54 protein-coding genes, 4 tRNA genes and 1 pseudogene (2 of these 59 running past the window's edge) are annotated in these 55,071 nt (G+C 64.8%); 35 read left to right on the forward strand and 24 right to left on the reverse strand.

Going from position 1 to position 55,071, the window contains the following annotated elements:
• On the reverse strand, window positions 1-670 hold the start of the coding sequence (gene dinG, locus AC0Z2B_RS04995; RefSeq protein ID WP_476295400.1) for an ATP-dependent DNA helicase DinG. Its footprint begins 1,475 nt before the window's first position; the window shows 670 of its 2,145 coding nt (coding positions 1-670); its start codon is at window positions 668-670; its stop codon lies beyond the left edge, outside the window.
• Window positions 671-766: 96 nt separating this feature from the next.
• On the opposite strand from dinG, the gene AC0Z2B_RS05000 reads away from it, so the two are divergent.
• The gene (locus AC0Z2B_RS05000) at window positions 767-1,231 is read left to right on the forward strand and encodes a CopD family protein (RefSeq protein ID WP_476295401.1); all 465 of its coding nucleotides are present in this window, start codon (window positions 767-769) and stop codon (window positions 1,229-1,231) included.
• A 6-nt stretch (window positions 1,232-1,237) separates the two neighbouring features.
• Here the strand turns inward: AC0Z2B_RS05000 and AC0Z2B_RS05005 are convergent, their stop codons facing one another.
• From AC0Z2B_RS05005 to AC0Z2B_RS05020, 4 genes are all read right to left on the reverse strand, one after another.
• A complete protein-coding gene (locus AC0Z2B_RS05005; RefSeq protein ID WP_476295403.1) occupies window positions 1,238-1,996 on the reverse strand; it encodes a collagen-like protein in 759 nt (252 codons plus the stop codon).
• Window positions 1,989-2,279 (reverse strand): DUF1145 domain-containing protein, encoded by a 291-nt coding sequence (locus AC0Z2B_RS05010; protein ID WP_476295404.1) that lies wholly within the window; start codon window positions 2,277-2,279, stop codon window positions 1,989-1,991. The genes AC0Z2B_RS05005 and AC0Z2B_RS05010 overlap by 8 nt, the downstream gene beginning before the upstream one ends.
• 192 nt (window positions 2,280-2,471) lie before the next feature.
• Window positions 2,472-3,197 carry a PA1041 family peptidoglycan-binding anchor lipoprotein gene (locus AC0Z2B_RS05015; protein WP_416426333.1) on the reverse strand — a complete coding sequence of 242 codons (726 nt, stop codon included), beginning with the start codon at window positions 3,195-3,197 and terminating at the stop codon, window positions 2,472-2,474.
• A gap of 88 nt (window positions 3,198-3,285) precedes the next feature.
• Entirely contained in the window at window positions 3,286-3,987 is a 702-nt protein-coding gene (locus AC0Z2B_RS05020; RefSeq protein ID WP_416426335.1) for a PA1041 family peptidoglycan-binding anchor lipoprotein, read from the reverse strand.
• 152 nt (window positions 3,988-4,139) lie between these two features.
• Here AC0Z2B_RS05020 and AC0Z2B_RS05025 point away from each other — a divergent pair, with 152 nt between their 5' ends.
• Window positions 4,140-4,637 (forward strand): DUF6231 family protein, encoded by a 498-nt coding sequence (locus tag AC0Z2B_RS05025; RefSeq protein ID WP_416426337.1) that lies wholly within the window; start codon window positions 4,140-4,142, stop codon window positions 4,635-4,637.
• Between the two features lie 4 nt (window positions 4,638-4,641).
• The gene (locus tag AC0Z2B_RS05030; RefSeq protein WP_476295405.1) at window positions 4,642-5,118 is read left to right on the forward strand and encodes a YchJ family protein; all 477 of its coding nucleotides are present in this window, start codon (window positions 4,642-4,644) and stop codon (window positions 5,116-5,118) included.
• Here the strand turns inward: AC0Z2B_RS05030 and AC0Z2B_RS05035 are convergent.
• Window positions 5,108-5,644 carry a hypothetical protein gene (locus AC0Z2B_RS05035; RefSeq protein ID WP_476295406.1) on the reverse strand — a complete coding sequence of 179 codons (537 nt, stop codon included), beginning with the start codon at window positions 5,642-5,644 and terminating at the stop codon, window positions 5,108-5,110. The two genes, AC0Z2B_RS05030 and AC0Z2B_RS05035, sit on opposite strands and share 11 nt — an antisense overlap.
• Before the next feature lie 126 nt (window positions 5,645-5,770).
• Here AC0Z2B_RS05035 and AC0Z2B_RS05040 point away from each other — a divergent pair, with 126 nt between their 5' ends.
• The 4 genes from AC0Z2B_RS05040 (at window position 5,771) to AC0Z2B_RS05055 (ending at window position 9,929) form a co-directional block, all read left to right on the forward strand.
• Complete coding sequence (locus AC0Z2B_RS05040; protein ID WP_416426343.1) at window positions 5,771-6,250, forward strand: LEA/WHy family protein; 480 nt, start codon at window positions 5,771-5,773, stop codon at window positions 6,248-6,250.
• 107 nt (window positions 6,251-6,357) lie between these two features.
• Window positions 6,358-6,561 carry an SEC-C metal-binding domain-containing protein gene (locus AC0Z2B_RS05045; protein WP_027977214.1) on the forward strand — a complete coding sequence of 68 codons (204 nt, stop codon included), beginning with the start codon at window positions 6,358-6,360 and terminating at the stop codon, window positions 6,559-6,561.
• 122 nt (window positions 6,562-6,683) lie between these two features.
• Entirely contained in the window at window positions 6,684-7,328 is a 645-nt protein-coding gene (locus tag AC0Z2B_RS05050; protein WP_476295408.1) for a glutathione binding-like protein, read from the forward strand.
• A 147-nt stretch (window positions 7,329-7,475) separates the two neighbouring features.
• Window positions 7,476-9,929: a penicillin acylase family protein gene (locus AC0Z2B_RS05055; protein ID WP_476295409.1), complete on the forward strand. Its 2,454-nt coding sequence runs from the start codon at window positions 7,476-7,478 to the stop codon at window positions 9,927-9,929.
• Between the two features lie 148 nt (window positions 9,930-10,077).
• Here AC0Z2B_RS05055 and AC0Z2B_RS05060 read toward each other — a convergent pair.
• From AC0Z2B_RS05060 to AC0Z2B_RS05075, 4 genes are all read right to left on the reverse strand, one after another.
• Window positions 10,078-10,154, reverse strand: a tRNA-Asp gene (locus tag AC0Z2B_RS05060).
• Window positions 10,155-10,173: 19 nt separating this feature from the next.
• Window positions 10,174-10,249, reverse strand: a tRNA-Val gene (locus AC0Z2B_RS05065).
• Between the two features lie 169 nt (window positions 10,250-10,418).
• Window positions 10,419-10,495 (reverse strand) — tRNA-Asp (locus AC0Z2B_RS05070).
• 13 nt (window positions 10,496-10,508) lie between these two features.
• Window positions 10,509-10,584, reverse strand: a tRNA-Val gene (locus AC0Z2B_RS05075).
• A 162-nt stretch (window positions 10,585-10,746) separates the two neighbouring features.
• On the opposite strand from AC0Z2B_RS05075, the gene rdgC reads away from it, so the two are divergent.
• From rdgC to sugE, 3 genes are all read left to right on the forward strand, one after another.
• A complete protein-coding gene (rdgC, locus tag AC0Z2B_RS05080) occupies window positions 10,747-11,667 on the forward strand; it encodes a recombination-associated protein RdgC (protein ID WP_476295410.1) in 921 nt (306 codons plus the stop codon).
• Window positions 11,668-11,767: 100 nt separating this feature from the next.
• Window positions 11,768-12,700, forward strand: a complete 933-nt coding sequence (locus tag AC0Z2B_RS05085; protein WP_473004188.1) for a bile acid:sodium symporter — start codon at window positions 11,768-11,770, stop codon at window positions 12,698-12,700.
• A gap of 126 nt (window positions 12,701-12,826) precedes the next feature.
• Complete coding sequence (gene sugE, locus AC0Z2B_RS05090) at window positions 12,827-13,141, forward strand: quaternary ammonium compound efflux SMR transporter SugE (RefSeq protein ID WP_416426351.1); 315 nt, start codon at window positions 12,827-12,829, stop codon at window positions 13,139-13,141.
• Window positions 13,142-13,158: 17 nt separating this feature from the next.
• Here the strand turns inward: sugE and AC0Z2B_RS05095 are convergent, their stop codons facing one another.
• From AC0Z2B_RS05095 to AC0Z2B_RS05105, 3 genes are all read right to left on the reverse strand, one after another.
• On the reverse strand, window positions 13,159-15,033 hold the full coding sequence (locus tag AC0Z2B_RS05095; protein WP_476295412.1) for an MFS transporter: 1,875 nt from the start codon (window positions 15,031-15,033) through the stop codon (window positions 13,159-13,161).
• Window positions 15,034-15,128: 95 nt separating this feature from the next.
• Window positions 15,129-16,277, reverse strand: coding sequence for a TDT family transporter (locus tag AC0Z2B_RS05100; protein ID WP_476295414.1), 1,149 nt, complete (start codon window positions 16,275-16,277; stop codon window positions 15,129-15,131).
• 90 nt (window positions 16,278-16,367) lie between these two features.
• Window positions 16,368-17,552, reverse strand: coding sequence for an MFS transporter (locus AC0Z2B_RS05105; RefSeq protein WP_476295415.1), 1,185 nt, complete (start codon window positions 17,550-17,552; stop codon window positions 16,368-16,370).
• 88 nt (window positions 17,553-17,640) lie between these two features.
• On the opposite strand from AC0Z2B_RS05105, the gene AC0Z2B_RS05110 reads away from it, so the two are divergent.
• Window positions 17,641-18,201 carry a TetR/AcrR family transcriptional regulator gene (locus AC0Z2B_RS05110; protein ID WP_416426356.1) on the forward strand — a complete coding sequence of 187 codons (561 nt, stop codon included), beginning with the start codon at window positions 17,641-17,643 and terminating at the stop codon, window positions 18,199-18,201.
• Window positions 18,202-18,364: 163 nt separating this feature from the next.
• Window positions 18,365-21,838: a hybrid sensor histidine kinase/response regulator gene (locus AC0Z2B_RS05115; protein WP_476295416.1), complete on the forward strand. Its 3,474-nt coding sequence runs from the start codon at window positions 18,365-18,367 to the stop codon at window positions 21,836-21,838.
• Here the strand turns inward: AC0Z2B_RS05115 and AC0Z2B_RS05120 are convergent.
• Window positions 21,809-23,185 carry a DNA recombination protein RmuC gene (locus tag AC0Z2B_RS05120; RefSeq protein WP_416427453.1) on the reverse strand — a complete coding sequence of 459 codons (1,377 nt, stop codon included), beginning with the start codon at window positions 23,183-23,185 and terminating at the stop codon, window positions 21,809-21,811. The genes AC0Z2B_RS05115 and AC0Z2B_RS05120 overlap by 30 nt on opposite strands.
• 1,204 nt (window positions 23,186-24,389) lie before the next feature.
• Here AC0Z2B_RS05120 and AC0Z2B_RS05125 point away from each other — a divergent pair.
• From AC0Z2B_RS05125 to AC0Z2B_RS05135, 3 genes are all read left to right on the forward strand, one after another.
• Window positions 24,390-24,611: a hypothetical protein gene (locus tag AC0Z2B_RS05125; RefSeq protein WP_027977204.1), complete on the forward strand. Its 222-nt coding sequence runs from the start codon at window positions 24,390-24,392 to the stop codon at window positions 24,609-24,611.
• A 711-nt stretch (window positions 24,612-25,322) separates the two neighbouring features.
• Window positions 25,323-25,805, forward strand: a complete 483-nt coding sequence (locus tag AC0Z2B_RS05130; RefSeq protein WP_476295417.1) for a hypothetical protein — start codon at window positions 25,323-25,325, stop codon at window positions 25,803-25,805.
• A 144-nt stretch (window positions 25,806-25,949) separates the two neighbouring features.
• A complete protein-coding gene (locus AC0Z2B_RS05135) occupies window positions 25,950-27,221 on the forward strand; it encodes an OmpP1/FadL family transporter (RefSeq protein ID WP_476295418.1) in 1,272 nt (423 codons plus the stop codon).
• Window positions 27,222-27,272: 51 nt separating this feature from the next.
• On the opposite strand, the gene AC0Z2B_RS05140 is transcribed toward AC0Z2B_RS05135, so the two are convergent.
• Window positions 27,273-27,824, reverse strand: a complete 552-nt coding sequence (locus AC0Z2B_RS05140) for a glutathione peroxidase (RefSeq protein ID WP_476295420.1) — start codon at window positions 27,822-27,824, stop codon at window positions 27,273-27,275.
• A 132-nt stretch (window positions 27,825-27,956) separates the two neighbouring features.
• On the opposite strand from AC0Z2B_RS05140, the gene AC0Z2B_RS05145 reads away from it, so the two are divergent.
• From AC0Z2B_RS05145 to pdeM, 9 genes are all read left to right on the forward strand, one after another.
• Window positions 27,957-28,964 (forward strand): ligase-associated DNA damage response exonuclease, encoded by a 1,008-nt coding sequence (locus tag AC0Z2B_RS05145; protein ID WP_476295422.1) that lies wholly within the window; start codon window positions 27,957-27,959, stop codon window positions 28,962-28,964.
• Window positions 28,961-30,610 (forward strand): ATP-dependent DNA ligase, encoded by a 1,650-nt coding sequence (locus tag AC0Z2B_RS05150; protein ID WP_476295424.1) that lies wholly within the window; start codon window positions 28,961-28,963, stop codon window positions 30,608-30,610. Before AC0Z2B_RS05145 ends, AC0Z2B_RS05150 begins: the two co-directional genes overlap by 4 nt.
• Window positions 30,611-30,807: 197 nt before the next feature.
• A complete protein-coding gene (locus AC0Z2B_RS05155) occupies window positions 30,808-31,587 on the forward strand; it encodes a transporter substrate-binding domain-containing protein (RefSeq protein ID WP_416426365.1) in 780 nt (259 codons plus the stop codon).
• A 66-nt stretch (window positions 31,588-31,653) separates the two neighbouring features.
• Window positions 31,654-32,382, forward strand: coding sequence for an ABC transporter permease (locus AC0Z2B_RS05160; RefSeq protein ID WP_416426366.1), 729 nt, complete (start codon window positions 31,654-31,656; stop codon window positions 32,380-32,382).
• Window positions 32,379-33,089, forward strand: coding sequence for an ABC transporter permease (locus AC0Z2B_RS05165; RefSeq protein WP_416426368.1), 711 nt, complete (start codon window positions 32,379-32,381; stop codon window positions 33,087-33,089). Before AC0Z2B_RS05160 ends, AC0Z2B_RS05165 begins: the two co-directional genes overlap by 4 nt.
• 9 nt (window positions 33,090-33,098) lie before the next feature.
• Window positions 33,099-34,217: a succinylglutamate desuccinylase/aspartoacylase family protein gene (locus tag AC0Z2B_RS05170; protein WP_416426369.1), complete on the forward strand. Its 1,119-nt coding sequence runs from the start codon at window positions 33,099-33,101 to the stop codon at window positions 34,215-34,217.
• Window positions 34,218-34,230: 13 nt separating this feature from the next.
• On the forward strand, window positions 34,231-34,995 hold the full coding sequence (locus tag AC0Z2B_RS05175; RefSeq protein ID WP_473004210.1) for an ATP-binding cassette domain-containing protein: 765 nt from the start codon (window positions 34,231-34,233) through the stop codon (window positions 34,993-34,995).
• 151 nt (window positions 34,996-35,146) lie between these two features.
• The gene (locus AC0Z2B_RS05180) at window positions 35,147-37,585 is read left to right on the forward strand and encodes a ligase-associated DNA damage response DEXH box helicase (RefSeq protein WP_476295425.1); all 2,439 of its coding nucleotides are present in this window, start codon (window positions 35,147-35,149) and stop codon (window positions 37,583-37,585) included.
• Window positions 37,582-38,265, forward strand: a complete 684-nt coding sequence (gene pdeM, locus AC0Z2B_RS05185; protein WP_476295426.1) for a ligase-associated DNA damage response endonuclease PdeM — start codon at window positions 37,582-37,584, stop codon at window positions 38,263-38,265. Before AC0Z2B_RS05180 ends, pdeM begins: the two co-directional genes overlap by 4 nt.
• Here the strand turns inward: pdeM and AC0Z2B_RS05190 are convergent.
• Both AC0Z2B_RS05190 and dcd read right to left on the reverse strand, forming a co-directional pair.
• Window positions 38,238-38,453 carry a hypothetical protein gene (locus tag AC0Z2B_RS05190; RefSeq protein WP_416426377.1) on the reverse strand — a complete coding sequence of 72 codons (216 nt, stop codon included), beginning with the start codon at window positions 38,451-38,453 and terminating at the stop codon, window positions 38,238-38,240. The genes pdeM and AC0Z2B_RS05190 overlap by 28 nt on opposite strands.
• Window positions 38,454-38,553: 100 nt before the next feature.
• Entirely contained in the window at window positions 38,554-39,120 is a 567-nt protein-coding gene (dcd, locus tag AC0Z2B_RS05195; protein ID WP_003184751.1) for a dCTP deaminase, read from the reverse strand.
• Between the two features lie 361 nt (window positions 39,121-39,481).
• Here dcd and AC0Z2B_RS05200 point away from each other — a divergent pair, with 361 nt between their 5' ends.
• The gene (locus AC0Z2B_RS05200) at window positions 39,482-39,691 is read left to right on the forward strand and encodes a cold-shock protein (RefSeq protein WP_008365925.1); all 210 of its coding nucleotides are present in this window, start codon (window positions 39,482-39,484) and stop codon (window positions 39,689-39,691) included.
• A gap of 198 nt (window positions 39,692-39,889) precedes the next feature.
• On the opposite strand, the gene apbC is transcribed toward AC0Z2B_RS05200, so the two are convergent.
• Window positions 39,890-40,984, reverse strand: coding sequence for an iron-sulfur cluster carrier protein ApbC (apbC, locus tag AC0Z2B_RS05205; RefSeq protein WP_476295427.1), 1,095 nt, complete (start codon window positions 40,982-40,984; stop codon window positions 39,890-39,892).
• Between the two features lie 238 nt (window positions 40,985-41,222).
• Here apbC and metG point away from each other — a divergent pair, with 238 nt between their 5' ends.
• The 4 genes and pseudogenes from metG to AC0Z2B_RS05225 all read left to right on the forward strand — a co-directional run bounded on the left by metG (window position 41,223) and on the right by AC0Z2B_RS05225 (window position 44,990).
• Window positions 41,223-43,265 carry a methionine--tRNA ligase gene (gene metG, locus AC0Z2B_RS05210; RefSeq protein ID WP_416426381.1) on the forward strand — a complete coding sequence of 681 codons (2,043 nt, stop codon included), beginning with the start codon at window positions 41,223-41,225 and terminating at the stop codon, window positions 43,263-43,265.
• A gap of 128 nt (window positions 43,266-43,393) precedes the next feature.
• A pseudogene (rsxB, locus tag AC0Z2B_RS05215) lies at window positions 43,394-43,910 on the forward strand (electron transport complex subunit RsxB); the annotation flags it as partial.
• A gap of 154 nt (window positions 43,911-44,064) precedes the next feature.
• Window positions 44,065-44,703 carry an endonuclease III gene (gene nth, locus AC0Z2B_RS05220; protein ID WP_476295429.1) on the forward strand — a complete coding sequence of 213 codons (639 nt, stop codon included), beginning with the start codon at window positions 44,065-44,067 and terminating at the stop codon, window positions 44,701-44,703.
• Between the two features lie 107 nt (window positions 44,704-44,810).
• Window positions 44,811-44,990 carry a PA3496 family putative envelope integrity protein gene (locus tag AC0Z2B_RS05225; protein ID WP_416426384.1) on the forward strand — a complete coding sequence of 60 codons (180 nt, stop codon included), beginning with the start codon at window positions 44,811-44,813 and terminating at the stop codon, window positions 44,988-44,990.
• A 44-nt stretch (window positions 44,991-45,034) separates the two neighbouring features.
• Here AC0Z2B_RS05225 and AC0Z2B_RS05230 read toward each other — a convergent pair whose 3' ends face one another.
• Window positions 45,035-45,661: a response regulator gene (locus AC0Z2B_RS05230; protein WP_416426386.1), complete on the reverse strand. Its 627-nt coding sequence runs from the start codon at window positions 45,659-45,661 to the stop codon at window positions 45,035-45,037.
• 602 nt (window positions 45,662-46,263) lie between these two features.
• Here AC0Z2B_RS05230 and AC0Z2B_RS05235 point away from each other — a divergent pair.
• Window positions 46,264-46,944: a hypothetical protein gene (locus AC0Z2B_RS05235; RefSeq protein WP_476295431.1), complete on the forward strand. Its 681-nt coding sequence runs from the start codon at window positions 46,264-46,266 to the stop codon at window positions 46,942-46,944.
• Window positions 46,945-47,011: 67 nt separating this feature from the next.
• On the opposite strand, the gene AC0Z2B_RS05240 is transcribed toward AC0Z2B_RS05235, so the two are convergent.
• Both AC0Z2B_RS05240 and AC0Z2B_RS05245 read right to left on the reverse strand, forming a co-directional pair.
• A complete protein-coding gene (locus AC0Z2B_RS05240; protein WP_262147423.1) occupies window positions 47,012-48,229 on the reverse strand; it encodes an argininosuccinate synthase in 1,218 nt (405 codons plus the stop codon).
• Between the two features lie 207 nt (window positions 48,230-48,436).
• Entirely contained in the window at window positions 48,437-49,381 is a 945-nt protein-coding gene (locus AC0Z2B_RS05245) for a flagellar protein MotY (protein ID WP_416426389.1), read from the reverse strand.
• Window positions 49,382-49,512: 131 nt separating this feature from the next.
• On the opposite strand from AC0Z2B_RS05245, the gene pyrC reads away from it, so the two are divergent.
• The 5 genes from pyrC (at window position 49,513) to AC0Z2B_RS05270 (ending at window position 52,726) form a co-directional block, all read left to right on the forward strand.
• Window positions 49,513-50,559, forward strand: coding sequence for a dihydroorotase (gene pyrC, locus AC0Z2B_RS05250; RefSeq protein ID WP_416426391.1), 1,047 nt, complete (start codon window positions 49,513-49,515; stop codon window positions 50,557-50,559).
• Window positions 50,556-51,227 (forward strand): ribonuclease T, encoded by a 672-nt coding sequence (gene rnt / locus AC0Z2B_RS05255; RefSeq protein WP_416426392.1) that lies wholly within the window; start codon window positions 50,556-50,558, stop codon window positions 51,225-51,227. The genes pyrC and rnt overlap by 4 nt, the downstream gene beginning before the upstream one ends.
• A 164-nt stretch (window positions 51,228-51,391) precedes the next feature.
• Window positions 51,392-51,610 (forward strand): bacterioferritin-associated ferredoxin, encoded by a 219-nt coding sequence (locus tag AC0Z2B_RS05260; RefSeq protein ID WP_008365903.1) that lies wholly within the window; start codon window positions 51,392-51,394, stop codon window positions 51,608-51,610.
• 201 nt (window positions 51,611-51,811) lie between these two features.
• Window positions 51,812-52,288, forward strand: a complete 477-nt coding sequence (gene bfr, locus AC0Z2B_RS05265) for a bacterioferritin (RefSeq protein WP_416426394.1) — start codon at window positions 51,812-51,814, stop codon at window positions 52,286-52,288.
• Window positions 52,289-52,543: 255 nt separating this feature from the next.
• Complete coding sequence (locus AC0Z2B_RS05270) at window positions 52,544-52,726, forward strand: hypothetical protein (RefSeq protein ID WP_416426396.1); 183 nt, start codon at window positions 52,544-52,546, stop codon at window positions 52,724-52,726.
• Window positions 52,727-52,797: 71 nt separating this feature from the next.
• Here the strand turns inward: AC0Z2B_RS05270 and AC0Z2B_RS05275 are convergent, their stop codons facing one another.
• The 3 genes from AC0Z2B_RS05275 to relA form a co-directional block, all read right to left on the reverse strand.
• A complete protein-coding gene (locus AC0Z2B_RS05275; RefSeq protein WP_416426398.1) occupies window positions 52,798-53,337 on the reverse strand; it encodes a DUF2058 domain-containing protein in 540 nt (179 codons plus the stop codon).
• 25 nt (window positions 53,338-53,362) lie between these two features.
• Complete coding sequence (mazG, locus tag AC0Z2B_RS05280; RefSeq protein WP_476295433.1) at window positions 53,363-54,196, reverse strand: nucleoside triphosphate pyrophosphohydrolase; 834 nt, start codon at window positions 54,194-54,196, stop codon at window positions 53,363-53,365.
• A gap of 102 nt (window positions 54,197-54,298) precedes the next feature.
• Window positions 54,299-55,071, reverse strand: the end of a protein-coding gene (relA, locus tag AC0Z2B_RS05285; RefSeq protein ID WP_416426401.1) for a GTP diphosphokinase. 1,474 nt of this gene lie beyond the right edge of the window; 773 of the gene's 2,247 nt are visible here — the last part of the coding sequence; its start codon lies beyond the right edge, outside the window; the stop codon is at window positions 54,299-54,301.

The raw sequence follows: 55,071 nt of genomic DNA on the forward strand, positions 1-55,071 counted from the left end.
CTTCGCGGGCCTTGTAGAAGGCGCACTGCTGGAAGTTGGGGCAATGGCGGCTGGTGCACTGGCTATGGTCGGTGGTGACGCGCGCCCAGTCCTTGTCTTCCAGGGCGGTTGCCCAGCTGTCGCGATCACCGTCCCATTTGTTGCCGGCCAGCTTCTCGATCATGCTGGTGAACAGCTTCTGGCTGGCTTCGTCCACCTCGATGCGGAAGCCCTCCTCCTCGAACAGCTGGGCGGTGGCGGTCTGCGCGTGGCCTTCCTGCAACAGGATGTCGAGCTTGGACAGGCACAGGTAGCGCCCACGGCCCTTGGCCAGCGAGAACGTGAAGTTCAGGCCGCTGTTCTTCATCAGGTCCGGCAGGTCCTTGTAGACGATCTGCTCCTGCAGGGCGACGGTGGCCGTGGCAATGACCAGGCGCTTGCCCGCTTCCTTGGCAGCCGCGATCGCCGCCAGGCTGTAGGCCACGGTCTTGCCGGTACCGGTGCCGGCCTCGACGGCCACCACGGCGCAGTCGCCCGAGCGACGCCCTTCGTCGTCACACTCGATGTCGCCCAGTACCTTGGCGACTTCGGCGATCATCAAGCGCTGGCCATAGCGGGGCTTGAGGCTCTTGGCTTCGAGGAAACGCGTGTAGGCGCCCTGGATCTGGGTTTTGAGTTGGTTGCTGATCATGATTCTGGGGCGTGAACGCCTGGATAAATTTTCAGTGTTTCATTAAGGGCCGCTATCATACCCCGCTAAACCCTCGCGCGCTGAACGGAGATCCACATGGCTGCATATGCCCCCCTCTACACCTTGCATGTCTGGGCAGCACTCATCTGGGTGGGCGGCATGTTCTTCGCCTGGCTGGTGCTGCGCCCGGCGGCGGTTACAGCCCTGGAAGCACCTGCGCGGCTGCAGCTGTGGGCGGAAGTTTTCCGACGCTTTTTTCTCTGGGTCTGGCTGGCCGTGCTGATTCTTCCGATAAGTGGCATCGCCATGATCCAGATCAGCTTCAGCGGGTTCGAGACCGCGCCGCGCTACGTGCAGGTGATGATGGGCCTGTACCTGGTGATGGTGGCGTTGTTCATTCGCATCACCCTGCTGCAACTGCCGACCTTCAATACGGCGGTCCAGGCCCAGGACTGGGCCACGGCGGGTACCAGCCTGGCGCAGATACGCCGGCTGGTGGGCATCAACCTGATCATCGGGTTCCTGCTGGTGGCGGTGGCCGCGGCGCGGCCACCGTTCTGACGCTGCCTACAGGCGCTGCACCGTCAGCGCGCCCGGCTGGCCGGCGACACCCGGTTCGCCCGGCTGGCCAGGGCGGCCGGCCTTGGCACCGGCGGTGCTATAGATGAAGCAGCCCTTGGCCTTGCCACCGGCACCGGCCTTGCCCGCTGCGCCCGCCAGGCCGCCGGCGCCGCCGTCGAGTTGCACCTTGATGGCGTCGTTGGGGTAGTCGCGGGGCACCTGCAGGCGCACTTGCGCGCCGTTGGCGCCGTCATGGCCATTGCCGCCGTTGAGCCCATCGGCACCGCGGCCGGCCTCGCCCCACAGGCAGCCCGGCGCCTGGCCATTGGCGCCGTCGAGGCCGAAGTAGCCCGGCGCGCCGGCGCCGCCACGGGCGTCCACCGCCAGTTGCGGGCCCTGCAGCGCTTGCAGTTGAAGTACCAGGTTGCGGCCAGGCAGCGCGGCCTTCTCGTAGGTGCCGGGGGCACCACGGGCAAGAATCTGGCTGCCTTCGCCCAGTTCGGCGCGGCGCGCCTCGATGCGCAGCTCCTGCTGGCCCGGCACGATGGCGATGCGCGCCTCATGGCCCAGGCGCAGCTCGCCCACCTTCAGTTCCACCAGGTTGTCCGGCACCAGCAGGGTGGCGTAATCCTCCACCACCAGGCGGTCGAGGGTCAGCACGCCGTCCTTGCCCGGCAGACGCATCAATGAATGAGGTTCGACACTCAGGCTTTCGGCCATCGCCAAAGGCGTGAACAACGCCGCTACCAGACACAACCTACGCATTGTTGCTCTCCTGCACCGACCGGGTCGGAATTGAACGCACATGAAATATACCCACCAGCAGGATCTGCAGGCGGTCAAACCAGGGATGGGTGCGGCCACGCAGGCTGGCCTGGAACAGCAGGACTTCCAGCACGTGCAGAAGCATCAGCGTCGCGCCGGTTACGTTGATCAGCGTGCGGAACGGATGTGTCATGGGCATGAGCAGATTGACCAGCACCACCCACCAGAACAACACCGTCAAGGCCTTGCCCAGGGTACACCACCACGCCATGCCCGCCCCCATTGATTATTCTTTCCCCGCACAGTAACGCCGGGGTGGTGTTTGTGCCATATCTGCATGAACAAAAAATGACAGTATTGTGCTGACAATCCGTAGCCGCTGCCGCCAGGCTGCGCTGGCCGGTGTGAACCCTGAAGAACTTCAGCGCAGCACAGGACCAGCGCAGCCTGGCGGCAGCGGCTACAGCACGCGTGACTAGCGGTTGATGTGCAGCTCCACGCGGCGGTTTTTCGCCCGGCCCTCGTCAGTGTCGTTGTCGGCCACCGGCTTGCGTTCGCCGTCGCCTTCGCTGGTCACCTTGTTGGCAGGCACGCCCTGGCTGATCAGGAACTTCGCCACGCTGTCGGCGCGCCGTTCCGAGAGCTTCTGGTTGTAGGCATCGCTGCCCTTGCTGTCGGTGTTGCCCACCACCTTGATGCTCACCACGTCGGCGGCCTTGAGCTTGTCGAGCAAGGCGACCAACTGGTTGCGCGCTTCCTGGGTCAGGGCCGAGGAGTCGAAGGCAAACAGCACGTTGCCGGCGTCGCTCAGGGTGATCACTTCTTCGGGTACGGGGGTGGGTTCAGGGGCCTTCACGGTTGCCGGGTACTGCGGCAACGGGCAACCCATGTGGTCCACCGGGGTGTTGGGCGGGGTGCCCGGGCAATGGTCGCGGCGGTCGAACACGCCGTCGCCGTCCTCGTCGCCATCCTGCGCGTAACAGATCAAGCCACCGGTGATCGCGCCCAATACCCCCAGGCCGCCGGCCCAGGATGAGCTCTTGATGGCGCCTAGGCCGCCACCCACCACACCACCGATAAGGCTGCAGATAGGCCAGTTCCTTTGATTGAGCGGGGCACTGCCATCACTGGTAGTGGCGCAACCGGAGAGAACACTGCTGACCAGAAGAACGGGAAGTGCTGCCCGCCAGATTAATCTCATATGAATGCTCCTGTGTCACCGGCCGGTGCCGGTAACACAGGAGTAAAGACCGGCCTGTGAAATTCACAAGCCGCGCGGGGCGAGGTTTTCAGCGGTCGATGCGGATCTCCACGCGACGGTTCTGCGCGCGGCCATCGGCAGTCTTGTTGCTGGCGACAGGCTGGGTCTCGCCGGCGCCACTGATGGACACGAAGCTCGAACGAGGAATGCCTGCGCCTACCAGGTAGTCGACCACCGAATGGGCGCGGCGGTCGGACAGCTTTTTGTTGTAGCCAGGCTTGCCGACGCTGTCGGTATGGCCGGTCACGGTCAGCTGGGTGGACGGCGCCTCGGTCTTCAGCTTGGTGGCGACCTTGTCCAACTGCATCTTGTCAGGGCCGGTCAGCTTGGCCGAGTCGAACTCGAAGTGCACGTCACGAATGACGATGACTTCCTGCTTGGGCAGCGGCGCCGGCTCCGCGACAGGCGCTGGGGCCGGTGGCGGGAATGGGCAGCCGGTGGCATCCACCGGGGTGCCTTTAGGCGTATGCGGGCACTTGTCGCGGCTGTCCGGCACGCCATCACCGTCCTCGTCGCCATCGCCGTGCACCCAGCAGTAGGCCGCCGCCACGCCGCCGCCCACCAGCACGCCCCAACCGGCGTAGGTGGAGTTCTGCAGCGAGCCCAGCGCCGCACCGGTAACACCCCCGACAGCCGCGCACTTGGGCCAATCGGTCTTCTGCAACCCTGCGCAACCAGTCAACACACTGGTTAGCAGTACCAAAGGTAATGCCTTACTCACTATGCTCATCAGGTCTCTCTCCAGATGGGGGGTAAATCGGCGCATGAACCGATGCATTGGGAGTAAAGACGGCACTTTGCAGATGCGCCAGCAATAAGCCATATGGCTAGGCTGCTGGCCTGAACAAGGCTAACCTTGGCAGCTCTGACCGAGGACGTTCAATGACCGCACGCTTTTCTTCGCGCACGCCGCAACAAGCCCTGGCCGCCCTGCTGGACCGCTACGCCCCACAGCGCCTGCTGGTGGTGGGCGCCAGTGATTTCCCGGCCCTGGCCGCCTTCAAGGACGCCCACCCCGACAGCGTCGTCGCCCAGGCCGCACCGGGCGTGCTGCCGCCGGAACTGGCCAGCCAGCGCTTCGACCTGGCGGTAGTGGTCGACTGCCTGGAACATGTGCCCAAGCGCACGGCCCTGGAGTTGCTGGGCGGCATCCGCAACCTCAACGCCAGCCGCCTGGCGGTGCTGGTGGACCTGGCGGCCAGCGGCTGGAGCGAGACCGACTTCTATGCCCTGGCGCTGCAGGCCAACGAGCGCTTCCAACGCGACGAACAGGTGCTGACCCTGTTCAACTACGACCTGCGCGAATACAAGCAGGTGCCTGACTGGCTCAACTCGCGGTTCTGGGCCAACCCGGAAAACTTCGGCAAGTATTGGTGGTGATGCAATGAGTACAAGCATTTGCCCGTGCGGCAGCGGCAACCTGCTGGATGCCTGCTGCGGTCATTACCATGGCGGCGTGCCCGCCCCCGACGCCCAGGCGCTGATGCGCTCGCGCTACAGCGCCTATGTGCTGGGGCTGATCGATTACCTGGTGGCCACCACGCTGCCAGTGCAGCAAGCGGGCCTGGACCGCCAGTCCATCAGCGACTGGAGCGCGCAAAGCACCTGGCTGGGGCTGACCGTGGAAAGCGCCGAGGTGTTCGGCGGGCAGCCGGAGCATGCGTTCGTGACCTTCGTCGCCCGCTGGCATGACCTGGACGGGGAACACAGCCACCGCGAGCGCTCATCCTTCGTACAGAACGGCGGGCGCTGGTACTTCATCGACCCGACTGTGCCGCTGAAGGCTGGCCGCAACGACGCCTGCCCCTGCACCAGCGGGCAGAAATTCAAGAAGTGCTGCGCCGCCTACGTCACGGCATGAGCTTGATATGCCCGGTGCCCGGCGCCGGCGGCGCGGCGGGCGCGCGGGCCTGGCCCATGTCGCTGCCGGCCGGCGCCAGGCTGAACTGCGAGAGGTTCAGGCGCGGCGCCTCCACGTCGGGCTTCTGCGCCTGCAGGTCGGCGCCCGCCTCGGCCACTTCGTAGCCAGGGGCCTGCACCTCGACGAACGCCGCCATGTAGCAATCACGTGGCACCCACGGCTCGACCATCTTGCTGGGCTTGCGCACAAAGCCGGGAGCGTCCGGCGGCGGTGCCATCTCGATTTCCTCCACCTGCACCGGCACCGCTTCCACCGTGACGATGATGCCCGCGCGTTCCAGGGTAGAGCGATATTTTTCCGCTGCCTGGGGGTCCAGGTCACTTTTGAGCACCAGCCGCCGGCCGCTGAACAGCGCGTCGATGCGCGCGCCATCGGACTGGAACAGCTTGGCCAGGTTGGCCTTCACCAGCGCCAGCTGCGCGCCGGGCACCAATTGGCCCCTGAAGACAATTTCGAACAACCCCATCCTGTGCCTCCTGCCTGACGGGCACTGGCCCACCGAGAGTAATGGCATCAGTATGGCCCATCTGCGATTTTGCCAACAAGCGAGCCGTGGCATTGGGTAGACTCAAGGCATCGCGAGGGATCAGCCATGCACACACGGACACTGCGCCTGCTCACCTTCTGCCTGTTCCTGGGCCTGAACGGCTGCGCCAGCTGGTTTGCCGACGACAGCCAGGCCCCGCAGGTGCACCTGCTGGCCGTGGAGGTGGTGAAGGCCAAGCTGGTGCAGCAGAAGTTCATGCTGCACTTCCGCATCGACAACCCCAACGACAGCACCCTCACCGTGCGCGGCCTGCATTACCGCGTGCACCTGGCCGACATCCTGCTGGCCGACGACGAATACGACGAATGGCTGCGCGTGGACGGCCACTCCAGCGCCCGTTTCAACGTGCCGATCCGCACCAACCTGTGGCAGCACCTGCGCGACGTGGTCAAGCTGCTGCGCCACCCCGACCGGCCGATTCCCTACCGGCTGGAGGGGGAGCTGAAGACTGGGTGGTTCTGGGGCGATGACGTGGTGCTGCGGCGCAGCGGGGAGATCATGCCTGGGGAGTTGATGGGTAAGTAGCAGCGGCCGCCAGGCCGCGTCAAAGGCGCGACGCGTGTGTTTGACCCTCGCCCTCCACCACCAGCAATGAGATAATTCCCCCCAGTTCTAAATTCGGAGACACCCAGATGACCCAGCAACCCCATGTCCATGGCCCTGACTGCAACCACGATCATGACCATGATCACCACCACGACCACGGCCATGTACACGGTCCGCACTGCAACCACGAACCCCAGGAGCCCGTGCGCAACGCCCTGAAGGACGTTGGCCGCAACGACCCGTGCCCCTGCGGCAACGGCAAGAAATTCAAGAAGTGCCACGGCGCCTGATTGAATGATCCACGGCCAGGCGCCCGCGCCCTGGCCGTGGAATACTGAAATGCTTTGAAACAAAAACGCTGGCGCAGTACAACAGTCGTTCTTGATGTAGCCCCCTCAACGTGGAGCGTTTCATGATCGACCTGCATTACTGGACCACCCCCAACGGCCACAAGATCACCCTGTTCCTGGAAGAAGCCGGGCTTGAGTACCAGGTCCATCCGGTGAACATCGGCAAGAACGAGCAGTTCGCGCCAGCCTTCCTGAAGATCTCCCCCAACAATCGCATTCCGGCCATTGTCGACAGCCAGCCTGCCGACGGCGGCGAGCCGATTTCGCTGTTCGAGTCCGGCGCCATCCTTTTATACCTGGCGGAAAAGACCGGCCAGTTCCTGCCCAAGGACCTGCGCGGCCGTGAAGAAGTGCTGCAGTGGCTGTTCTGGCAGATGGGTGGCCTGGGGCCGATGGCCGGGCAGAACCACCACTTCAACGTGTTCGCTCCGGAAAAAATCCCCTACGCCATGAAGCGCTACATCGACGAGACCGCGCGCCTGTATGGCGTGCTGGACAAGCGCCTGGCCGACCGCGCCTTCGTGGCGGGCGAGGCCTACAGCATCGCCGACATGGCCATCTACCCCTGGGTGGTGCCTTACCAGCGCCAGAGCCAGGACCTTGACGATTTCCCGAACCTGAAACGCTGGTTCCTGGCTATCCAGGCGCGCCCGGCCACCGACCGTGCGTACGCCTGGGTCGAGCGGATCAACCCGCCAAAAGCCTGATTTTCGTCGCGCCTCCGGACCTTGCCTGCAAGGCCCGGGGCACCGGCCGTCCTGCCATGCAAATAAAGCTGGCCGCCCGCTTGCGTGGCGTGTGCGCGCTCACTAACGTAGCGCCTTTTAGCCGCCAGCCCCGCAGGAGCTTCCGCCATGGCCTCGCCAGCCTTTACTCACTTCATTCCCCGGTTCGGCGCCGCCGCGACCCTGGCCGGGCTGATCAGCCTGAGCGGTTGCCAGGCCTGGCTCGACAGCCGCTACGCCGACAGCGTGCCGCCCGACAGCGGCGTGCAGCCACTCAAGGGGCTGGCCCAGAACGTCTCGGTGCGCCGCAACGCCAGCGGCATGCCGCTGATCGAAAGCAGCAGCTTCCATGACGCGCTGTTCGCCCAGGGCTACGTGGCCGCCAGCGACCGCATCAGCCAGATGGTGGGCATGCGCCTGCTGGCCCAGGGGCGCCTGTCCGAGATGGCAGGCCCGCAGATGCTGGATGTCGACCGCTTCATGCGCGCCGTCAACCTCAAAAAGAATGCCGATGAGCTGTACGCAGCGGCGTCGCCGCGCCTCAAGCGCTTCTTCGAGGTGTACGCCCGCGGCGTCAACGCCTACCTGTTCCGCTACCGCGACAAGTTGCCGATGGACCTGGCCGAGTCGGGCTACAAGCCCGAATACTGGAAGCCGGAAGACTCGGCGCTGATCTTCGCCCTGTTCAATTTCAGCCTGTCGGTGAACCTGCGCGAAGAGCTGGCGTCGCTGACGCTGGCGCAGAAAGTGGGCGTCGACAAGCTGGCCTGGCTGATCCCCACCTACCCGGACGAGCCGCTGCCCTTCGACGAGACCGACAAGCTCAAGGGCGTCAGCCTGGCGCAGATCCCGGGCCTGGCCAACGTCGACAAGGTCGCCGGCGACCTGGCCGGCCTGAACCTGTCGAGCATCAGCAGCGGCGACAACTGGGCCATTACCCCGGCGCGCGCCCGCAGCGGCCGCAGCCTGCTGGCCAACGACACGCACCAGCCACTGGCCAGCCCGTCGCTGTGGAACTACGTGCAGCTCCGCGCGCCGAAGTTCCAGGCCGCGGGCGTCTCCCTGGCGGGCATCCCCGGCATCATGGCCGGCTTCAACGGCAAGGTCGCCTGGGGCATGGCCCCGGCCATGGGCGACAACCAGGACCTGTTCCTGGAAAAGCTGCAACGCCAGGGCAACCAGCTGCAGTACCTGGCCGACGGCAAGTGGCGCCCAGCGGGCGTGCGCCAGGAGACCTTCTTCATCAAGGGCCAGGCGCCGTTGCGCGAAGCCGTGTACGACACCCGCCACGGCGCACTGCTCAACAGCGCCCTGGCCGGCACCCCGCTCGCCAACGGCCTGGGCCTGGCCCTGCAAACCCCGGACTACAAGGACGACAAGAGCCTGGACGCGCTGTTCGACCTGTCGCGCGCGCAGTCGGTGGAAGCGGCGTCCGACGCCAGCCGTGAGGTTCGCGCCATCGCCGTCAACATGGTCTTCGCCGACGCCCAGCACGTGGGCTGGCAGGTGACCGGCCGCCTGCCCAACCGCCGTGAAGGCCGGGGCCTGGTGCCGTCGCCAGGCTGGGATGGGCGCTACGATTGGGACGGCTACGCCGACGCCATGCTGCACCCCTACGACCAGGACCCGCCGCAAGGCTGGCTCGGCACCGCCAACCAGCGCACCGTGCCGAAGGGCTACGGCATGCAGCTGTCCAACTCCTGGTACTACCCGGAGCGCAGCGAGCGCCTGGCCGAACTGGCCGGCGCCGGCAAGCAGGACACGCGCAGCATGATCGCCATGCAGTACGACCAGACCACCACCTTCGCCAACAAGCTCAAGGCGATGTTCCAGGCACCGGGCATGGCCCAGCCGCTGAAGCAGGCCATCGACGCCCTGCCCGCCACCGACCGCGCCAAGGCCCAGGAAGCGCTGACGCGCCTGCTGGCGTTCAACGGCAACCTGGCGCCGCAGTCCGCCGACGCCGCCCTGTACGAACTGTTCCTGCAGGAAAGCGCCAAGCAGACCTTCCTCGACAAACTCGGCCCGCAGGACAGCCCGGCCTGGAAAGCCTTCGTCACCGTGGGCAGCCTGTCGTACTCGGCCCAGGCCGACCACCTGCTGGCGCGCGAGGACAGCCCGTTCTGGGATGACTCGCGCACCCCGCAGAAGGAAGACAAGCCGGCCATCCTGGCCCGCAGCCTGGCAGCAGCGGTCAACGAAGGCGAGCGGCAACTGGGCGCCGACCACAAGGCCTGGCAGTGGGGCAACCTGCACCGTTACCAGTGGGCCACCAAGGGCCCGCAACTGCCCGTGCGCCAGGCTGGTGGCGACCACACCACCCTCAATGCCGCGGCCTACGCCTGGGGCGCGAACTTCGACGTCACCCAGGCGGCGTCCATGCGCTTCATCGTCGACTTCGCGCAGAACGAACCGCTGCTTGCGCAGAACAGCCCGGGCCAGTCCGGCAACCCGGCCAGCCCGCACTACGCCGACGGCATCGATGGCTGGATGAAGGCGCAGTACGTGAGCATTCCGCTGCAGTCGCAGAACTATGACCGCGCCTACGGCACCCAGCGCCTGACGCTGACACCCGGCAAGTAAAGACGCGGCCTTCGGCCGCTGCTACAGCTCCGTAGCAGCGGCCGCAGGCCGCGTCCCACTCCCCCACAAAAATCACAGACGAAAAAAAGCCTGCACAAGGCAGGCTTCTTTTTTGGTACCAGGCGTTCAGTGTTCCTGGTGCCGAATATGGCGCAGCGGACGGGACTCGAACCCGCGACCCCCGGCGTGACAGGCCGGTATTCTAACCGACTGAACTACCGCTGCGCGATACACTGTGAGCGAGTGGTGGGTGATGACGGGATCGAACCGCCGACCCTCTGCTTGTAAGGCAGATGCTCTCCCGGCTGAGCTAATCACCCTTCGTCTCTCGGTGTGGCGCGCATTCTACGGATGGATTCTGCATATGGCAAGCCGCAAAATGACAATTATTGCATCGCGACCCCAATCATTTTCTGCAGACGAAAAAAAACCTGCACTAGGCAGGCTTTTTCGCAGGTATCAGGCGTTCAGTGTTCCTGATACCGAATATGGCGCAGCGGACGGGACTCGAACCCGCGACCCCCGGCGTGACAGGCCGGTATTCTAACCGACTGAACTACCGCTGCGCGATACACTGAGTGGTGGGTGATGACGGGATCGAACCGCCGACCCTCTGCTTGTAAGGCAGATGCTCTCCCGGCTGAGCTAATCACCCTTGTCTCTCGGTGTGGCGCGCATTCTACGGACGCACCCAGGGCCTGGCAAGCTCTTTTTTAAATTATTTTTCCAAGCCTTCCAAACACTTAGCGCAGGGTTGGCCTGCGCCCTCACACGGGACAATAATGCGCCCCTTATGTGCTGAGGAGTGATTCACCCCATGTGGTTCAAAAACCTGCTTGTCTACCGTTTGACCCAAGATATTCCTTTCGACGCCGAAGCACTGGAAACCGCATTGGCCACCAAGCCGGCCCGCCCCTGCGCCAGCCAGGAGCTGACTACCTACGGCTTCGTCGCTCCCTTTGGCAAAGGTGAAGACGCGCCCCTGGTTCACGTCAGCGGCGACTTCCTGCTGATCAGCGCCCGCAAGGAAGAGCGCATCCTGCCAGGCAGCGTCGTGCGCGACGCCGTCAAGGAAAAGGTCGAAGAGATCGAAGCCGAGCAGATGCGCAAGGTCTACAAGAAAGAGCGCGACCAGATCAAGGACGAGATCATCCAGGCCTTCCTGCCGCGCGCCTTCATCCGCCGTTCGGCCACCTTTGCCGCCATCGCCCCCAAGCAGGGCCTGATCCTGGTGAACTCGGCCAGCCCCAAGCGCGCCGAAGACCTGCTGTCCATCCTGCGCGAAGTGCTGGGCTCGCTGCCGGTGCGCCCGCTGACCGTGAAGACCTCGCCGACCGCCGTGATGACCGAGTGGGTGAAGACCCAGCAAGCCGCGCCCGACTTCTATGTACTGGACGAATGCGAGCTGCGTGACGTGGAAGAAGACGGCGGCATCGTGCGCTGCAAGCGCCAGGACCTGACCGCCGACGAGATCCAGCTGCACCTGAGCACCGGCAAGCTGGTGACCCAGCTGGCCCTGGCCTGGCAGGACAAGCTGTCGTTCGTGCTGGACGACAAGATGGTGGTCAAGCGCCTGAAGTTCGAGGAACTGCTGCAGGACCAGGCCGAGGAAGACGGCGGCGACGAGGCCCTGGGCCAGCTGGACGCCAGCTTCACCCTGATGATGCTGACCTTCGGCGACTTCCTGCCGGCGCTGTTCGAAGCGCTGGGTGGTGAAGAGCTGCCGCAGGGTATCTGATGCGGCCCTGACGCGGCCTACGGCCACTGCTACAAAAACCTGTAGCAGCGGCCGAAGGCCGCGTCATTGCCACCGCAATCCATAACAAGGAAACACCCCCATGCGCGCCCTGGCCGCCCTCAGCCGCTTCGTCGGCAACACCTTCGCTTACTGGGTCCTGCTGTTCGCCGTGCTGGCGTTCCTGTTCCCGCAATGGTTCGTCGCCCTCAAGGTGCTGATCGTGCCGCTGCTGGGCCTGGTGATGTTCGGCATGGGCCTGACCCTGAAAATGGACGACTTCGCCGAACTCAGCCGCCACCCCTGGCGGGTGCTGCTGGGCGTGGGCGCCCACTTCGTGATCATGCCGGGCATGGCCTGGTTGCTGTGCCAGCTGTTCCACCTGCCCGCCGAGATTGCCGTGGGCGTGATCCTGGTAGGCTGCTGCCCAAGCGGCACTGCCTCCAACGTCATGACCTGGCTGGCCAAGGGTGACCTGGCGCTGTCGGTGGCGATTGCCGCGGTGACCACCCTGCTCGCCCCGCTGCTGACGCCGGCGCTGATCTGGCTGCTGGCCTCCGCCTGGCTGCCGGTGTCATTCATGGAGATGTTCTGGTCGATCCTGCAGCTGGTGATGCTGCCGATCGTGCTGGGCGTGGTTGCCCAGCGACTGCTGGGTGCGCGGGTGCGCTACGCGGTGGAAGTGCTGCCGCTGGTGTCGGTGGTCAGCATTGTCATGATCGTCTGCGCGGTGGTGGCAGCCAGCCAGGCGAAAATCGCCGAGTCGGGGCTGCTGATCATGGCGGTGGTCATCCTGCACAACAGCTTCGGTTTCGTGCTGGGCTACGTCACCGGCCGCCTGTTCAAGCTGCCGCTGGCGCAGCGCAAGTCGCTGGCCCTGGAGGTGGGCATGCAGAACTCCGGCCTGGGCGCCGCCCTGGCCAGCGCGCACTTCTCGCCGCTGGCGGCGGTGCCCAGCGCGCTGTTCAGTGTATGGCACAACATTTCCGGGGCCCTGCTGGCGACCTTCTTCCGCAAGATGAAAGACCGACCATAAGGGCTGGCTTGCCCTTACGCGGCAAAATGTGCACTATAATGCGCATCGACGGGACGACCCGGCGATGCGTTTTTTTATTGCCCAGGGGACGACCCCATCACTGAAACTGGATGATGGAGCGTGCTCATGTCCTGGTTGATTCTGTTCTTCGCCGGCCTGTTCGAGGTGGGCTGGGCCATTGGCCTGAAATACACCGACGGCTTTTCCCGCCCCCTGCCTACCCTGCTCACCGTTGCCGCCATGGCGGCCAGCCTTGGCCTGCTGGGCCTGGCCATGCGCGACCTGCCGCTGGGCACCGCCTACGCCATCTGGACCGGCGTGGGCGCGGTGGGCACGGTGATCGCCGGCATCGTGCTGTTCGGCGAATCAGTGGCGCCCATGCGCATTGCCAGCGTGGCGCTGATCATCACCGGCCTGATTGGCCTGAAAATCAGCGCCTGACCCTCATTGCCTGCTGCTCAACGGCCGGCGCCGCGCAGCTCGCTCACCCGGGCGCGCAGCTGCGCCGGCACCGCGTCGTCGCCCTGCACCGGCTGCCCGGCCACCAGCACCACGCGCGACCACAAGCGGCGGAAGAAGCCCTTGGCCGGGTCGCGGCTGAAGAAACTGCCCCATAGCCCCAGCAACGCCAACGGCACCACCGGCACCGGGGTCTGCTCCAGCACCCGGGTCACGCCGCTCTTGAATTCGTCGATCTCGCCATCGGTGGTCAGCTTGCCCTCGGGGAAGATGCACACCAGCTCACCGTCGGCCAGGTACTGGGCGATGCGCTTGAACGCCTGCTCGTAGACCTGCGGGTCCTCGCTGCGCCCGGCGATGGGAACCGCCCCGGCGGTGCGGAAGATGAAGTTGAGCACCGGCAGGCGGAAGATCTTGTAGTACATCACGAAGCGAATCGGCCGCCGCACCGCGCCGCCAATCAGCAGCGCGTCGACGAACGACACGTGGTTGCACACCAGCAGCGCCGGGCCTTCGTCGGGAATGCGCTCGAGGTCGCGGTGCTCTACCCGGTACATGGAATGGCTGAGCAGCCAGATCATGAAACGCATGGTGAACTCGGGGACGATCTTGAAGATGTAGGCGTTGACGGCAATGTTCATCACCGACACCACCAGGAACAGCTGCGGAATCGACAGCTTGGCCACGCTCAGCAGGATGATGGAGATGATGGCCGACACCACCATGAACAACGCGTTGAGGATGTTGTTGGCGGCAATCACCCGCGCCCGCTCGTTCTCGGCGGTGCGCGACTGGATCAGCGCGTACAGCGGCACGATATAGAAGCCGCCGAACATGCCCAGGCCGAGAATATCCAGCAGCACCCACCAGGTGTGGCCGATGCCCAGCAGGGTCAGCCAGTCATTGGCCTGGGGCGCCAGGGCGAACTCGCCCGAATGCCACCACAGCAGCAGGCCGAACAGGGTCAGGCCGAACGAGCCGAACGGCACCAGGCCGATCTCCACCTTGCGCCCCGACAGCTTCTCGCACAGCACCGAACCCAGGGCGATGCCCACCGAGAACACCGTGAGAATCAGGGTGACCACGGTTTCATCGCCGTTGAGCCAGTCCTTGGCGTAGGCCGGAATCTGCGTCAGGTAGATAGCCCCGACGAACCAGAACCACGAGTTGCCCACCACCGAACGCGACACCGCAGGCGTCTGGTTCAGGCCCATTTTCAGCGTGGCCCAGGACTGACTGAAGATATTCCAGTCAAGCTTCAACCCCGGGGTGTCGGCCGCCGCGCGCGGAATGCCACGACTGGCCAGGTAGCCCAGCACCGCCACGCCGACGATCGCGGCGCTGACCAACGGCGCGTAGTGCGCCTGGGACATCAGCACGCCCGCGCTGATGGTGCCCGCCAGAATGGCCAGGAAGGTGCCCATTTCCACCAGGCCGTTGCCGCCCACCAGCTCTTCTTCGCGCAGGGCCTGGGGCATGATCGAGTACTTCACCGGGCCGAACAGCGCCGAATGGGTGCCCATGGCGAACAACGCCGCCAGCATCATCCACAGGTGGTCGAACAGGAAACCGGTGGCGCCCACGGCCATGATCACGATCTCGCCCAGCTTGATCAGGCGGATCAGCGCGTCCTTGTCGAATTTCTCGCCAAACTGCCCCGCCAGCGCGGAAAACAGGAAGAACGGCAGGATAAACAGCAGCGCACACAGGTTGACCCAGATGGAGCGGTCGCCGCCGATGCTCAATTTGTAGAGAATGGCCAGGATCAACGACTGCTTGAACACGTTGTCGTTGAAGGCCCCCAGGGACTGGGTGAGGAAAAACGGCAGGAAGCGCCGCTTGCCCAACAGGCTGAATTGCGAGGGGTGACTCATCGTCCTTTGCACCTTGGTGGCGCCGCTTGCGGCATAGGCTTTTGGCATTGGATGCGGCCTGCTGCCCTGCAAGCCACATCCGCCACCTAGATTACCTAAAGTTTGCGCGCCGCGATGCACGGCGACACAAACAGCTCGCCGCGCCAGGCACCGCCCAGGGTGCGCGCCATCACCACCGCCCACAACATCGCCAGGCAGGCCACCAGGCCCTGGCCGCACCAGGTGAAGAAGCCCAGGTGCAGTACGTTGCCCAGGCGCAGCGTGGCCAGGGTGTACACGCCCAACGGGAAGATGAACGCCCACCAGCCCAGGTTGAACGGCATGCCGCTGCGCAGGTAGCGCACGGTGATCAGCACCGCCAGCAGCATCCACCACAGGCCCATGCCCCAGAGGATCACCGCGCTGACCACGCCCAGGCCGTCGATCATGCTGCCCACGCCGGGCAGCACGCCGGCGGCGGCGAAAATCGCCGGGGCGTCACCCCCCAGCAGCAACATGCCCAGCGCGCCGGTACCGATGGGCCCCAGGGCCAGCCAGCTGGAAGCCGCCATGCTTTCATGGGGCAGCTTGTGCAGGGCCATACGCAGCATCAGGATGGTCAGGATGGCGAATGCCACCGGCACCGAGAACGCCCACAGCACGAAGCTGGTGATAAGCATGCCGAACTGCGCGGCCGGGTCTTGCAGGTGCGGGGCCAGCAGGCCGCCGCTGGCCGCAGCCACTTCGGCGGCCACCACCGGCAGCAGCCACACGGCGGTCATCTGGTCGATGCTGTGCTGCTGGCGGGTGAACATCAGGAACGGAATCCCCACCCCGCACAGCAGCGACAGGGCCACGTCCAGCCACCACAGCCCTTGCAGCCACGGCAGCGCGGCGTTGCCTGCCTGGGGCAAGGCGAACAGCACGAAGCCGTTGATCAGGGTGGCCAGGGCCATGGGAATGGTGCCGATGAACATCGACACGGTGGAATGCCCGAAAATGCGCCGCGCCTCGTCGAAGAACAGCACCCAGCGCGCGCCATACAGTGCGGTGAACACGCCAAACAGCACGGCCGCCAGCAGCCACAGGCCATGGGCCAGGCCGTGCACCAGCGGCCAGCCGGCCGGCAATTGCGCCAGGGCCAGGGCCAGCACACCGGTGCCCATGACCACGGCGAACCAGTTGGGGGTGAATTGGCGAATCACTTCGCGGGGGTGCTGAAGCGCACTGAACGGCCGGGTGGCCAGGGGAATCGGGCGTTGCATGATGGGGTCTCCTGTCCTCGTGTGAGGTCAGGCCATGCTAGCCGTCCTTGGCTTATCTGCTAAACGGGTAGTTTCGCTATAGGTCATCGATTATGCAGATATAGCCCGTGCATCCCGGCGCAGCCACATGCCCAGCAGGGCGGCCAGGCACAGGGCAATCTGCAGCAGGCCGTAGCCTTCGCTAGTGGCCAGCAAGCCAACGCTGCGCACCAGGAAACCCGCCAGGATGGCCGGCACGCAGAACGCCAGGTAGCTGAGCACGTAGAAGGTCGACATCAGCCCGGCGCGCTCGTGGGCGTGGGCCAGGGGCAGCACGCTGCGGGCCGAGCCGAGGAAGCCGCTGCCGAAACCGGCGCCGGCGATCACCGCACCGATGAAGAACAGCATCAGCACCTGCTGGCTGGCCGCCACCAATACCAGCGCCACACCGATGGGCAGCAGCACGGTGCCCAGGCGCAGCACCTTGTCAGCGGCGCTGGCGCGCAGGGCATAGATCGCCGCCGCGCCGCTGAGGGTCAGGGTTGCCACCAGCGCGCCGCCGATCAGGTTCGAGGTGGCGCCCGTGGCCGCGCGCACCAGTGACGGTGCCAGCGACAGGAAGAAGCCCCCGGTCATCCACACCGCGGTGTTCACCGGCAGCATGCGCCACACCGCCGCGCGGGCCTGGGCGGGCACGGCCAGGCGTGGGCGCAGCGACGCCAGCGCGCCGGGCTGGGCGCTGACGCTTTCCGGCAGCCACACCAGCAAACCCGCCTGCGCTACCAGCAGCACCAGCAGCACGATGTACACCAGGCTCAGCGGCATGGGCGCGTACTGCACCAGCAGGCCGCTACCCAGGCCACCCAGCGCCATGCCCAGCAGCGGCGCCAGGCTGTTGAGCAGCGGGCCTTTCTGCCGGTCGTTGTCCAGCAGCGCAGCGCCCAGGGAGCTGGTGGCCATGCCCGTGGCGAAGCCCTGGAGGATGCGCGCGGCCAGCAGCCAATTGACGTCGCGGGCGTAGATAAAGCCCAGCATCGACACCATGTTCAGCACCAGCGCCATGCGCAGCACCGGCCGCCGGCCGATATAATCCGACAACGCGCCCACAGTCAGCAGCGCTGCCAGAAGAGCCAGGGCGTAGACGCCGAAGATCATCGTCAGCATGCCCGGCGAAAACTGCCAGGCCTCCTGGTACAGATGGTACAGCGGCGTCGGCGCGCTGGAGGCGGCCAGGAAGGTCAGCAGCACCACCGAGAGGTAGGCCAGGCTGTTTCTCGCAGAGAAGACGTTGGACATGGCGGGCTCCGTAAAGCTAATTTATTGCGTTAGTGGAGTCTGCACCTGCTTCGCGCTTAAAGCAAACGCTTTGTGTTAAGGTACATGCATGGCTATCAAAGAAGGTATTCGCACGGGCGGCCGCAGTGCCCGTGTGCAAGAGTCCGTACACGCGGCCGTCCGCGCCCTGCTGCAAGAGCAGGAGCGCGACACCCTCACCGTGCCGCTGATCGCCAGCCGCGCCGGCGTCACCCCGTCGACCATCTACCGGCGCTGGGGCGAGCTGGCCGCGCTGCTGGCCGACGTCAGCCTGGCGCGCCTGCGCCCCGACAGCGACCCTGCCGACACCGGCACCCTGCGCGGCGACCTGCTGGCCTGGGCCGAGCAGTACCTGGACGAGATGAACTCGGAGCCGGGGCGCAACATGATGCGCGACTTCATCGCCAGCGGCTGCTCGTTCCAGTGCGCCACCGTGCTGCGCGGCCAGCTGCAGACCATCATCGAGCGCGCCAGGCTGCGCGGCGACACCGCGCCCGATGCCGACCACCTGCTGAACCTGATCGTCGCCCCGGTGGTGTACCGCATCCTGTTCGCCGAATCGGCGCCCAGCATCGAGCAGATGCACGAGCTGGTGGACCTGAGCCTGGCCTGCGACCTTCGTCGCCGCTGACGCGCCGCCCCGCGCCATGCGAGACTGAACGCACCACGCTACCCCGTAGCAGCGGCCGCCAGGCCGCGTCCTGGCCCACCCGGTCTTCCTGCCCCGGCGCGTCGCCGGTGACGCGGCCTGTGGCCGCTGCTACGGGAGCCCTTCCTTTGCAACGGAGCCTTTGATGTCGCTGTCCAGCGGGCTGATCGCCGCGGTTGCCCTGGCCTACATGGCCGTCATGTTCGCCATTGCCTTCTACGGCGACCGGCGCGCCACGCCGTTGTCGCCGCGCCTGCGCGCCTGGGTGTACAGCCTGTCGCTGGCGGTGTATTGCACCAGCTGGACCTTCTTCGGCGCCGTCGGCCAGGCCGCCGAGCAGCTGTGGGCGTTCCTGCCCATCTACCTGGGGCCGGTGCTGCTGATGGTGTTCGCGCCGTGGGTGCAGCAGAAGATGATCTTGATCAGCAAACAGGAAAACATCACCTCCATCGCCGACTTCATCGCCGCCCGCTACGGCAAGTCGCAATCGCTGGCGGTGGTGGTGGCGCTGATTTGCCTGGTGGGCGTGCTGCCGTACATCGCCTTGCAGCTCAAGGGCATCGTGCTCGGCGTGAACCTGCTGATCGGCGCCGGCGCCGACGCCAGTGGGACCCGCGTGCAGGATACGGCCCTGGTGGTGTCGCTGGTGCTGGCGCTGTTCACCATTGTCTTCGGCACCCGCAGCCTGGACGTCACCGAGCACCACCGCGGCATGGTCCTGGCCATCGCCTTCGAGGCCCTGGTCAAGCTGTTCGCCTTCATGGGCGTGGGCGCCTTCATCACCTACGGCCTCTACGATGGTTTCGACGACCTGCTCAGCCAGGCCAGCCTGGCGCCGCGCCTGGAAACCTATTGGCAGGAGACCATCAACTGGCCGTCCATGGTGGTGCAGACCGGCGTGGCGTTGATGGCGATGATCTGCCTGCCCCGCCAGTTCCACGTCACCGTGGTGGAGAACATCGAGCCCCAGGACCTGCGCCTGGCGCGCTGGGTATTCCCCGCCTACCTGGTGCTGGCCGCGCTGTTCGTGGTGCCCATCGCCCTGGCCGGGCAACTGCGCCTGCCCAGCTCGGTAATTCCCGATTCCTTCGTCATCAGCCTGCCCCTGGCCGAATCCCACCCGGCCCTGGCGCTGCTGGCGTTCATCGGTGGCGCCAGCGCCGCCACCGGCATGGTCATCGTCGCCAGCGTGGCGCTGTCGACCATGGTCTCCAACGACATGCTGCTGCCGTGGCTGCTGCGCCGGCAGAGCGCCGAGCGGCCGTTCGAGGTGTTCCGCCACTGGATGCTGTCGGTGCGCCGCATCAGTATCGTGATGATCCTGTTGCTCGCCTACGTCAGCTACCGCCTGCTGGGCAGCACCGCCAGCCTGGCCACCATCGGCCAGATCGCCTTCGCCGCCGTGGCCCAGTTGGCGCCGGCCATGCTGGGGGCGTTGTACTGGAAAAAAGCCAACCGCCGCGGCGTGTTCGCCGGCCTTGCCGCTGGCACCTTCGTGTGGTTCTACACCCTGGTGCTGCCACTGGCGGCCCACAGCCTGGGCCTGTCGCTGCATGTGTTCCCGGGCCTGGCCTGGCTGCACGACGACGCCATGGGCCTGCCGATCACGCCGCTGACCCTGGGCGTGGTGTTGTCGCTCGCCGGCAACTTCACCCTCTTCGCCTGGGTCTCGGCACTGTCGCGCACGCGCGTCTCGGAGCACTGGCAGGCCGGCCGCTTCATCGGCCAGGAAACCAGCGCCCGCCCCGGCGGCCGCTTGCCGCTGTCGGTGCAGATCGAAGACCTGCTGACCCTGGCGTCGCGCTTCGTCGGCGAAGAGCGGGCGCGCCAGAGCTTCATCCGCTTCGCCTACCGCCAAGGCATCGGCTTCGACCCCAGCCAAAGCGCCGACAACGACTGGATCGCCCACACCGAGCGCCTGCTGGCCGGCGTGCTGGGCAGTTCCTCGACCCGTGCGGTGGTGCGCGCGGCCATCGAAGGCCGCGACATGCAGCTGGAAGATGTAGTCAAGATCGCCGACGAAGCCAGCGAAGTGCTTCAGTTCAACCGGGCGCTGCTGCAGGGCGCCATCGAGAACATCAGCCAGGGCGTGAGCGTGGTCGACCAGTCGCTGCACCTGGTGGCCTGGAACCGGCGCTACCTGGAACTGTTCAACTACCCCGACGGCCTGATCAGCGTCGGGCGGCCCATTGCCGACATCATCCGCTACAACGCCGAGCGCGGCCTGTGTGGCCCCGGCGAGGCCGAGGTGCACGTGGCGCGCCGCCTGCACTGGATGCGCCAGGGCCGTGCGCACACCTCCGAACGGCTGTTCCCCAATGGCCGGGTTATCGAGCTGATCGGCAACCCCATGCCCGGCGGCGGCTTCGTCATGAGCTTCACCGACATTACCGCGTTCCGCGAGGCCGAACAGGCCCTGACCGCCGCCAACGAGGGCCTGGAGCAGCGGGTGGCGGAGCGCACCCACGAGCTGTCGCAGCTCAACCAGGCGCTGACCCAGGCCACCAACACCGCCGAAGCCGCCAACCAGTCGAAGACACGCTTCCTGGCCGCGGTCAGCCATGACCTGATGCAACCGCTGAACGCTGCGCGGCTGTTCTCGGCGGCGCTGTCGCACCAGGGCGACGGCCTGTCCGGCGAAGCGCAGCAACTGGTGCAGCACCTCGACAGCTCGCTGCGCTCGGCCGAGGACCTGATCAGCGACCTGCTGGACATCTCGCGCCTGGAGAACGGCAAGATCACCCCGGACAGCAAGCCCTTCGCCCTGGGTGACCTGTACGACACCCTGGGCGCCGAGTTCAAGGCCCTGGCCCAGGAGCAAGGCCTGGCGTTCCACCTGCGCTCGTCGAAGCTGCGGGTGAACAGCGACATCAAGCTGCTGCGGCGTATTTTGCAGAACTTCCTGACCAACGCCTTCCGCTACGGCAAGAGCCCGATCCTGCTGGGCGTGCGCCGCCAGGGTGACGCCCTGAGCCTGGAGGTGTGGGACCGCGGCCCGGGCATTCCCGAGGACAAGCTGCAGGTGATCTTCGAGGAGTTCAAGCGCCTGGACAGCCACCAGACCCGCGCCGAGAAGGGCCTTGGCCTGGGCCTGGCGATTGCCGACGGCCTGTGCCGGGTGCTGGGCCACAGCCTGCGGGTGCGCTCATGGCCGGGCAAGGGCAGCGTGTTCAGCGTGCGCGTGCCGCTGGCGGCCGCCGAAACCAGCGCGCCAGTTACCGCCATCGCCAGCAAGGGCCAGGACCTCACCGGCCTGCAGGTGCTGTGCGTGGACAACGAGGACAGCATTCTCATGGGCATGCACAGCCTGCTCAGCCGCTGGGGCTGCCAGGTGTTCACCGCTCGCGACCGCGCCACTTGCAGCCAGCTGCTGGCCCAGGGTATGCGCCCGCACCTGGCGCTGGTGGATTTTCACCTGGACGAAGGCGACACCGGCCCGCAGCTGATGGCCTGGCTGCGCGCGCAATTGGGCGCGCCCCTGCCGGGCATGGTGATCAGCGCCGACGGCCGCCCCGAGATACTGGCCCAAGTGCACGCCGCCGGCCTCGATTACCTGGCCAAACCGGTGAAACCGGCGGCCCTGCGCGCCTTACTGAACCGGCACCTCAGCCGGCAGTGAGGCGCCCTCGGCGTCGGTCATGGCGCGCTCCAGCAGGTCGGCCGGCAGGCTCTTGCTGGCGCGGGCGCCCAGCAGCTTGAGCTGCTCGGTGCGGCTGACCAGGTTGCCGCGGCCGTCAGTGAGCTTGTTGCGCGCCGCGCTGTAGGCCTTGTCCAACTGCTGCAGGCGGTTGCCCACCTCGTCCAGGTCCTGGATGAACAGCACGAACTTGTCGTACAGCCAGCCGGCGCGCTCGGCGATCTCCCGGGCGTTCTGGCTCTGGCGCTCCTGTTTCCACAGGCTGTCGATCACCCGCAGGGTGGCCAGCAGCGTGGTCGGGCTGACGATGACGATCTGCCGGTCGAAGGCCTCCTGGAACAGGTTCGGCTCGGCCTGCAACGCCGCCGAGAACGCCGCCTCGATAGGCACGAACAGCAGGACGAAATCCAGGCTGTGCAAGCCTTCCAGGCGGTTGTAGTCCTTGCCCGACAAGCCCTTGACGTGGTTGCGCAGCGACAGCACGTGCTGCTTGAGCGCCGTCTGCGCCACCGCCGGGTCATCGGCGCTGATGTACTGCTGGTACGCCGTGAGGCTGACCTTGGAGTCCACCACCACCTGCTTGTCGCCCGGCAGCATGATCAGCACGTCCGGCTGGAAGCGCTCGCCGTCGGGCCCCTTGAGGCTGACCTGGGTCTGGTACTCGCGGCCCTTCTCCAGGCCCGCATGCTCGAGCACACGCTCCAGGATCAGCTCGCCCCAGTTGCCCTGGGTCTTCTGCCCCTTGAGGGCCTGGGTAAGGTTGGTGGCCTCGTCGCTCAGGCGCTGGTTGAGCTGCTGCAGGCGTTCCAGTTCCTTGCCCAGGGAGAAGCGCTCGCGGGCCTCCTGCTGGTAGCTTTCCTCCACGCGCTTCTCGAACGACTGGATGCGTTCCTTCAGCGGGTCCAGCAGTTGCCCCAGGCGCTGCTGGCTGGTCTCGGCGAAGCGCTGTTCGCGCTCGTCGAAGATTTTCCCGGCCAGCTCGGCGAACTGCGCCCGCAGCTCGTCGCGCGAGCCCTGCAGGTCGGTGAGGCGCTGCTGGTGGCTGTCCTGCTGCTCGCGCAGTTCGGCCTGCAGTGCCGCGCACTGGGCATCCAGGCGGCGCAACTCGCCTTCCTTGCCGCTGCGCTCGATATTCCAGGCGTGGGCGGCATCGCGGGCGTTGTCGCGCTCGATCTGCAGCAGGTCCAGCTCACGCCCCTGAGCCGCCAGTTCCGCCTGCTTGACCGCGTTGGCCTGGGACAGGTCGCTGACTTCGTCGCGGCTGGCATCGAGCTGCGCGCTCAGGCCGTCCTGGGCCAGCTGCGCGGTGGTCAGGCGCTCCTGCCACAGCGCCGCCTCGGCGCTCAAGGCGCTCAGGCGACGCTGTATGCCCCAGGCCAGCGCCAGGCTCGGCGCCCCCGCCAGCAGCAAGCCGAGCAACAGGCTGGTGATGTCAAATGCCATTTCAAATTCCACCGCGTTCTAACAAAGGTCACAGTCTGAGCGAAGCGACGACTGGCGGCAAACCCGTGCAGGCGAATGCCTCCGGTCGGGCGATAGCCGCACGTTTTTGCATCGGTTGGAAAAAAAAATATCAGCGCCCGGCCAATGAAATTTTACCCCCTCCCACCATTGACAAAATCCGCTGGCGACTTGGTAAGAAACATGAAATATCCGGGTACGCCCGTGCTAGAGCAAGCGCTCGGGACAATCCACAGAAGCTGTGGATAAGTCAGTGGACAACCGCCCTTCCCCGCCCGCAAACCCTTGTAGAATAGGGCCTCCAGTCAAACTGTCGATTTTTTCACCAGTTAAAAAAAGCGTTTTTTTTCATTGACTTAAATTTTCAATGCGGCGTAGGGGAACTTTCGGCAAGGCGTTTGCAGGGACATGACGGTTTCATTGCCGCATGTGTACAACCGCCCTGAATGGAGGCACGGGGCCGCACCATTTTCGTACTCCCTGTCAAGCGTGGGGCGCGAAAAAGCGACTTCAGGGGCTTCACAGGTCGAGTTTTTGTAGGCAAACTGGTCTGCTGCTGATCTGGCGCACAAGGGTGTACCGAGGCCCGCCGGTGATACAGCAGGTGAATTGAAAAAACACTTGCAAGTCAGCCAGGCTATCAGGTAGGCTTGCCACTGTTAGTACCAAGCTGAAAGTCAATTTCTGGTCGACACAGTCCTCCAGCACGTCGTTCGCAGCAAAGCGAACCCCCTGCTGAAACAGCGGACCCGACCTACTCGATGGTTTCCAGGTAAACACTTCACGAGCCGTGGCCAACGCCAGGCATCGCTGACAAGCCTCTTTACTCTGACCTAACCAACCTGCTGATTGATCAGGATCTTCACCCACGGGCAGCGAACCTTTGCCCCGGTGTGTTGCCTGTCCTCCTAAGTACCTACCGGTCAGCCCAAGCGCCACATTTTAAATGCGCTCACACTGGCTGCTTTGTTCCAGTCAGGTTCTTCGTCCGGCCAATGGTGGCCCGCGTTACTGGAACGTTTTTAGTGTGCACGGATCATATCCGTGTCTTTTGCAGGAACATCCAATAACTATGAACACTATTCATACCCAAGACGCCATGCGCACCCTGACTGACGCCTTCGCACCGCTGAACTGCCTGATCATGGCAGCTCGCAAAGGCTGCTTCAGCTTCACCGTCGTCAACGAGCACGGTATTGCCCGCCACAGCGAACGCCTGTACCCGGAGCAATACTCCAGCGCCGAGCCGCTGCAGGCCGTGATCGACCGTACGCGCCAGGCACTGGTCGCCTAAAGCGCCCAGGCTGCACCCAAGGCCCCGCCATGAGCGGGGCTTTTTTATGGGTGATCATTTAACGCGCCCTGTAGCAGCCGCCGAAGGCGGCGTCCGGGCTCACCGCGGCGTGCCGGGAACAGCGCGGCGCCTTGGACGCGGCCTGCGGCCGCTGCTACGAAAACCGTGTTGGGTGCATGCGCCCCTGTAGCAGCCGCCGAAGGCGGCGTCCGGGCTCGCCGCGGTGTGCCGGGAATAGCGCGGCGCCTTGGACGCGGCCTGCGGCCGCTGCTACGGAAACCGTGTTGTGTGCACGCGCCCCTGTAGAGCCGCCGAAGGCGGCGTCCGGGCTCACCGCGGCGTGCCGGGAACAGCGCGGCGCCTTGGACGCGGCCTGCGGCCGCTGCTACGGAAACCGCGTTGCGTGCACGCGCACCTGTAGCAGCCGCCGAAGGCAGCGTCCGGGCTTACCACGGCGTGCCGGGAGCAGCGCGGCGCCTTGGACGCGGCCTACGGCCGCTGCTACGTGCTGCAAGCCGGTTTCTTTATCACCTGAGGGCATATGCGCCGCCACCTCAAACGGGCAAATAATTTAAAAACAGCCCTTTACAGCACAAATATGACACTACACTTCAATTCAAGCGGCCCCACGCCGCTTCCGGCGGAGCCATCCGATTCACTGCTGCCAAGCACCCAGGTTCCGTCGGCCAGACAGAGAGGTCGAAGGGTTTTATGGGGATCGCCGCACGGGAATTGAGCCAGTACGTGATACGCCCGACGCTGCTGTACCTGGGCCGTCACTGCGCTACCGCCGAGGCCTTGCTGTTGGGCGTGGCGGCCAGCCAATCGGCCCTGGGCACCGCCCTGCACGATCGTCGTGGCCACGGCCTGTACCGCATCGGCGCGTTGCGCCACCAGGCCTTGTGGGACCATTACCTGGCCCTGGACCCCGATTTGGCCAGCCTCGTGAGGGGGCTCGCCAGCCAGCATGCTTTTTTAAGTGGCCCGCATCAGGAATTGACCGTCAACCTTCGGTACGCCACAGCTATTGCCTGGCTGTTGATCGAAGAGCAGAAAACGCCCTTGCCACAGGCCGATGATGTTATCGGCATGGCCAGAATATGGCGCCAAACCTTCCAACCCCAGGGTCGTTTAAGGGATTTCACCGCCGCCTGGGCAAGCTGCATCACCATTACTGACAGATTAGCCAGCTGAAGATCATGGCATAACGCCAGCTTATAAGCCTCCAGCCTGGTCGGATTGTCCTACAAAACCGCTCTATCTCCTGCGATACGGGCTATAGCGCCGCGGCGAAAATGTTGGTAGTTTTCGCTTCGGTGATCACATGGAGTTCTAATAATGAAAAAAGTAATGCTCAAGACCACAATCAGCATCGCCGTCGCACTCGCCTCTACCCAGCTGTTCGCCAGTGGCTTTGCCATCAACGAAACCAGCATCAGCGGCATGGGCACCGGCTTCGCCGGCCGTTCGTCTTCTGCCGATGACGCCAGCACCATCTACGGCAACCCTGCCGGCATGTCGCGCCTCAAGAAAGCCCAAGCCACCGTGGGTGCGGCCGTGATTGACGCGAAGACCGACATCAGCGACACCAAGGCCACCCTGGGGGGCAAAGAGGGTGGCGACATGGTGCCGGTGACTACCGTGCCCATGGGTTACTACGTACAGCCAATCGATGACCACTGGGCCTTCGGTGTCGGCTTCTACGTGCCGTTCGGCCTGATCACCGACTACCACAGCGACTTCGCTGGCCGTTACTACGCCAACAAGAGCAAGGTCTCGGTCATGACCTTCCAGCCTACCGTCAGCTATGCGTTCAACGATATCGTGTCGATCGGTTTCGGCCCGACCATCAACCGCATCGACGGCGAGCTGAGCTCCATGGTGCCCAACTCCTTTACCCCCGGCACCAACGACGGCAAGGTGAAGATCAACGGCAACGACACCGCCATCGGCTTCAACGCCGGTATCCTGGTGCAGGCCACGCCAACCACCAGCCTGGGCCTGACCTACCACTCCAAGGTGGACTACCACCTGGACGGCGACACCAAGGTCACCGGCGGCACCTTCAGCCTGCTGGGCCTGAGCGGCCACAGCTACGACGCCTCGCTGGACCTGGACACCCCGGAATCCGTGGACTTCTCCGTGACCCAGAAGCTGGGTGACGACTGGACCGTGTACGCCGGCAGCACCTGGACCCGCTGGAGCCGCCTGAAAGACATCACCGTGGAGAACAAAGGCGTGCCTGCGCTGCTGTCGGGCTCGCTGAGCACCATCACCGAAGAGCAGAACTGGCACGACACCTGGGCCCACGCCATCGGTGCCGCCTACCAGCTGAACAAGGAAGTGGTGCTGCGCGCCGGTTACTCGGTTGACCAGTCGCCTACCAACAACGTCGACCGTTCGCCACGCATCCCTACCGGCGACCGCCAGGCCGTCAGCTTCGGCGTTGGCTACACCCCAGTGGAAAACATCACCCTGGACTTCGCCTACTCCTACCTGTGGGAAGAGACCGTGAAGATCAACGAAGTGTCGGCTACCAAGCTGGCCTACAGCTCCAAGTACAAGAACAGCGCCAGCGGCTTCGGTACCTCGATTACCTACCGCTTCTGATTCACGTACCTGCAGCACGAAAAAACCCGCCTCGGCGGGTTTTTTCATGCCTCAGGGTTTTGAGGCGATGGCTTTTTCCACCGCGGCGATCAGGTCCGGGTCGTCGGGCTTGGTGATGCTGGAAAAGCTGGCCACCACATTGCCCTGGCGGTCCACCACGTACTTGTAGAAATTCCACTTGGGCGCGCTACTTTGCTCCGCCAGTACCTTGAACAAGTGGGTAGCGTCCGAGCCGCGCACGGGCGCCGGCTGGGTCATGGTGAAAGTGACGCCGTAGTTGGCGTAGCAGACCTTGGCGGTCTCGGCGCTGTCCTGGGCCTCCTGCTTGAAGTCATTGGACGGCACGCCGATCATTTCCAGGCCCTTGTCCTTGTAGCGAATGTACAAGCCTTCCAGCCCGCTAAACTGCGGGGCGAAGCCGCAGTAGCTGGCGGTGTTGACCACCACCAGCGGCTTGCCGGCAAAGCGCTGGCACAGGTCGATGGCCTCCTTGCCGCGCAGTTTGGTCATCTGCCCTTGCAGCAGTTCCGGGCAATCGGCGGCCAGCACCGGCCCACTGGCGGCAAGCATCAAGAGCGGAACCGTTATCCAGCGCAGGTTCATGGCAGCCATCCTCAGTGATTTGAAGTTCCAACCTACCCTCACTCACGCGCCTAAGCAAACACACACAAATTGCGAACTTCCGGCGCCAGCGGCGCCTCTGACGAATAAGCCCCCTGCCACAGGCCGCCGCCCATGGACCTTGTCATTGCCCGCCCCGAAGGCCTGTACTGCCCGCCCGGGGACTTCTACATCGACCCCTGGCGACCGGTCGAACGCTCGGTGATCACCCACGGCCATGGCGACCACGCGCGCACCGGCAACAGCCATTACCTGGCCGCCAGCCCCGGCGCCGGCATTCTGCGCGCCAGGCTAGGCGCCGACATCAACCTGCAGACCCTGGCCTACGGCGAGCGCCTGGTGCACCACGGCGTTACTCTCAGCTTCCACCCGGCCGGCCACGTGCTGGGCTCGGCGCAGGTGCGCCTGGAGTACCAGGGCGAGGTGTGGGTGGCCTCCGGCGACTACAAGGTGGAAGCCGACGGCACCTGCGCGCCCTTTGAGCCCGTGCGTTGCCATACCTTTATCACCGAATCCACCTTCGGCCTGCCCATCTACCGCTGGCAGCCGCAACAGCAAATCTTCGCCGAAATAGATGACTGGTGGCGGGCCAATGCCCAGGCCGGCAAGGCCAGCGTGCTGTTCGCCTACGCGTTCGGCAAGGCCCAGCGCATCCTCCACGGCATCGATGCCAGCATTGGCCCGATCCTGGTGCACGGGGCCGTCGAGCCGCTGAACCGGGTGTACCGCGAGGGCGGCATCCACATTCCCCAGACCCAGTACGCCGGCGACTTCAAGAAGACCGACCCGGCCCTGCGCCAGGCGCTGATCCTGGCCCCGCCCTCGGCCGGCGGCAGCACCTGGATGCGCCGTTTCGGCGACTACAGCGACGCCTTCGCCAGCGGCTGGATGCGCCTGCGCGGCACCCGCCGGCGGCGTGGCGTGGACCGCGGCTTCGTGCTGTCCGACCACGCCGACTGGCCCGGCCTGCTGTGGGCCATCGAGCAGACCGGCGCCGAACGGGTCATGGTCACCCACGGCTCGGTGGCGGTGCTGGTGCGCTACCTGCGCGACCTGGGGCTGGACGCCCAAGGCTTTACCACCGAGTACGGCAATGAAGACGAGGAGCAAGCCAGCGCATGAAAGCCTTTGCCGAACTCTACGGGCGCCTGGATGAAACCACCTCCACCAATGCCAAGCGCGACGCGCTGCTGGCCTACTTCAGCCAGGCCGACGCCGCCGACGCCGCCTGGGCGGTGTATTTCCTTTCCGGTGGCCGCCCGCGCCAGCTGGTGCCCAGCCGCGTGCTGCGCGACATCGCGGTGAACACCAGTGGCCTGCCCGAGTGGTTGTTCGAGGAAAGCTACCAGGCGGTCGGCGACCTGGCCGAGACCTTTTCCCTGCTGCTGCCGGAAACCGCCCACAGCAGCGACCAGGGCCTGGCCTGGTGGGTGGAAGAAGCCTTGCTGCCCCTGCGCGGCCTGCCGCCGGAGGCACTGGCCGAGCGCCTGCCGCAGCTATGGGCGCAACTGGACCGGCAGAGCCTGATGGTGTGCCTGAAGCTGATCACCGGCAGCTTCCGCGTGGGCGTGTCGAAACTGCTGGTAACCCGCGCCCTGGCGCAGTTGGCCGACATCGACAGCAAGCGCGTGGCCCAGCGCCTGGTGGGCTACACCGACCTGTCCCACCGGCCCACCGCCGACAGCTACCGCACGCTGATCGCCGCCGAATCCGCCGACGAACACGCCCAGCGCGGCGGCCAGCCCTACCCGTTTTTCCTCGCCCACTCGCAGCAGCAACCGGTGGACCAGTTCGACGCCCTGCTGGGGCCGGTCGACGCCTGGCAGGTGGAGTGGAAATGGGACGGCATCCGTGCGCAACTGGTCAAGCGCGACGGCCGCCTGTGGATCTGGTCCCGCGGCGAAGAACTGGTCAGCGAACGCTTCCCGGAGCTGATGGCGCTGGAGCACAGCCTGCCCGACGGCACCGTCATCGACGGCGAGATTGTGGTGTGGAAAGCCGACGCCCAGCCCCAGGTACAGCCCTTCGCCCTGCTGCAGCAACGCATCGGCCGCAAGACCCTGGGCAAGAAGCTGCTGGAAGAGGTGCCCGTGGTGGTCCTGGCCTATGACCTGCTGGAATGGCAGGGCCACGACTGGCGCAGCCGGCCCCAGGGGCAACGGCGCGCCGAACTGGAGCGCCTGGTGGCGGCCACGCTGGCGCCCGTGCTGCAGCTGTCGCCGCTGCTGCACGGCGAGACCTGGCTGGACCTGGGCCGCCTGCGCGAACAGTCGCGGCGCCTGGGCGTGGAAGGCATGATGCTCAAGGCCCGCGACGCCCTGTATGGCGTGGGCCGCACCAAGGACATGGGCACCTGGTGGAAATGGAAGGTCGACCCCTTCAGCGTCGACGCCGTGCTGATCTACGCCCAGGCCGGCCACGGCCGCCGCGCCAGCCTGTACAGCGACTACACCTTCGCCGTGTGGGACGGCCCGCCCGAGGCCAGCGAGCGCACCCTGGTGCCGTTCGCCAAGGCCTACTCGGGGCTGACCGACGAGGAAATGCGCCAGGTCGACGCCATCGTGCGCAAGACCACGGTGGAAAAATTCGGCCCGGTGCGCAGCGTGCGCCCCACCCTGGTGTTCGAGCTGGGTTTCGAGGGCATTGCCCTGTCAAAACGTCATAAAAGCGGCATTGCCGTACGTTTTCCGCGCATGTTGCGTTGGCGGCATGACAAGCCGGTGGAAGAAGCCGATAGTCTGGCTACGCTGCAAGACCTGTTGAGCTGATTGCCCACTTTTGGGGCGCGTTTGCAGGGCTGCCCGATTTTGGGCAGGCCGCCGCGCCAGAGCCTTCCGGGCGCCCCATTTAAACGCTCGTTCGGGTACTGTGGTGCGAAAATTGCTATCAGAATGATGTCTGGCATCCGCCGGTAACGAATGTCGCGTACACCTGTACGCTCTTCTCAGGTTCTAAGGACTGCACAATGAAAAAAGCATTGCTGACCCTTTCTGCACTGGCCTTATGTTTGTCTGCTGGCGCCGCGATGGCCAAGGATTACAAGGTATTGCGCTTCGGCGTCGACCCATCCTACGCACCGTTCGAATCCAAGGCCGCCGACGGCAGCCTGGTGGGCTTTGACATCGACCTGGGCAATGCCATCTGCAAAGAGCTGAAAGTGGAGTGCAAGTGGGTCGAGAATGACTTCGACGGCATGATCCCGGGCCTCAACGCCGGCAAGTTCGACGGCGTGATCTCGTCCATGACCGTGACTGACGCGCGCGCCAAGGTCATCGACTTCTCCAGCGAACTATTCTCCGGCCCGACCGCGCTGGTGTTCAAAAAAGGTGCAGGCTACAGCACCCCCGAGTCGCTCAAAGGCAAGACCGTGGGCTACGAGCAGGGCACCATCCAGGAAGCCTACGCCAAGGCCGTGCTGGACAAGGCCGGCGTGACCACCAAGGCTTACGCCAACCAGGACCAGGTGTACGCCGACCTGACCTCGGGCCGCCTGGACGCTTCCATCCAGGACATGCTGCAGGCCGAACTGGGCTTCCTGAAATCGCCACAGGGCGCCGACTACGAAGTCAGCAAGCCGGTTGACGACCCACTGCTGCCGGCCAAGACCGCCGTCGGTATCAAAAAGGGTAACAAAGAGCTCAAGGCCCTGCTGGACAAAGGTATCGAAGCGTTACACAAGGACGGCACCTACGACACCATTCAGAAGAAACACTTCGGTGATCTGAACCTGTACAGCGGCAAGTAACAATTGGTAACGACGCCTTCTCCCGTCCGGGGGAAGGCGTTTTTTCTACCTGCACAGGCACCATCCATGTTCGACGACCTATTACAAAACCTGGGGCTTTCGGCATTCAGCCTGAAGGGCTTTGGCCCGATCCTGCTGGAAGGCACCTGGATGACCATCAAGCTGGCGGTGCTGTCACTGCTGGTGAGCGTTGGCCTGGGCCTGCTGGGCGCCAGCGCCAAGCTATCAAGCCTTAAAGTGCTGCGGGTTCCCGCACAGTTGTACACCACCCTGATTCGCGGCGTGCCCGACCTGGTGCTGATGCTGCTGATCTTCTACAGCCTGCAAACCTGGCTGACCAATCTCACAGATGCCATGGACTGGGACTACATCGAGATCGATCCTTTCACCTCTGGTGTGATCACCCTCGGGTTCATCTATGGCGCCTATTTCACCGAAACCTTCCGTGGCGCCATCCTCGCCGTGCCCCGCGGCCAGGTGGAAGCGGCCACCGCCTATGGCCTGAAACGCGGCCAGCGGTTCCGCTACGTGGTGTTCCCGCAGATGATGCGCTTCGCCCTGCCAGGCATCGGCAACAACTGGATGGTGATGCTCAAGGCCACCGCCCTGGTGTCGATCATCGGCCTGGCCGACCTGGTCAAGGCCGCCCAGGACGCGGGCAAGAGCACCTACCAGCTGTTCTACTTCCTGGTCCTGGCGGCCGTCATCTACCTGCTGATCACCAGCGCCTCCAACGTGGTGTTGCGCTGGGCCGAGCGGCGTTACAGCGCTGGTAGCCGGGAGGCCGTGCGATGATTGAACTGTTGCAACAATACTGGCGCCCGTTCCTGTATTCGGACGGCCAGCACATCACCGGCCTGGCCATGACCATGTGGCTGCTGACCGCCTCCATCGCCATCGGCTTCGTGGTGTCCATCCCGCTGTCCATCGCCCGGGTGTCCACGCACTTCTGGCTGCGCTGGCCGGTGCAGTTCTACACCTACCTGTTCCGCGGCACGCCGCTGTATATCCAGCTGCTGATCTGCTACACGGGCATCTACAGCATCGAGGCGGTGCGCAACCAGCCGGAGCTGAACGCGTTCTTCCGCGACGCCATGAACTGCACCATCCTGGCCTTCGCCCTGAACACCTGCGCCTACACCACCGAGATCTTCGCCGGCGCCATCCGCAGCATGAACCACGGCGAGGTGGAAGCGGCCAAGGCCTACGGCCTGACCGGCTGGAAGCTCTACACTTACGTGATCATGCCGTCGGCCCTGCGCCGCTCGCTGCCGTTCTACAGCAACGAAGTGATCCTGATGCTGCACTCCACCACCGTCGCCTTCACCGCCACGGTGCCGGACATCCTGAAAGTGGCCCGCGACGCCAACTCGGCCACCTTCATGACCTTCCAGTCGTTCGGCATCGCCGCGCTGATCTACCTGACCATCACCTTCACGCTGGTGGGCCTGTTTCGCCTGGCGGAACGCCGCTGGCTGGCCTTCCTCGGCCCTGCGCACTAGGAACCGGAAATGCACCATCGCACCCATGACCTGATCAGCCCGGTGCCAGGCACCGGCCGGCAGATCCACAGCTTTCACTACGGCCCCACGGACGGCGCCGGCAAGATCTACATCCAGGCCTCGCTGCACGCCGACGAACTGCCCGGCATGCTGGTGGCCTGGCACCTCAAGCAGCGCCTGGCCGAGCTGGAGCAGGCCGGGCAGCTGAACAGCGAGATCGTCCTGGTGCCCGTGGCCAACCCGGTGGGGTTGGAGCAGGTGCTGATGGACGTGCCCCTGGGCCGCTACGAGCTGGAGAGCGGGCAGAACTTCAACCGCCTGTTCGTCGACCTCAGCGACGAAGTGGGCACCGAGGTGGCGCCGCACCTGGGCGACGACCCGCAGCACAACGCGCGGCTGATTCGCGCGGCCCTGCGCCGGGCGCTGGAAGCCCAGGTGCCGGCCACGCAGTTGCAGTCCCAGCGCCTGATCCTCCAGCGCCTGGCCTGCGACGCCGACATGGTGCTGGACCTGCACTGCGACTTCGAGGCCGTGGCGCACCTGTACACCACGCCCGAGGCGTGGCCGAAGGTGGAGCCGCTGTCGCGCTACCTGGGCGCCCAGGCCAGCCTGCTGGCCACCGACTCGGGCGGGCAGTCGTTCGACGAGTGCTTCACCCTGGTGTGGTGGGAGCTGCAGCAGCGCTTCAACCACCGCTTCGAGATCCCCCAGGGCAGCTTCTCGGTGACCCTGGAGCTGCGCGGCCAGGGCGATGTCGACCACCACACCGCCGCCACCGACTGCCAGGCGATCATCGACTACCTGACCCACCACGGCGCCATCGCCGGCGAGCAGCCGCCGCTGCCCGAGCTGCCCTACCCGGCCACGCCCCTGGCGGCGGTGGAGCCGGTGGTCAGCGCCGCCGGCGGCCTGCTGGTGTTCCATGTGCTGCCGGGCGAGGTCGTGAGCGCCGGCCAGCTGATCGCCGACGTCATCGACCCCATCAGCGACCGCATCACCGCCGTGCGCTGCGCCCAGGCCGGGGTGATGTACGCCCGCTCGCTGCGGCGCATGGCCACCGCCGGCATGGTGGTGGCCCACGTCGCCGGCCGCGAAGCCTACCGCAGCGGCTACCTTCTTTCGCCTTGAGACCTGATTGCCCATGTACAAACTGACCATCGATGGCCTGCACAAACGCTACGGCGACAACGAAGTACTCAAGGGGGTTTCGCTCAAGGCCAAGACCGGCGACGTCATCAGCCTGATCGGCGCCAGCGGCTCGGGCAAGAGTACCTTCCTGCGCTGCATCAACTTCCTGGAAACCCCCAACGACGGCGCCATGAGCCTGGACGGCAAGCAGATCCGCATGGTGCAGGACAGCCACGGCATGCGCGTGGCCGACCCTGACGAGCTGCAGCGCATTCGCACGCGCCTGGCCATGGTGTTCCAGCACTTCAACCTGTGGAGCCACATGAGCGTCCTGGAGAACGTCACCATGGCCCCGCGGCGTGTGCTGGGCGTGAGCAAGCACGAGGCCGAGGACCGTGCCCGCCGCTACCTGGACAAGGTCGGCCTGCCGGCGCGCGTCGCCGACCAGTACCCGGCGTTCCTCTCCGGCGGCCAGCAACAGCGGGTGGCCATCGCCCGCGCCCTGGCCATGGAGCCGGAGGTGATGCTGTTCGACGAACCCACCTCGGCGCTCGACCCGGAGCTGGTGGGCGAAGTGCTGAAGGTGATCCAGGGCCTGGCCGAGGAAGGCCGCACCATGATCATGGTCACCCACGAGATGAGCTTCGCGCGCCAGGTGTCCAGCCAGGTGATGTTCCTGCACAAGGGGCTGGTGGAAGAGGAAGGCGTGCCGGCGGACGTGCTGGGTAACCCGAAGAGCGAGCGGTTGCGCCAGTTCCTCAGTGGCAACCTGAAGTAACCCTATCGCCCTCATCGCGAGCAAGCTCGGCTCCTACGGAACGCATCAATCCCGTAGGAGCCGAGCTTGCTCGCGATGAGGCCAGCCCAGACCCCACTAAACTAACTTGCCCGCCCCGCTGTCACTGGTTTAACCCCCACGGACAGCGCCCATGCCCGACCACGCCAAACCCTGGTTCGCCGCCCGCCGCTGGAAGCCCTTCGCGTTCCAGAAACAGGTCTGGGCGGCCGTCAAGGCTGGGCAGTCGGGGTTGCTGCACGCCAGCACTGGCGCCGGCAAGACCTACGCCTTGTGGTTCGCCGCCCTCAACCGCTTCGCCAAGCCCGGCCCGCGCACCGCGCCGCTGACGGTGCTGTGGCTGACGCCCATGCGCGCCCTGGCCGCCGACACCCATCGCGCCCTGCAAGCGCCCCTGGACGACCTGCAACTGCCCTGGTCCCTGGGCCTGCGCACCGGCGACACCAGCAGCGCCGAACGCGCCCGCCAGGGCCGGCGGCTGCCCACCACGCTGATCACCACCCCAGAAAGCCTGACCCTGCTGCTGGCCCGCGAGCACGCCAAGACAGAATTCGCCAGCCTGGCCATGGTGGTGGTGGACGAATGGCACGAGCTGATCGGCAACAAGCGCGGCGTGCAGTTGCAGCTGGCCCTGGCGCGCCTGCGCCGCTGGCAGCCGGGTTTGATCGTATGGGGCATCTCCGCCACCCTCGGCAATCAGGCCCACGCCCAGGATGTACTACTGGGCGCCGGCCAGGGCATCACTGTGCAAGGCGCCGAAGCCAAGCGCATCGAAGTCGACACGCTGCTGCCGGCGGCCATCGAACGCTTCCCCTGGGGCGGCCACATGGGCCTGCGCATGCTCGACCAGGTAGTGGGCGAGATCGACACCAGCAGCAGTTGCCTGGTGTTCACCAACACCCGCTCCCAGGCGGAGATCTGGTTTCAATCGATTCTCGACGCACGCCCGGACTGGGCCGGCATCATTGCCCTGCACCACAGCTCCCTGGCCCGGGAGACCCGCGACTGGGTGGAGCGCGCGCTCAAGGACGGCCAGCTCAAGGCGGTGATCTGCACCTCCAGCCTCGACCTGGGGGTGGACTTCCTGCCGGTGGAGCGGGTGCTGCAGATCGGTTCGGCCAAGGGCGTGGCGCGCCTGATGCAACGCGCCGGGCGCTCGGGCCACGCCCCCGGCCGGCCGTCGCGGGTGACCCTGGTGCCCACCCACAGCCTGGAGCTGGTGGAAGCCGCCGCTGCCGAGCAGGCGGTGGCGGCGCGGCAGATCGAGCCGCGTGAATCCCCGCACAAACCCTTGGACGTGCTGGTGCAGCACCTGGTGAGCATGGCCCTGGGCGGCGGCTTTCGGCCCGATGACCTGTTGGCCGAAGTGCGCAGCGCCTGGGCCTACCGCGACCTCACCGACGACGAATGGGCCTGGGCCCTGGCGTTCGTGCGCCACGGCGGCCACTCGCTCACCGCCTACCCCGATTACCGGCGCGTGGAACCCGACGAACACGGCGTGTGGCGCGTGCCCGACGCGCGCCTGGCGCGCCGCCACCGCATGAGCATCGGCACCATCGTCAGCGATGCCAGCCTGCAACTGAAGTTCTGGAGCAAGGGCGGTGGCGGGCGCTCCCTGGGCAGTGTCGAGGAAGGCTTCATCGCCCGCCTGCGGCCCGGCGACGGCTTCCTGTTCGCCGGGCGCCAGCTGGAGCTGGTGCGGGTGGAGAACATGACCGCCTACGTCAAGCGCAGCACCGCGAAGAAGGCCGCCGTGCCGCGCTGGAATGGTGGGCGCATGCCGCTGTCCAGCGAACTGGCCGCCGCCCTGGTGCGCCAGCTGGGCCTGGCCGCGCAGGGCGAATACCAGAGCCCACCCATGCGCGCGGTGCGGCCGCTGCTGGAGGTGCAGCAGCACTGGTCGGCCCTGCCCACCCCCGACACCCTGTTGGCGGAAACCCTGAAGTCCCGCGAAGGCTGGCACCTGTTCCTCTACCCCTTCGCCGGCCGCCAGGTGCACCTGGGGCTGGGCAGCCTGCTGGCCTCGCGGATGAGCCAACGCCAGCCGCTGACCTTCTCCATCGCCGTCAACGACTACGGCTTCGAGCTGCTCAGCGCCACCGCCGTGGATTGGTCGCAGTGGCTGAACGGCGCGCTGCTGAGCCCCGATCAGCTGCTGGCCGACGTGCTCGCCAGCCTCAATGCCGGGGAGCTGGCGTTGCGGCGCTTCCGCGAGATCGCGCGTATCTCCGGGCTGGTGTTCGGCGGCTACCCCGGCTCGCAGAAGAGCACCCGCCAGGTGCAGGCCTCCAGCGGGCTGTTTTTCGAGGTGTTCAAGCAATACGACGCCGGCAACCTGCTGCTGACCCAAGCCCAGGAAGAAGTGCTGCGCCAGGAGTTGGACGTGCAGCGCCTGGAACAGACACTGGTGCGCATGCAAGGCCAGCGTCTGGACCTGCACGCGCTCAAGCGCGCCACGCCGCTGGGGTTTCCGCTGATGGTGGAGCGCTTCCGCGAAAGCCTCAGCTCCGAGAAGCTGGCGGACCGCATCGCGCGCATGGTCAGCGACCTGGAAACGGCGGCGGGGCCATGAGCGGCCACCACGCCTTCGACTTCCACGGCACCACCTTGTGGCTGCTGCCGGAGAAGGCCATCTACTGGCCCGGGCAACGCGCCCTGCTGATCGCCGACGCGCACTTCGGCAAGGCCGCCGCCTACCGCCGCCTGGGCCAGCCGGTGCCTCATGGCACCACCGCGAGCAACCTGGCGGTGTTGGACCGGCTGTTGGCACGGCATGACTGCCAGCGGCTGATCTTCCTCGGTGACTTCCTCCACGCCCCCGGCTCCCAAGGGCCGGCGACCCTGGCGGCGCTGCAGCAGTGGCGTGATCGGCATGGCGGCTTGGTGGTGACGCTGATTCGCGGCAACCACGACCGCCGCGCCGGCGACCCGCCCGCCTCGCTGGCGTTCGATGTGGTGGCCGAGCCGCTGCCGCTGGGGCCGTTCGCGTTGCAACACGAACCCGAGCCGCACCCGCGCCTGCCGGTGCTGGCCGGCCACGTGCACCCGGTGTACCGCTTGCAGGGCAAAGGGCGGCAAAGCCTGCGCCTGCCGTGTTTCAGCTTCGGGGAAAAGGTCAGCCTGCTACCGGCGTTCGGCGCCTTCACAGGGGGGCATGCGCTGCGTCCCGGCCGGGCCGACCAGCTGTTCGTGGTCGGCGACGGCCAGGTGTGGCCGGTGCGGCGTCAGGCCACAGGCGCAGGTGGGGGTTGATCGGGGATGGTCGGCTCGCCCGGTTCTTCGGGCTGCGGGTAATCGGGGTTGGGGTCGGGGTCCGGTTGGCCCGGTACGCCGCCCGCCTGGTGGGCCATGGGGTTGGCCAGCAAGGTCCAGGCAAGCACGCCAACCTGGTTGGGCTCCAGCCTGGCCAGTTCGGCGCTGATGGTCGGGTCGATTTTCATAGGCACTCCCTGGTCAATGGCCCGCCTCGCGTGACGCGAAACGGAACAGTTCACCTCGATAGAGTGCCTTTTTCCCGACTAATTCCTTGCGCCGGTCGGATTATGTACGCGGCAGGGTCACGCCGCGCTGGCCCTGGTACTTGCCGCCACGGTCCTTGTAGGACACTTCACATTCTTCGTCGGACTCAAGGAACAGCATCTGCGCCACGCCTTCGTTGGCGTAGATTTTCGCCGGCAGCGTGGTGGTGTTGGAGAACTCCAGGGTCACGTGGCCTTCCCACTCCGGTTCCAGCGGGGTGACGTTGACGATGATGCCGCAGCGCGCGTAGGTGCTCTTGCCCAGGCAGATGGTCAGCACGTTGCGCGGGATGCGGAAGTACTCGACGGTGCGGGCCAGGGCGAAGGAGTTCGGCGGGATGATGCAGACGTCGCTTTTCACGTCGACGAAGCTCTTCTCGTCGAAGTTCTTCGGGTCCACGGTGGCCGAGTTGATGTTGGTGAACACCTTGAATTCATCGGCGCAGCGTACGTCGTAGCCGTAGCTGGACACGCCGAAGGAGATCAGCCGGTCGGCGCCTTCACCGCGCATCTGGCGCTCGACGAAAGGCTCGATCATGCCGTGCTCTTGCGCCATGCGGCGAATCCACTTGTCCGATTTGATGCTCATGGCGGGGTGTCCTGAATAGCGAGGTGGTGAAAATGTTGCCCGCATCTTACCGGACCGGGCGCCACGGCTCAAAGCACCGTGGTCATTTGTTCGGACCGCCCGGTCATTTCCTGCCTTGCAGCCCGCGAAAACTGCGACTTTTCGCCACCCGCCGGCACCGTCAGTCATGATTTGTGTTATTCGCGGCGAATGGCATTGGCAGGCCCCGGAAAAAGGGTTAAGGTGGCGTCACTGTGTTGCTTGTGTCACTGAGAATCTCTACCCGATGTTTTACATCTCCATGAATTTTCCTGCTCTTTGCACTCAGTCTCGGCCAGGGCATTTCCTGAACCGCAGTTAACTTTGTCCAAGGAGACTCACCATGTCCAATCGCCAAACCGGTACCGTTAAGTGGTTCAACGATGAAAAAGGCTTCGGCTTCATCACTCCACAATCCGGTGACGACCTGTTCGTTCACTTCAAAGCTATCCAGGCTGACGGCTTCAAAAGCCTGAAAGAAGGCCAGCAGGTTTCTTTCGTCGCTACCCGCGGCCAGAAAGGCATGCAAGCTGAAGAAGTTCAAGTTATCTAACTTGTACTGAACAGTTCAAAAGAACCCCGCTCACGAGCGGGGTTTTTTTATGCCTGCGGTTTACCGTAGCCTGACGGCAGCTACGGGCGGCGTAGTCTGCATCGCGGCCAAGGCCGGCTCCTACCACCGCCGGCGTAGGAGCCGACTTTAGTCGCGATGCAGGCGACGCGGTTTCAAGACAGTTGTTGCTACAGTGACTCAGTCGTCAGAGATGGTAATGCTCGGCATCGCCGGCGCTGCTGCTTCCTGCATCACGATGCGCGCACCCACGTGGCGCGCCAGCTCCTGGTAGACCATGGCGATCTGGCTTTCCGGCTCGGCAATGGCAGTCGGCTTGCCGCTGTCGGCCTGCTCGCGAATCAGCATCGACAACGGCAACGACGCCAGCAGCTCGACACCGTACTGCGCCGCCAGCTTCTCGCCACCGCCCTCGCCGAACAGGTGCTCGGCATGGCCGCAGTTGGAGCAGATGTGCACGGCCATGTTCTCGACCACGCCCAGCACCGGAATGTTGACCTTGCGGAACATCTCCACGCCTTTCTTGGCGTCCAGCAGGGCCAGGTCCTGGGGCGTGGTAACGATGACCGCGCCGGCCACCGGTACTTTCTGCGCCAGGGTCAGCTGGATGTCACCGGTGCCTGGCGGCATGTCGATCACCAGGTAGTCCAGGTCGTCCCAGGCGGTCTGGGTGATCAGCTGCAGCAGGGCGCCGGACACCATGGGGCCGCGCCACACCATGGGGGTGTTGTCGTCGGTGAGGAAGGCCATGGACATCACTTCCACGCCATGGGCCTTGAGCGGCACGAACCATTTCTGGTCCTTGACCTGCGGGCGGGTGCCTTCGGCAATGCCGAACATCACGCCCTGGCTGGGGCCATAGATGTCGGCGTCGAGGATACCCACGCGCGCACCCTCGCGGGCCAGGGCCAGGGCCAGGTTGGCGGCGGTGGTGGACTTGCCCACCCCACCCTTGCCCGAGGCCACGGCGACGATGTTCTTGACGTTGGCCATGCCCGGCACCTGGGCCTGGGCCTTGTGGGCGCCGATCACGCAGTCGATGCGCACGGTGGCGCCGGTCACGCCGTCCAGGCTTTCGACGGCGGTCTGCAGCACTTGGGCGAAGCCGTTCTTGAACAGGCCGGCGGCGTAGCCCAGCTCCAGCACCACGTTGACCTGCCCGCCCTCGATATCGATGGCCCGCACGCACCCGGCGCTGACCGGGTCCTGGTTCAGGTAGGGATCGGTGTACTGGCCAAGTACGGCTTCGACGGCGGCGCGATTGACGGCACCCATGGGTTCTCCCGTTATAAAGACAGAGCAAGACAGACGGCTATCCTAGCGCGTCCGCGCCCGGAAATCTGCGCCAATCCCGTAGCCGCTGCCGCAGGCTGCGCTGGCCGGCAGCCCCACTGCGGATCTTCGGTGCATTCAAGGGCCAGCGCAGCCTTCGGCAGCGGCTACGGGGGTGAAAAAAATGCGCCAGGCCTTTATAGTGGCCGATCTTGTTTTGACTTCTAAGTAGCCGAGCCCCATGTCCGAGCCCCGCAAGATTCTCGTCACCAGCGCCCTGCCCTATGCCAACGGTTCGATCCACCTTGGCCACATGGTCGAGTACATCCAGACCGACATGTGGGTGCGTTTCCAGAAGCACCGCGGCAACCAGTGCACCTACGTCTGCGCCGACGACGCCCACGGCTCGGCCATCATGCTGCGCGCGGAAAAGGAAGGCATCACCCCGGAGCAGCTGATCGCCGGCGTGCAGGTCGAGCACAGCACCGACTTCGCCGACTTCCTGGTGGAGTTCGACAACTTCCACTCCACCCACGCCGAAGAGAACCGCGAGCTGTCCTCGCAGATCTACCTGAAGCTGCGTGACGCCGGACACATCTCCCAGCGCTCGGTGACCCAGTACTTCGACCCGGACAAGCAGATGTTCCTGGCCGACCGCTTCATCAAGGGCACCTGCCCCAAGTGCGCGGCCGAAGACCAGTACGGCGACAACTGCGAGAAATGCGGCGCCACCTACGCGCCCACCGAGCTGAAGAACCCCAAGTCGGCGATCTCCGGCGCCACCCCGGTGCTCAAGGATTCCCAGCACTTCTTCTTCAAGCTGCCCGACTTCCAGGCCATGCTGCAGGAGTGGACCCGCAGCGGCACGCTGCAGGACGCCGTCGCCAACAAGCTGGCCGAGTGGCTGGACAGCGGCCTGCAGGAATGGGACATCTCCCGTGACGCGCCGTACTTCGGCTTCGAGATCCCGGGCGAGCCAGGCAAGTACTTCTACGTGTGGCTGGACGCGCCGATCGGCTACATGGCCAGCTTCAAGAACCTGTGCGCGCGCCGTCCGGACCTGGACTTCGACGCCTACTGGGCCAAGGACTCCACCGCCGAGCTGTACCACTTCATCGGCAAGGACATCATCAACTTCCACGCCCTGTTCTGGCCCGCCATGCTCGAAGGCGCCGGCTACCGCAAGCCAACCGCGGTGAACGTGCACGGCTACCTGACCGTCAACGGCCAGAAAATGTCCAAATCGCGCGGCACCTTCGTCAAGGCGCGCACCTACCTGGACCACCTGTCGCCCGAATACCTGCGCTACTACTACGCCTCCAAGCTGGGCCGTGGCGTCGACGACATGGACCTGAACCTGGAAGACTTCGTGCAGAAGGTCAACTCCGACCTGGTGGGCAAGGTGGTCAACATCGCCAGCCGCTGCGCAGGCTTCATCCACAAGGGCAATGCCGGCGTGCTGGTGGCCGAGAACGCCGCGCCAGAGCTGACCGACGCCTTCCTGGCCGCCGCGCCAAGCATCGCCGAAGCCTACGAGAACCGTGACTTCGCCCGCGCCATGCGCGAGATCATGGCCCTGGCCGACCGCGCCAACGCCTTCATCGCCGACAAGGCGCCGTGGGCCCTGGCCAAGCAGGAAGGCAAGCAGGCCGAAGTGCAGGCCGTGTGCGCCCTGGGCGTGAACCTGTTCCGCCAGCTGGTGATCTTCCTCAAGCCGGTGCTGCCACAACTGGCCGCCGACGCCGAGGCGTTCCTCAACGTCGCGCCGCTGACCTGGGCCGACCACGCCACGCTGCTGGCCAACCACCAGCTGAACCCGTTCCAGGCGCTGATGAGCCGCATCGACCCGGTGAAGGTGCAAGCCATGGTCGACGCCTCCAAGGAAGACCTGGAAGCCGCCCAGGCCTCCAACGCCCCGGCTGGCAACGGCGAGCTGGTCAAGGAGCCCCTGGCCGCGGAAATCGAGTTCGACACCTTTGCTGCCGTGGACCTGCGCGTGGCCCTGATCGTCAAGGCCGAGCACGTGGAGGGCGCCGACAAACTGCTGCGCCTGACCCTGGACATCGGTGACGAGCAGCGCAACGTGTTCTCGGGCATCAAGAGCGCCTACCCGAACCCGGCCGAGCTGGAAGGTCGACTGACCATGATGATCGCCAACCTCAAGCCGCGCAAAATGCGCTTCGGCATGTCCGAAGGCATGGTCATGGCCGCAGGCCCTGGCGGCGAAGAGATCTACCTGCTGAGCCCCGACAGCGGCGCCAAGCCGGGCCAGCGCATCAAGTAACCGCAACCCCGCGTAGCCGCTGCCGCCAGGCTGCGCTGGCCCTGTGCCTCACTGGAGATTTCCGGCGAACCACAGGGCCGGCGCAGCCTCGCGGCAGCGGCTACGTTGCAACTGGCGAAACCAAGCCCATGAGCCTGACCCAACGCATCGACGCCCTGCTGCCCCAGACCCAGTGCGGCAAATGCGGCCATGGCGGCTGCCTGCCCTATGCCCAGGCGATGTCGAGGGGCGACGCGATCAACAAATGCCCGCCCGGTGGCACCGAGACCCTCGCTGCCCTGGCGAACCTGCTGCAGGTGCCGGTCATCGCCCTGGACACCAGCCGCGGCAGCGCACCACCCCAGGTGGCCTACATCCGTGAAGCCGAATGCATCGGCTGCACCAAATGCATCCAGGCCTGCCCGGTGGACGCCATCGTCGGCGCGGCCAAGCTGATGCACACCGTGATCGTCGACGAATGTACCGGCTGCGACCTGTGCGTGGCACCCTGCCCGGTGGACTGCATCGAGTTGCGGCCGTTGCCAGCCAACGCCAGCGTGGCCATCGTCGGCGGCCTGGCGCAGACCGATGGCGAACGCCAGGCCCGCACCCTCAAGCGTGACCGCGCCCGCAGGCGTTTCGAGCAGCGCAACGCGCGGCTGGCCAACCTGGCCGCACGGCGCGAAGCCCAGCGCCCGGCACCCGCCGTACAGGCGCCTGCGCCCACCGCCATCAGCGACCCGATACAAGCGGCCTTGGCGCGGATCAAGGCGCAGCAGGCCGCCACCGCCGACGCCCCGAACCCAGGACACCGTGACCGATGAACAACGTCAAACGCCGGGAAATCTTTCGCCGGCTGCATGAAGACAACCCCGAACCCAAGACCGAACTGGCCTACACCTCGGCCTTCGAGCTGCTGATTGCGGTGATTCTGTCTGCCCAGTCCACGGACGTGGGCGTGAACAAGGCCACCGCCAAGCTCTACCCGGTGGCCAACACCCCGGCGGCCATCCATGCCCTGGGCGTGGACGGCCTGTCCGAGTACATCAAGACCATCGGCCTGTACAATAGCAAGGCACGCAACGTGATCGAAGCCTGCCGCATGCTGGTGGAGCTGCACGGCGGCGAGGTGCCCCAGGACCGCGAGTCCCTGGAAGCGCTGCCCGGCGTGGGCCGCAAGACCGCCAACGTGGTGCTCAACACCGCTTTCCGGCAGCCGACCATGGCGGTGGACACGCACATCTTCCGCGTGGCCAACCGCACCGGCATCGCCCCAGGCAAGAACGTGCTGGAGGTGGAGAAGAACCTGCTCAAGTTCGTGCCCAGGGAATACCTGCTCGACTCCCACCACTGGCTGATCCTGCACGGCCGCTACGTGTGCCAGGCTCGCAAGCCGCGCTGCGGCAGCTGCCGTATCGAGGATTTGTGCGATTACAAGCACAAGACCTCCGACGATTGAAGGCTTATTGAAAAAGCTGATCAGGCGATTGAAAAAATCTTTTTTACGCGCGAAAGATTTACCGATATAAGGTGCGCCAATGGCACTGCAAGCCTGGAGTTGACTTTATGAGCACCGGTAAAGAAGAACTGGATGTGGAAGACGAGTTTGCCCCTGTCGACAACGACGAAGCCGAAGCCCCTGCGGAAACCGCAAAAACCAACCTGAGCAAGCGCCGCACCATCGACAACCTGCTGGAAGAACGTCGCCTGCAGAAGCAGCTGGCCGACTACGACTTCGATCTATAACCCTTTTTCCACCCTGTCCTTTCGCGCGCCGGCCGCGGGCCGGCTCACGCCAGGCCGTTGCGCTGCGCCAGCTCGATCAGGTCCACCAGCGACCGCGCATTGAGCTTGAGCAGCAGGCGGGTCTTGTAGGTGCTGACGGTCTTGTTGCTGAGGAACATGCCGTCGGCGATTTCCTTGTTGCTCTTGCCCCGCGCCAACTGCTGCAACACCATCATCTCGCGGCCCGAGAGGCGCTCGATCATCTGCGATTCGGAGGCGTTGCCCAGGCTGGAGCGCACCGAATGCAGGGCCTGGTTGGGGAAGTAGCTGTAGCCTGACAGCACCGCCTTGATGGCACTGAGCAGCTCGGTCAGCTCCTGCTGCTTGCACACGTAGCCCGCCGCGCCGGTCTGCATGCAACGCATGGAAAAATGCCCGGGCATCTGCGAGGTCAGCACCAGCACCTTGGTGGCACGGCGCTCGCTGCTCAGGCGCGCCATCACCTCCAGGCCATCGAGCTTGGGAATGCAGATGTCGAGTATGACGAGGTCCGGTTGGTACTCACGGGCCATTTGCAAGGCATCCACGCCATTGTTGGTTTCGCCGACCACTTCGTAGCAGTGGCGCTCCATCAGCATGCGCAACGCCAGGCGAACTACAGGGTGATCATCCACGATCAGCACTTTATTCATGGGAAAATCCAATTTTCGCTGTTCGAATTTTTAGAGCCCGCACAATAGCCTAGTCGTCCGGCACTTTGCATTGCGTCACTGCCAGCTACCTAACAGCAAAGACAAGACCTACAACCGAGAGAGACTATTCCTACAGAAAACCTCACTCCTTGAAGTTCTCTCCAGATTTTTCCGACAATTGGTAGCCCTACATTGAAAAATATCTGACACCAAGAAGCATTGCACATCGGATTATGAGCAGCAATTGAGTATTTGCTTACAAGCCATTCATTCTGTGTCGGACAGCCAGACGGGCACATTATCCGACCTGTGGATAACGTCGTACGGGTGGCAGATACCGCTCACTGCCGTTGTCTCTCTTTATATCGAACTGTAAATAACCTTACACCTGTCACTTCCTGCAGCCCCTCATACAGGCCGGGCCCGGCGGGGCATCCAGCGGGAAAGCCGTTCCCGCCCCGACGGAAATGACAGTTGAATAAATCGATATATTCGCAACATGCGCAAATAAAATAACTATACATAGCCGGCCGACCACCGCAGAAACTCTAGAATTCCAACGACAGATACGGTCCGGTAACAGGCCGTGCCAAGGAGTTTCCATGTCCAGCCCGCCGCCCCATACAAAGAACCCCCTGACAATCATTGCCATATTTGCCGCCATAGTCGAAGCGTCAGCCCTGGCCTCGCTGCCCTTTCTAAAGGACGACAGCCAGGACCTGTATACCTGGTTCCTTATCGGCTTCCCGCCGTTCCTGACACTGTTATTCTTTGTAACATTGAATTTCAACTACAAGGTGCTTTATTCCCCTTCCGACTTCAGCAATGAACAGGACTTCCTGGATATTGCCAAAGGCCAGCCGGCACCCGCCCAGGCTGGCAACGCCAACACGCCTCCCCCGCCGCTGCCGCCACCTTCGGCCACCCCGGCCCAACCGCTGCCCGTTGCCGATGTGCCGGTGTTGCGCCAGCGCCGCGGCGAGGAGTTCCGGGCCCTGTACATCCTCGACTACAGCCATTTCGCCAACGAGCAGGACCTGGACGCCATGATCACCGAGATCCTGCGCCCCAAGGCGCCTGCGGAGCGCCACCTGATCATGCTGTACCGGCTGTCGCAGCTGCGCAGCCCGGTGAGCGTGCTGCTGGGGCACCTGCTGGGCAAGGCCTTCGAGCACAACGCCGAATGTACCATCAGCGCATACGACCTGGATGAAGCCGCGCTCACCACGCTGACCCGCCGCCAGGGCGGCCTGCCGGCCCGGCAAGCAGTGCCGCCGGCATGAAAGCGGCCGCCCACAAACGCGAAAGCCCCGGCCAGGGCCGGGGCTTTCGTGTGCAACCAGGGGGCAATCAGAACAACTTGCGACCCTTGTTGGCAGCGATGCGCATGCGCAGGGCGTTGAGCTTGATGAAGCCCGCCGCGTCGGCCTGATTGTACGCGCCGCCATCTTCCTCGAAGGTAGCGATGTTGGCGTCGAACAGCGAGTCGTCGGACTTGCGGCCGGTGACGATGACGTTGCCCTTGTACAGCTTCAGGCGTACCACGCCGTTCACGTTGACCTGGGAGGCGTCGATCATCTGTTGCAGCATCAGGCGCTCAGGGCTCCACCAGTAGCCGGTGTAGATCAGGCTGGCGTACTTGGCCATCAGCTCGTCTTTCAGGTGAGCGACTTCGCGGTCCAGGGTGATGGACTCGATGGCACGGTGGGCGCGCAGCATGATGGTGCCGCCGGGGGTTTCGTAGCAGCCACGGGACTTCATGCCCACGTAACGGTTCTCGACGATGTCCAGACGGCCGATGCCGTGGGCGCCGCCGATCTTGTTCAGGGTCGCCAGCACGGTGGCCGGGGTCATCTCGACGCCGTCCAGCGCGACGATGTCACCGTTGCGGTAGGTCAGTTCCAGGTACTGGGCGGTGTCTGGAGCGTTCTCTGGCGAGACGGTCCAGCGCCACATGTCTTCCTCGTGCTCGGTCCAGGTGTCTTCCAGCACGCCGCCTTCATAGGAGATGTGCAGCAGGTTGGCGTCCATCGAGTACGGGGACTTCTTCTTGCCGTGACGCTCGATCGGGATCGCGTGCTTCTCGGCGTAGTCCATCAGCTTCTCGCGCGACAGCAGGTCCCATTCACGCCAAGGGGCGATCACTTTCACGCCTGGCTTGAGGGCGTAGGCGCCCAGCTCGAAACGCACCTGGTCGTTGCCCTTGCCGGTAGCGCCGTGGGAAATGGCGTCGGCGCCAGTTTCGTTGGCGATCTCGATCAGGCGCTTGGCGATCAGCGGACGGGCGATGGAGGTACCCAGCAGGTACTCGCCTTCATAGACGGTGTTGGCGCGGAACATCGGGAACACGAAGTCACGCACGAATTCTTCGCGCAGGTCGTCGATGTAGATCTCTTTCACGCCCATGGCTTGCGCCTTGGCACGTGCAGGCTCTACTTCTTCGCCCTGACCCAGGTCAGCGGTGAAGGTCACCACTTCGCAGTTATAAGTGTCCTGCAGCCACTTGAGGATCACCGAAGTGTCCAGGCCGCCGGAATACGCCAGAACGACCTTGTTTACGTCCGCCATGCCATCACTCCACGGGGTTGTACGGAAAGCCGATTAGTCTACCGTTCAAACCCGCAGAATTACAGAGGCGCGACAGCAAATGACGATGAAGCGACAATAACTTTCGCTTCGGCGACCCTGTAGCCGCTGCCGAAAGGCTGCGCTGGCCCTTTCATACACTGGAACTTTCCGGCGAGGCAGAGGGCCAGCGCAGCCTGCCGGCAGCGGCTACAGTTGCGCGGGAGGCTTGGGTTGCGCCGGGCCTGGCTGCGCAGGCGCCTGCTGCACGGCCTCGGGCGGCACCGCTGGCTTGTCCGCCGCGGCCACCCGCGACAGCTGGATGTTCACCCGGCGGTTGAGCGCCCGGTTGGCGGCATTGGTGTTCGGCGCCACCGGGAACTGCTCGCCATGGAAGCGCATGACGATGTCGGACTCCGGCACGCCGGCGGCCTTGAGGTAATCCATCACGGCCAGGGCGCGGCGGCGCGACACGTCGCGGTTGGTCAGGCGGTTGCCGCTGTTGTCGGAGTGGCCGTCCAATTCCACATGGTTCACCGTCGGGTCGGCCTTCATGTAGGCCAGGATGGTGTCCAGGCGCCGCTTGGCGGCGGCGTCCAGGTCATTGCCGCCGCCGGGGAAGCCCACCTGGGTGCGGCTGACCTGGTCGAAGTTCATCGGCAGCAGCTTGGTGGTGCAGGCCTGGAAGTCGCTATAGCCCTGGCTGAATTTCACCGGCAGCACGCGCACTTCGGTGGGCCGCCCGGTGGTGCCGGAGAAGGTGCGGATGACGGTGCTGCGGCCTTCGATGAGACCGCCGATCAGGCGGCTGGCCTGGCCCTGGGAGCTGCTGAACAGCGTCGCGCCGTCGCCCATGCGCACCGCCCCCAGGTTGATGTCGCCACGCCCTGGCTGCCACGGCGCGGCGGCGGCCAACAGGGTCGCCGAGCCACGGCCGAGCAGGCGGCTGCTGGACTTGAGGCTGAACACGGCGCCCTCGCCCGCGCGCTGGACGAACTCACCCGAGCCGAAGTCGGTGATAGGCTGGACAAGACGGCATTCGAACTGGTCGCCCTCGACCTTCCACTCGACGTTCTCCAGGCGGGTCTGGAAAGTGATAGCCATGGCGGGCAGGCTGGCGAAGATACTGAACAGGGCTAGATAACGCTGGCGCACGGGAGGCTCCACAGATTTGTACCACATACCCCCGGGCTATCGGACGTCATCGGCAAAACTTGATAGCGAGTGCCTGCCGAGGCCATTTGCGGTAGCATTCCCCCGAGTTCGAACCGCCTGGAACCCCCCCAATGTCCGACCGCCTGACCCTCCTGCGTCCCGATGACTGGCACATCCATCTTCGCGATGGCGCCGTGCTGCCCCACACCGTCGGCGACGTCGCGCGCACCTTTGGCCGCGCGATCATCATGCCCAACCTGGTCCCACCCGTGCGCAACGCCCAGGAAGCCGACGCCTATCGTCAGCGCATCCTGGCCGCACGCCCGGCCGGCAGCCAGTTCCAGCCGTTGATGGTGCTCTACCTCACTGACCTGACCACCCCCGACGAGATCCGCGCCGCCAAGGCCAGCGGCTTCGTGCACGCCGCCAAGCTGTACCCGGCCGGCGCCACCACCAACTCCGACTCGGGCGTGACCAGCGTCGACAAGATCTTCCCGGTGCTCGAAGCCATGGCCGAAGTGGGCATGCTGCTGCTGGTGCACGGTGAAGTGACCCGTGGCGAAGTCGACGTGTTCGACCGCGAGAAGCAATTCATCGACGAGCACATGCGCCGCGTCGTGGAACGCTTCCCGACCCTGAAAGTGGTGTTCGAACACATCACCACCGGCGATGCCGTGCAGTTCGTCAACGAGGCCTCGGCCAACGTGGCGGCCACCATCACCGCGCACCACCTGCTGTACAACCGCAACCACATGCTGGTGGGCGGCATTCGCCCGCACTTCTACTGCCTGCCGATCCTCAAGCGCAACACCCACCAGGTGGCGCTGCTGGACGCGGCCACCAGTGGCAGCCCGAAATTCTTCCTGGGCACCGACTCGGCGCCCCACGCCCAGCACGCCAAGGAATCGGCCTGCGGCTGCGCCGGCTGCTACACCGCCTATGCGGCGATCGAGCTGTACGCCGAGGCCTTCGAGCAGCGCAACGCGCTGGACAAGCTGGAAGGCTTCGCCAGCCTGTTCGGCCCGGCCTTCTACGGCCTGCCGGTGAACACCGACACCATCACCCTGGTCCGCGAAGAGTGGACTGCCCCGGCCAGCCTGCCGTTCGGCGAGCTATCCGTCATCCCGCTGCGCGCCGGTGAAAAACTGCGCTGGCGCCTGCTGGAGCAAAACGCGTGAGTGAAGACCAATTCGACGAAGACCTGGACAGCGGCAGCAGCGCGTCGCGCCACCCCATGGCGGCGCGTTTCCGCGGCTACCTGCCAGTCGTGGTCGATGTCGAGACCGGCGGCTTCAACAGCGCCACTGACGCCCTGCTGGAGATCGCCGCGACCATCATCGGCATGGACGAGATGGGCTTCCTGTACCCCGAGCACACCCTGTTCTTCCGGGTGGAGCCGTTCGAGGGCGCCAACATCGAGGCCGCCGCACTGGAGTTCACCGGCATCAAGCTGGACCACCCACTGCGCATGGCGGTCAGCGAGGAGTCGGCGCTGACGGAAATCTTCCGCAGCATCCGCAAGTCGCTGAAGTCCAACGGCTGCAAGCGCGCGGTGCTGGTTGGCCACAACGCCAGCTTCGACCTGGGGTTCCTGAACGCCGCCGTGGCGCGCAACGACCTCAAGCGCAACCCGTTCCACCCCTTCTCCAGCTTCGACACCGCCACCCTGGCGGGCCTGGCCTACGGCCAGACCGTGCTGGCCAAGGCGTGCCAGGCCGCCGACATCGACTTCGATGGCCGCGAGGCCCACTCGGCACGCTACGACACCGAGAAGACCGCCGAGCTGTTCTGCGGCATCGTCAACCGCTGGAAGGAAATGGGCGGCTGGGAAGATTTCGATCATTGATCGGCACTTGCCTCCTTGCAAACGGCGCCTTCGGGCGCCGTTTGCGTATGGGACACGACCGCTCATCGACCCTCACGCCTTATAGAGCGAAGTTGTTTTGACAAGCATTCTCATTACGATTAGTCTCACCGCATCAAGACGACACAGCGACGGTGTGTACCCCTATGTATGTTTGCCTCTGCCAAGGTGTGACCGACGGTCAGATCCGTGACGCGATCTATGAAGGATGCTGCAGCTACAAGGACGTCCGCCAGACCCTGGGCGTGGCCTCGCAATGTGGCAAATGTGCGTGCCTGGCCAAGCAGGTGGTGCGTGAAACCCTCACCGAACTGCAAGCCACCCAGGCCGCCCTGCCCTACCCGGTAGAATTTACCGCCGCCTGATTCGCCGAATTCAAAGGAACCGGACCCAGTGTCCGGTTTTTTTATGCCTGCAATTCAAGTAGTTACGCGCTGGATGCAGAACTCAAACATTCTTATTCCGATTAATTTTTATATATTATTCAATAACTTAGGTTTGACAGCCGAAGTTGTCGGGCTCAAACTTCCTGAATTGGCACACTTCAACCAGGACAGGACCCCACCATGAAAGGCGATATCAGCGTCATCCAGCATCTCAACAAGATCCTCGGGAACGAGCTCATCGCCATCAACCAATACTTCCTGCATGCGCGCATGTACGAAGACTGGGGCCTGAACAAGCTGGGCAAGTTCGAGTACAAAGAGTCCATCCAGGCCATGAAGGACGCTGACAAGCTGATCAAGCGCATCCTGTTCCTGGAAGGCATCCCCAACCTGCAGGAACTGGGCAAGATCCTGATCGGCGAGCACACCCGCGAAATGCTGGAATGCGACCTGAAGATCGAGCGCAAGGCCCACGGCGACATCAAGGCCGCCATCGCCCACTGCGAAACCTCCGGCGACTACGGCAGCCGCGAAATGCTGGAAGACATCCTCGAAGACCAGGAAGAGCACATCGACTGGCTGGAGACCCAGCTGGGCCTGATCGACAAGGTCAGCCTGGAGAACTACCTGCAGTCGGGCATGGGCGACGACGAATAACGTCCCTCCTCCCCCCAAGAGCCCCGCCTTCGCGGGGCTTTTTTTGTTCCATAAAACAATATGAAGATACTTTCATGAACCCCATGCAGGGTGCGACAAACCGCCGCAGGCCGTCTGGGCCGGGGCTTTCGGCCATTCGCGCAGTTCCTGCAAAAAACCCTTGCAGAAATCGAGTGTTTACTTAGGAAGCTAACAAATTCTATAAAAGAGTCATGCAGAGCCTTGCTGCATAACTTGAGAAATTGGAGCTTTCAAATGACTGTAAAAGTAACCGAACGCGACGATTCACATATGTCTCACGAAGGCGTGGCCGCTGGCATCCGCATCTGGGACGTATACCAACAAGACCTGCTGGTCGGCATGTTCCACAACGAGAACGACGCCCACAGCTATAAGGCCGAACTGGAAAACCTGGAAGCGCAACGCACCCAGCAGTAAGTCACCTTTCCAACTTTACTGCCTTCAATAAAAAACCCCGCCTCGGCGGGGTTTTGTTTAACGGGCGTGGCTTACCACATCAGGTCATCCGGGATGACGTAGGCGGCATACGGGTCATCCGCGTCCGGCTCTTCGGTCACCACGTTCAACAGCACGATACGCTCCGGTGCGCGCTCCTGGATCTTCAGGGCCGCCTCGCGCGGGATCACTTCGTAACCGCCGGCGTGGTGCACGATGGCCAGGGAGCCTGAGCTCAGCTTGGCGCGCATCAGGGTGTTGACCGACAGGCGCTTGACCTTCTTGTCGTCGACGAAGTTGTAGTAGTCCTCGGTGTTCAGCTTGGGCAGGCGCGACACCTCGATCAGCTGCTTGACCTGGGCGGCACGGGCCTTCTGCTCGGCCTTTTCCTGCTGCTGGCGGTTCAGCTCCTGGTCACGCTTGACCTTCTCGGCCATGGCTTCCTTGGCCAGGCGCTGCTGGGTGTCGTCGACTTCGACCTGGCCCTTCTGCTCCAGGCGTTTCTGTTTCTGCTGGGTCTTGCTGGCTTGCTTGACCTGTTTCTGGTTGACCAGACCGGCTTTCAGCAATTGGTCACGAAGAGAGATGCTCATGTACGGGCTCACTTATGCAACGGGCTCAGCCACAGCTGGGCAGGTTCTTTTCCTGACGTTTGGCCTCGCCCCACAGGGCGTCCAATTCTTCCAGGGTGCAATCTTCAATGGGACGGTGGGTGTCGCGCAATGCCTGTTCGATAAAACGGAAGCGCCGCTCGAATTTGCCGTTGGCGCCACGCAGGGCGTTTTCCGGGTCGACCTTGAGGTGCCGCGCCAGGTTGACCACGCTGAACAGCAGGTCACCAACCTCCTCGGCCACCGCGGCCTGGTCGTCGCCGGCCATGGCCTCCAGCACCTCGTCCAGTTCTTCGCGCACCTTGTCCAGCACCGGCAACGCTTCGGGCCAGTCGAAGCCGACACCGGCGGCGCGCTTCTGCAGCTTGGCCGAACGGGCCAGGGCCGGCAAGGCGTGGGGCACATCGTCGAGCAGGGATAGCTGCTCAGGGGCCGTGGCCTTCTCGGCGCGCTCCTGGGCCTTGATCTCCTCCCAGCGGTGCTTGACCTGCTCCTCGCTCAGGCGCGGGGTGTCCAGGGGCGCGTAGAGGTCACCGGTGGGGAACACGTGAGGGTGGCGACGGATCAGCTTGCGGGTGATGCTGTCGACCACGCCGTCGAACTCGAAGCGCCCTTCCTCGCGGGCCAGCTGGCTGTAATACACCACCTGGAACAGCAGGTCGCCGAGTTCGCCCTGCAGGTGTTCGAAATCGCTGCGCTCGATGGCGTCGGCGACCTCGTAGGCCTCCTCCAGGGTGTAGGGCACGATGGTGGCATAGGTCTGCTTGATGTCCCATGGGCAGCCGTGTTGCGGGTCGCGCAGGCGGGCCATGAGGTGTAGCAGGTCTTGGAGGCTATACATCGGATTGTCCTGTTCCGTAGCAGCTGCCGAAGGCTGCGTCCGCGGCGCCGCAGATAGCTGCGCGGCGCCGCGGACGCGGCCTTGCGGCCGCTGCTACGGGTTTCATGGGGTACGGTTGCGGCGGGTCTCGATGATGTTCGGCAACTGCGAGATACGCCCCAGCAGGCGCCCCAGGGCGTCCAGGCCGGGGATCTCGATGGTCAGCGACATCAGCGCGGTGTTGTCTTCCTTGTTCGAGCGGGTGTTCACCGCCAGCACGTTGATACGCTCGTTGAGCAGCACCTGGGAGACGTCACGCAGCAGGCCGGAACGGTCGTACGCGCGGATGATGATGTCCACCGGGTAGGTGAGCACCGGCACCGGGCCCCAGCTGACCTGGATGATGCGCTCCGGCTCGCGGCCGGCCAGTTGCAGCACCGAGGCGCAGTCCTGGCGGTGAATACTCACGCCGCGGCCCTGGGTGATGTAGCCGACGATGGCGTCGCCCGGCAGCGGCTGGCAGCAGCCGGCCATCTGCGTCATCAGGTTGCCCACGCCCTGAATCTGGATGTCGCCGCGCTTGCCCGGCTTGTAACCGGTGCTGGACTTGCGCGGTATCAGTTCCAGCTGCTCGTTGCCGCGCTCCGGCTCCACCAGCTGCTGGGCCGAATTGACCAGGTGCGCCAGGCGCAGGTCGCCGGCACCCAGGGCGGCGAACATGTCCTCGGCGGTCTTGTGGTTGGCTTTCTCGGCCAACTGCTCGAAGTCCACCTGGGGCAGGCCCAGGCGGCTGAGTTCGCGCTCCAGCAGGGTCTTGCCGGCCGCCACGTTCTGGTCGCGGGCCTGCAGCTTGAACCAGTGGACGATCTTCGCCCGGGCGCGCGACGTGGTCACGT

The sequence above is a fragment of the Pseudomonas sp. GYB4201 genome, from assembly GCF_056312595.1.

Coding starts and splice junctions, on each gene's coding strand:
- AC0Z2B_RS05010 (WP_476295404.1), bottom strand. CDS start 2,279: ATGGGGGCGGGCATGGCGTGGTGGTGTACCCTGGGCAAGGCCTTGACG.
- AC0Z2B_RS05020 (WP_416426335.1), bottom strand. CDS start 3,987: ATGAGCATAGTGAGTAAGGCATTACCTTTGGTACTGCTAACCAGTGTG.
- AC0Z2B_RS05165 (WP_416426368.1), top strand. CDS start 32,379: ATGATTGAACTGTTGCAACAATACTGGCGCCCGTTCCTGTATTCGGAC.
- bfr (WP_416426394.1), top strand. CDS start 51,812: ATGAAAGGCGATATCAGCGTCATCCAGCATCTCAACAAGATCCTCGGG.
- AC0Z2B_RS05045 (WP_027977214.1), top strand. CDS start 6,358: ATGACCCAGCAACCCCATGTCCATGGCCCTGACTGCAACCACGATCAT.
- AC0Z2B_RS05135 (WP_476295418.1), top strand. CDS start 25,950: ATGAAAAAAGTAATGCTCAAGACCACAATCAGCATCGCCGTCGCACTC.
- AC0Z2B_RS05235 (WP_476295431.1), top strand. CDS start 46,264: ATGTCCAGCCCGCCGCCCCATACAAAGAACCCCCTGACAATCATTGCC.
- AC0Z2B_RS05160 (WP_416426366.1), top strand. CDS start 31,654: ATGTTCGACGACCTATTACAAAACCTGGGGCTTTCGGCATTCAGCCTG.
- AC0Z2B_RS05130 (WP_476295417.1), top strand. CDS start 25,323: ATGGGGATCGCCGCACGGGAATTGAGCCAGTACGTGATACGCCCGACG.
- AC0Z2B_RS05040 (WP_416426343.1), top strand. CDS start 5,771: ATGCACACACGGACACTGCGCCTGCTCACCTTCTGCCTGTTCCTGGGC.
- AC0Z2B_RS05085 (WP_473004188.1), top strand. CDS start 11,768: ATGCGCGCCCTGGCCGCCCTCAGCCGCTTCGTCGGCAACACCTTCGCT.
- sugE (WP_416426351.1), top strand. CDS start 12,827: ATGTCCTGGTTGATTCTGTTCTTCGCCGGCCTGTTCGAGGTGGGCTGG.
- AC0Z2B_RS05005 (WP_476295403.1), bottom strand. CDS start 1,996: ATGCGTAGGTTGTGTCTGGTAGCGGCGTTGTTCACGCCTTTGGCGATG.
- mazG (WP_476295433.1), bottom strand. CDS start 54,196: ATGTATAGCCTCCAAGACCTGCTACACCTCATGGCCCGCCTGCGCGAC.
- dcd (WP_003184751.1), bottom strand. CDS start 39,120: ATGAGCATCAAATCGGACAAGTGGATTCGCCGCATGGCGCAAGAGCAC.
- AC0Z2B_RS05100 (WP_476295414.1), bottom strand. CDS start 16,277: ATGCAACGCCCGATTCCCCTGGCCACCCGGCCGTTCAGTGCGCTTCAG.
- pyrC (WP_416426391.1), top strand. CDS start 49,513: ATGTCCGACCGCCTGACCCTCCTGCGTCCCGATGACTGGCACATCCAT.
- AC0Z2B_RS05035 (WP_476295406.1), bottom strand. CDS start 5,644: ATGGGGTTGTTCGAAATTGTCTTCAGGGGCCAATTGGTGCCCGGCGCG.
- AC0Z2B_RS05015 (WP_416426333.1), bottom strand. CDS start 3,197: ATGAGATTAATCTGGCGGGCAGCACTTCCCGTTCTTCTGGTCAGCAGT.
- AC0Z2B_RS05240 (WP_262147423.1), bottom strand. CDS start 48,229: ATGGCGGACGTAAACAAGGTCGTTCTGGCGTATTCCGGCGGCCTGGAC.
- AC0Z2B_RS05105 (WP_476295415.1), bottom strand. CDS start 17,552: ATGTCCAACGTCTTCTCTGCGAGAAACAGCCTGGCCTACCTCTCGGTG.
- AC0Z2B_RS05150 (WP_476295424.1), top strand. CDS start 28,961: ATGAAAGCCTTTGCCGAACTCTACGGGCGCCTGGATGAAACCACCTCC.
- AC0Z2B_RS05225 (WP_416426384.1), top strand. CDS start 44,811: ATGAGCACCGGTAAAGAAGAACTGGATGTGGAAGACGAGTTTGCCCCT.
- rdgC (WP_476295410.1), top strand. CDS start 10,747: ATGTGGTTCAAAAACCTGCTTGTCTACCGTTTGACCCAAGATATTCCT.
- AC0Z2B_RS05275 (WP_416426398.1), bottom strand. CDS start 53,337: ATGAGCATCTCTCTTCGTGACCAATTGCTGAAAGCCGGTCTGGTCAAC.
- AC0Z2B_RS05190 (WP_416426377.1), bottom strand. CDS start 38,453: ATGAAAATCGACCCGACCATCAGCGCCGAACTGGCCAGGCTGGAGCCC.
- AC0Z2B_RS05155 (WP_416426365.1), top strand. CDS start 30,808: ATGAAAAAAGCATTGCTGACCCTTTCTGCACTGGCCTTATGTTTGTCT.
- metG (WP_416426381.1), top strand. CDS start 41,223: ATGTCCGAGCCCCGCAAGATTCTCGTCACCAGCGCCCTGCCCTATGCC.
- AC0Z2B_RS05200 (WP_008365925.1), top strand. CDS start 39,482: ATGTCCAATCGCCAAACCGGTACCGTTAAGTGGTTCAACGATGAAAAA.
- AC0Z2B_RS05110 (WP_416426356.1), top strand. CDS start 17,641: ATGGCTATCAAAGAAGGTATTCGCACGGGCGGCCGCAGTGCCCGTGTG.
- AC0Z2B_RS05270 (WP_416426396.1), top strand. CDS start 52,544: ATGACTGTAAAAGTAACCGAACGCGACGATTCACATATGTCTCACGAA.
- nth (WP_476295429.1), top strand. CDS start 44,065: ATGAACAACGTCAAACGCCGGGAAATCTTTCGCCGGCTGCATGAAGAC.
- AC0Z2B_RS05175 (WP_473004210.1), top strand. CDS start 34,231: ATGTACAAACTGACCATCGATGGCCTGCACAAACGCTACGGCGACAAC.
- AC0Z2B_RS05055 (WP_476295409.1), top strand. CDS start 7,476: ATGGCCTCGCCAGCCTTTACTCACTTCATTCCCCGGTTCGGCGCCGCC.
- AC0Z2B_RS05095 (WP_476295412.1), bottom strand. CDS start 15,033: ATGAGTCACCCCTCGCAATTCAGCCTGTTGGGCAAGCGGCGCTTCCTG.
- AC0Z2B_RS05140 (WP_476295420.1), bottom strand. CDS start 27,824: ATGAACCTGCGCTGGATAACGGTTCCGCTCTTGATGCTTGCCGCCAGT.
- AC0Z2B_RS05000 (WP_476295401.1), top strand. CDS start 767: ATGGCTGCATATGCCCCCCTCTACACCTTGCATGTCTGGGCAGCACTC.
- AC0Z2B_RS05180 (WP_476295425.1), top strand. CDS start 35,147: ATGCCCGACCACGCCAAACCCTGGTTCGCCGCCCGCCGCTGGAAGCCC.
- AC0Z2B_RS05170 (WP_416426369.1), top strand. CDS start 33,099: ATGCACCATCGCACCCATGACCTGATCAGCCCGGTGCCAGGCACCGGC.
- AC0Z2B_RS05145 (WP_476295422.1), top strand. CDS start 27,957: ATGGACCTTGTCATTGCCCGCCCCGAAGGCCTGTACTGCCCGCCCGGG.
- apbC (WP_476295427.1), bottom strand. CDS start 40,984: ATGGGTGCCGTCAATCGCGCCGCCGTCGAAGCCGTACTTGGCCAGTAC.
- AC0Z2B_RS05030 (WP_476295405.1), top strand. CDS start 4,642: ATGAGTACAAGCATTTGCCCGTGCGGCAGCGGCAACCTGCTGGATGCC.
- AC0Z2B_RS05050 (WP_476295408.1), top strand. CDS start 6,684: ATGATCGACCTGCATTACTGGACCACCCCCAACGGCCACAAGATCACC.
- AC0Z2B_RS05115 (WP_476295416.1), top strand. CDS start 18,365: ATGTCGCTGTCCAGCGGGCTGATCGCCGCGGTTGCCCTGGCCTACATG.
- AC0Z2B_RS05125 (WP_027977204.1), top strand. CDS start 24,390: ATGAACACTATTCATACCCAAGACGCCATGCGCACCCTGACTGACGCC.
- AC0Z2B_RS05025 (WP_416426337.1), top strand. CDS start 4,140: ATGACCGCACGCTTTTCTTCGCGCACGCCGCAACAAGCCCTGGCCGCC.
- AC0Z2B_RS05230 (WP_416426386.1), bottom strand. CDS start 45,661: ATGAATAAAGTGCTGATCGTGGATGATCACCCTGTAGTTCGCCTGGCG.
- AC0Z2B_RS05260 (WP_008365903.1), top strand. CDS start 51,392: ATGTATGTTTGCCTCTGCCAAGGTGTGACCGACGGTCAGATCCGTGAC.
- pdeM (WP_476295426.1), top strand. CDS start 37,582: ATGAGCGGCCACCACGCCTTCGACTTCCACGGCACCACCTTGTGGCTG.